The sequence below is a fragment of the Geminocystis herdmanii PCC 6308 genome (assembly GCF_000332235.1).
In the GTDB taxonomy this organism is placed as follows: domain Bacteria; phylum Cyanobacteriota; class Cyanobacteriia; order Cyanobacteriales; family Cyanobacteriaceae; genus Geminocystis; species Geminocystis herdmanii.
In genome coordinates this window covers 3,870,629-3,928,299 of the sequence record NZ_CM001775.1, presented here as the reverse complement: position 1 = coordinate 3,928,299, position 57,671 = coordinate 3,870,629, and the positions used below count along the sequence as shown (strand labels likewise).

The window sequence follows — 57,671 nt, the reverse complement described above, 5'->3', positions numbered from 1 at the left end:
TAGGGAATGGAGAATTGAAAATGGAGAATGGAGAATAGAGAATAGAGAATGGAGAATGGAGAATGGAGAATGGAGAATTGAAAATGGGAAGTTAAAATTATTGATGCACAAAAAATAAAAATTGATTATTATTCATCAATAATTAATAATTGATCTGTAGTAAATTCTTTAGGAAAAAGCAACGTGAAAATACTGGTGCTATCATGGGAGTTTCCGCCAAGAATCGTGGGAGGCATCGCACGTCATGTAGCAGAATTATACCCTGAGATTGTCAAATTAGGTCATGATGTTCATTTAATTACCCTTGAATTTGGTAATGCCCCAAAATTTGAGATAGTGGAAGGTATCAAAATTTATCGTATTTGTGTACCCCCTGACGATAATTTTTTTCAATGGGTTGCTCATATGAATGATATTATGAGAACTACTGCAGAAAATTTAATCAATAATATAGGTACATTTGACCTAATTCATGGTCATGATTGGTTAGTGGCAGATAGCGCCATCGCTTTGAAACATCGTTTTAAAATTCCCCTCATTGGCACTATTCACGCTACAGAATATGGGCGACATAATGGTATTCATAATGAAACCCATGCCTATATTGCCAGTAAAGAAGGAAATCTCGTTTATGAATCATGGCGAGTGGTTGTTTGTAGCCTTTATATGCGGAATGAAATTCATCGAGCTTTGGGTTGTCCTTGGGATAAAATTGATATAGTCTATAACGGTATTAGACCAGAAAAGAAAGTTCGATCGTCCAATGTTGACTATTGGCAATTTAGGCGTAAATTTGCCAGAGATGACGAAAAAATCATTTACTATGTGGGTAGGATGACGTATGAAAAAGGGATTCATGTTTTATTAAACGCCGCACCAAAAATATTATATGCCCTTGAAGATAAAGCCAAATTCGTCATCATTGGCGGAGGAAACACTAATTATATTAAAGACTTAGCCCATAATTTAGGAATATGGGAACGATGTTATTTTACTGGTTTTATGTCCGATGATGATCTCAATCTTTTTCAAACCGTTGCTGATTGTGCCGTTTTTCCTAGTTTATATGAGCCTTTTGGCATTGTTGTCTTAGAAAGTTTTGCTTCACGAGTCCCCGTAGTTGTCTCGGATACAGGTGGGCTTCCAGAAGTGGTCAGACATGGGCAAACAGGAATAGTCACTCAAGCCAATAACATTGACTCTTTAGCATGGGGAATATTAGAAGTATTAAGAAATAAAGACTATGCCAAATTATTAGTAGAAAATGCCTATGATGACTTAGATAAACGTTTTCAGTGGGCAAAATTAGCACAACAAACCGTTGCTATTTATGGCATGGTTTTACGTCAAAGACAAGCTAGTACATGGTAATTTTACTACAAACAAGTTCGATCGAGCTTTTTCTGGGCGAAGGCATAACTTGAGTTTAGTGAAGGTAGGCAAAAGGCAACTGTACATTTTGCAACATCAGATTATAACCTTGATGAGTATAATTTATCATGACGAGAAGTAACAGAGCCTTAATTGTTATTTTATAAGGGAAAATGGGCAAAATAATGACATCAATTTAGATTTGAAGACCACCAATGATAAAATACTGCCATGAATAATAATGATAATTATATTTATCCAGAACTATTAGGAGAAATAAATAAAGATTTATTGAGAAATTTTAGGGAATATTTATTTTTGATTGAAAAACAGTTATTATCCTTAGATTCTTTGGCTTTAACGGAACAAAAATTAGTAGTTAAGGAGATATTTTATACTACCTATCAATTAAGAGATTATGCTAATCTATTACCTTATCAACCACTGCAAAATATTTTATATAGTTTGGAAAATAACTTAATTACTATCCAAAGTAATGAATTAACAATTAATCGAAACTTACTAATTTTAATTAGCAATATATTTGAGGAAATAATTAAATTTATTGAAGGGCTAGAAAATGAGACTTTACCCATTAAACATATTTACAATATTTTGCGAACTACTAAGAATCATATTTTAATTTTAGAAGATTATTTAAACAAAGAAATACAGAAACCTTTATCTATCACTTTACCCGCACCTCCACCGTCATCAATATTAACTTTTTCAGATTATATCAATCAGTGTTATCGACTCGATCGAACTTTTGAATTTATTGATGGAAAACAAAAAGAAGTTAAACAAAATCGATTTCAAAAATATATTATTCGTTTATTAATATGGACTTTTGAAGAAGAAATTAAACGTTTAAAATTACCGTATAAAGTAGCAAAAAATTTAATTATTCGTACCGTTTATAATCAAGATAAACAAAGGGGAAGAGTTTCTCATCTTGCCGTGATAAACGAAGATATATGGCGGAATAATATCTCTGTATATGGTGCTATTATTGAACCACCAGAATTAGTGATTGAGGTAATTTCTGCTAATTGGCGACGGAATTATCTTTACAAAGTAAAAGAGTATCAAAAATTTGGGGTAAAAGAATATTGGCTTATAGATTATTTAGGGAGTTTTGTGAGTAATGCTTTAGGTAAATCTCCTATACCTACTATCATCATATATCAGTCAATTAATGATAAATACAAGGTTAATTTTTTCTCTCAAGATAATAAGTTACGATCGACTATTTTTCCTGAATTAAGTTTAACTATTAATCACCTTATTAAAGTAGAATAATTAATAACTGACGTTACCCAAAGATAGATTGTCTTCCAAGTCATTAATCATCTATTTTTATACGCAATCGGCATTTTCCAACCAGTACCGAATGCTCGATCGGTCATTTTGAGTACAGGAGGAGCTTGTTTTCGTTTAAACTCAGCACGATCGACTAATTTTATTACTTTTTTAATTAGCTTTAAATTATGACCAGATTTTTCAATATTATCAACGGATTGATGTTGATTAATATAACGCTCTAAAATGTCGTCTAAAATATCATAGGGTGGTAAAGAATCTTCGTCTTTTTGATTCGGTTTTAACTCAGCACTAGGGGGCTTTATGAGAATATTATTAGGAATTATTTCCCCATTTTTATTAAGCCATTTACAGATATTAAATACCTTCGTTTTTGGTACATCTCCAATCACCGCTAAACCTCCATTCATATCTCCATAAAGGGTACAATATCCTACTGCCATCTCGGATTTATTCCCCGTTGATAATAATAAATAACCGAATTTATTTGCGATCGCCATTAATAAAGTTCCCCTAATTCTCGACTGCAAATTTTCTTCAGCAATGCCAAATTCTGTATTTTTAAACAGAGGATTTAACATCAAATCAAAGCTATTCATCCCCTCTTGAATGGGGATTATTTCACTTTTTATACCTAAATTTTTAACTAAATTTTCCGCATCAATGATAGAATGATCTGAGCTATAAGGGGAAGGCATTAACACCCCAAAAACATTATCTTTTCCTAACGCAGAAACCGCAATAGTTGCCACTAAAGCCGAATCAATACCACCACTTAAACCTAAAATTGCTTTAGAAAAACCGCATTTTTGAGCATAATCTTTGACTCCTAATACTAAGGCTTGATACATTTCTTCTTCTTCTCGATCGAACAAATTATGAATATAATTAGATGATAAATCCCGATTATTTTGATCTAAATTAAGATAAATTAAATCTTCTTCATAGGGGAAACATCGAGCAATTACGTCACCTTTTTTATTTAATCCACAACTAAAACCATCAAAAATTAAATCATCATTTCCACCTACTTGATTAACGTAAATAATGGGTATTTGATATTTAGTAACAATATGTTTTAATAATTCTTCTCTAAGTTTTTGTTTCCCTACAATATAAGGAGAAGCAGATAAGTTAACGATTAAATCAACCCCTTCATTAACTAAGTCTTGAATGGGATTTACTGCATAGCTTTTTTTTCCCCAAAATTGCTCATCATTCCACAAATCCTCGCAAATTGTTATCCCAATTTTGACACCATCTAAGGTAAAAAAATTAACCTCATTTCCTGCACTAAAATATCTATCTTCTTCAAACACATCATAAGTGGGTAAAAGTCTTTTATGGTAGATTTGGTGAATTTTACCATTATTGATTAAAGCTACACTATTATAAAGGGGTTTTTTACCCTGTTCATGGGCGAGGGTGTTAAAAGTCACTGTACCCACTAAAACATGAATTTCGGGGGGAATTTCTTGGGCTAGTTGCTGTAATTGATACCCCATATCATCAATAAAACTTTGCTGTAAAAGTAAGTCTCTAGGGGGATAACCACAAAGGGATAATTCAGGGGTTATCAATAATTTTGCTCCTTTTTTGACGGCTAATTCGGCTTTTTCTCGAATTTTCTGGGCATTATTAGCAATATCTCCGATTATCGGGTTTAATTGTACGATCGAAATTTTCATGATTTTTGAAAATAAAAAATAATATCAAATTTATTTGAATCAAAGTTTTGAATAATAACTAGATTATTTATGTAAAATTATGCTATTTATACTATTATTTTATTCTTGAGGATTCCAAAAATTTAAGTTTTTAAATCTACTAAAATCTCGATAATTTAGAGTCCAAATAGGGGAATTATATTTTTGAGAAATTAAAATAACCGTAGCATCTTCTAAACTTCCTTCCCAGTCTGTTAATGATTGAATCATTAGATATAATTTTTTTATATCTTCATCTTCTAAAGTAACTGAATATAAACTATTTTCCATAACAGAAAGAGTTTTTTTTGCTAGTAAATTACCGCCCCTATGTAGCAACCATTTATAAACTTCAAAAATAATAGGAATTGGTGTAATTAACTGAGTTTTATTTTGATTTAATTCTATAAATCCTTTTATTGCTGATTGATGGTAACTATCTTTCTGATAAAATAAAGCAATTAAAGGCCCAGCATCTAAAATTAATTGTTTCAATATTGATAATCCTCCGCATTTTCAGAGGCTTCTCTTGGAGCTTCTTTAATGATTCCTGCTAATTCTAAAAGTAGAGAAATATCTTTCTCTGCTAATTTCATTTCTAATGCTTCTTGAATAAGATTAGAGAAACTTTTGTCAGGAGTTTTTTTTAAATATTCTTCTACTTTTTGATCTAAAGATTCTGAAAGATAAATTGTTCTTTTCATTTTTTTACCTAATCATATTTTTATCATCCTATCTAATTTTTTATTTTTTATCAACTAAGTTAAATATTCACATTTTTCCCTTATTAAAATATTTTTGTAGGCAGTCTTGATTAAAGTATTTATTTTCAAAATGGTGGGCATTGCCCACCCTACTTTCTCTCATCAAAATACTATAAGGTAATATCTAATTATAATTGACTGAGGATTTCTCGATCGAGACTAAAATCTAAATCAACTTTGTCTCTCCCTGATGGTAAATAATCATTTTCAAAGGACTCTTTTAAACCAGAAACGAGATCATATTTAGGAGTCCAATGTAAGTCTTTTTGAGCTTTAGAAATATCAGCAAAAAAGTGTTGAACTCTGATGGGAAAAGCCTTTCTTTTTCCTAAATTAAACTTAGTTGGATCATAATATTTTAGCTCTATTTCAGAGAGATTTTTGCCCACGGCTAAAGCACAACTTTGAGCTAATCCTTTAAAGGTGACATATCGATCGCCCGAAATGTTGTATATTTGTCCAATAGCCTGAGCATTACCTAACACTTTACTCATTGCTATAGCTAAATCTTCCACATGACCAAATTGAGTGAAATGTAAACCACCATAGGGGATTAAAATAGGTAAATTGCGCACAATTCGATCGAAAAACCAAGCCTCTAAATCATTATAATTGCCCGAACCATAAATATACACAGGGCGAATAGAAGTAAAAGGAATCCCCTCATCTTGCAAATATTGTTCTGTTTCGTGTTTCCCCTTGTGGCGACTTTGTGGGTCAACGGGATCATCTTCACGGTGAGGCATTTGCTCCGATGGTAAATATACCCCTGCTGAACTAACATAGATAAAGTGAGAAATCTGATCTTTGAATAACTCGACTAACGGTTGAGTATCACTTAATTCTCGTCCATTATTGTCGAAAATAGCATCAAATTTTTCCCCTTTTAACTTCTCCTTCATGGATTCTATATCTTTTCGATCGCACGATATTTGTTTAATACCCTCCACAGGAGCAGATTTATTGCCACGATTAAACAAAACAACTTCATGTCCTTGAGCCACGAGAATTTTAGTCAAAGCGACACCGATAAAACGAGTGCCTCCCATAATCAGAATACGCATATAAATTAACTTGTGTTATCTAAATTTTTTCGTTAAAGCAAAGGAATCAATTATTAATTCTCCATTCTCCATTCTCCATTCTCCATTATTCCTTATGACTGACTCCCAACACAACCTCTTTTTTCGCCCCCGTCACACAGGGTAAATTACCAGCAAAATTATGGACGTGCCAATAGGCTAAAATAGCAAATGCGATCGATTCTTTAAACTCACTACTAATACCCAATTCATCGCTAGTCAACAAATGAGTATCCAGAAGATAAGACTGTAAGCGCTCGATAAGATAACTATTACGACTTCCTCCCCCTGCTAAAATTACCTCATGGGGAAGAGAAGGTAAAAACCGATGGTAACTATCGGCAATGGAAGCCACCGTTAACTCCGTGATGGTAGCTAACCAATCAGCATCACTTAAATTATAATGTTGGGCATCTTGACGACAATGCGCTAAATAATGATGTCCAAATAACTCTCTACCCGTAGATTTAGGCGGTTTATGATGGAAAAAGTCTTGTTTTAACCACTGTTTTACTAAGGGTTGACAAGGCTTTCCTTGACGACTCCAATCACCATTAAAATCGAAAGTTTGTTGATTATCCGTCAATTCTTGTACTGCTAAATCTATTAAAGCATTCCCCGGACCCGTATCCCAACCGATAATTTTTTCCTGCCATTGGGGGGTATGGGTAGAAGGTAAATAAGTAGCGTTACCGATACCGCCAATATTTTGTAAACAACGACTATGACGAGGATGATGATATAAACATAGATCAATTTTAGACACAAGGGGCGCACCTTGTCCTCCTAGGGCAATATCAGCAACTCGAAAGTTGTTAATAGTTTGAATACCAGTTTTTTGGAAGATGACATCTCCTCTCCCTAATTGCAAACTATAGCCTAATTCGTTTTTGTGGGGCGGTTGATGATAGACTGTTTGACCATGTGAACCGATTAAGTCAATTTTCGTGTTTTTGGGGATAATGTTAATCACGGCTTGGGCAAATTCCAGCGCGATCGCATGATCTAGTTGAGCAAACTCAGCCATAGTCAAGGATTTGCCCTCACACACTGCTAAAATTTGACTACGCAAAGCAGAAGAATAAGGGAAAGTTTGCCCTACTAATAAGTTTACTTTTAAATCTAATCCCTGCCCTTGAATATCCACTACGGAGGCATCAATGCCATCTACCGAAGTGCCACTCATTAAACCCACAACTATCATATTTTTGTTATTTTACTCTAAAAATTTTCTCAATTTCCTGTTGCTTCTTGCCTTAACTATCTTATAATTTTTATAAACATTACGAAAACTTACAAGTGCCACTAAATTATTTATTTTAGTTTCGAGCTTTAATATATCTCTTGCAAAATAAAAAAATAAAATCTATTTGAGGGTGGAAAACATAAATTTCTTAACTTATTACTCATTACTCGACTTCTTGCAGAAGTCTAATATTATTTTTTGTTTTTGGGATCGATCGCTTCTAATTCTGATAACCTAAAGGTGATAAGTTTATCCCAGTTTCCCCCTTCAAATAACACTGCGGCTTTGCCATCGGTTACTCTTTGCACTAAACCTTCAAAACGGTAGTAAATATCATCGGCGTTTGTTACTGTCACTATTGTACCGGGTAAAATTATCATAATATTTTCAGTTAATTAATTTTATAGGTTTTCTTTTGTCTATTTATTTTACTCGATCGAAGTTCATTCCTTCAGACAGAGAAAGAGGATTTACTCAGATATTGCTACTACCCAAAAATTGACTGTTTAGGGGAGTAATAAGTAATGAGTAATGAGGAAGTTAATCAATAACCCACCATGTAATGAATTACACGTCTAATAATATCACGTTCAATAAATTGAACTCAACATCTTTGAAGGTGGGTAACATTCTTAATTCTTAATTCTTAATTCTTAATTCTTAATTCTTAATTCTTAATTCTTAATTCTTAATTGTTTATAACACTTTTTCAAAGGGTAAACTAGGACAAAAATTGATTATTTCTTCTCCAGAAAGTGAGGCTGAAAACAACATTCCTTGCATTTCTTCACAACCTAAATTCACTAATATATCCCGTTGGGTTTCTGTATTAATACCTTCTCCAATTATTTTTACATTTAAAGCATTTCCTAAGCTGATTATACTATAAATTAGTGGTCTTTTTGGTGAATTATCTTCTAAATCTTTTGTTAAGGAATCTGATATTTTTAGGGTAGTAAATTTTACTTTATTATTATCTAATTCGTTGAATTTAACTACATCAAAATCAAATAAAGAAAATAAGATTCCTAATTCTTTTAATTTCACTAAATTTTCTTCTACTAATTTTAGATCAAATACTTCTCGATCGCAAATAATATCTAACTCTAAATTCATTAATTTTTTCTCTGTAATTATTTTAACTAAAGAATCAACAAATATCGTATCTAGTAAACAAGAAAGCAGTATTTTAATGCTTATGCTTGGAGCAACAATACCATTTTTCTCCCATGTTTTTATATCTTCAGCAATTTTATTTAACCATTGGTATATCAAATTAGAGGTTAAGCTAATGGCAGAAGCTGTGGTTAATATCGGTACATCTGTTAATTTTTCTTCCTGATCATTTTCTATGGAAATAGTACTATTGAGAGTAAAAAATTCTAGGTTTTGAGTATTAATAATAGGATTATATTTTACTAATAAATTTTGAGTTTGAAGAGTTTCAAAAACTAATTTATCTAATCTTCTTGGTTCATCAATTAATGAAGGACTATAATATTGATAATTATTCACAGATTGATGATAACTTGATTCTAAAGCCTTTGATGCTTTTTTTAACAATTCTTGAATATTATTACCATCTTGAGGATGAATACTTACACCAAAATTCACTGTCATTAAAAAACTTTGGTTTTCTCTTGTCCATGTTTTATTAATATTTGTTAAAATATCTTTAATAATTCGATCGACTTTATCATTATTTTTAGCTTCCTCAATCATAATAATATACTCATCATCAGACCATTTTGCCATAGTATCTCCTGCTGAAAGAGTATTTTTTATCTGCTTAACAACATCTTGTAGTAATCTTCCTTCACTGTCAATATTTAGACTCTCAATAATATCTTTCCAATTATTAAGACGTAGCTTGATTATACCTAAATCATCTTGTTTAATTTTGTTATATCCTAAAGATAATGATAATTGTTCAATAAATAATCTCTTATTTGGTAAATTACTCACTGAATCATGATTAGTTTGAAAACGAATAGCATCTTCAATTTTTTTCAAATTATTAATATTTTGGACTGAAACAAATAAAGATTTTTTATTATTATAAATAACAGGATTACAATGAACTAAAACATAAACTAAATTCCCATCTTTTTTTCTATGGATAGATTCTTTGGTAATAGCAATATTATAATTATTGATAATCTCAAGATCATAATCAATTATATCTTTTTCTAATACCCATAAATCTTCAATTGTTAAACTAATAAGATCAGAAAAAGGATAGTCAACTATCTCACTATAACTTGAATTAGCCGTTAAAATTTTGTGACTTTCTAAATCAATAATCAAAATACCTTCAGCAACTAACTCAAATTTTTCTAAGTCTTGGTTTTTAATTATTGGTAAACTTAAAGTAATATTATTTATATTATCCGTTTCTTGAGTAAAAATAGAAACCTGTTTTTCAGGATTGGTACTAAAAAAAGTTTTGGTTTCTAAATCGATAATATCGTATTTTGCTTTAACTTCTATGCCACCAAAAAATATTACATCTCCCGGTTTTAAGGCATGGCATAAACATTGTTTTCCATTAACATAAATGCCATTTGTACTTCTATTTCCTTTTAAATCTCCATCGACAATCCAAAAAAGATTTTCTCCTTGATTACTATCTTTTTGAGATGAATAAGTAACTTTAATTAAACTACTATGATTTCTTGAAATTACTCGATGATTAATAATTAAAGAATTAGTGGAATTTCGCCCAATAGAATAGCTATTTTTATCGAGAAAAAAATTTTTTTTCCAATTTCCTGATTCTACGGCTAATATATGTCGAATGGAGTTATTCTTATTCATTAAGTCTTGTCACCTTTTGTGTTCTACACTTGATTAATTATTGACTGTTATAATAAAGTTAATCATAAATCAAAACTATGGACTAATTCAATCTACAATAGAAGATAATATAACGATCGTATTTAAGTTATCAGATTTTCAGGGGAAATATTCCCCCTTTGGAATTGAGAATTAATCTATATTAGAATTAACACTTCCAATTTAATTTCATCTTTTTTCTTTTTAAATTACCCCATGTTGTTTAGTCTATATTGTAAATATTAACAAGCAACTCCGTTATATTTTTCATTTTATATTTTATAAGTAATCAAGATTGTCATTTAAACAGTAGAAGATAGAAACATAGGAAGATAAAAAGCAAAACTTACTATCTATCGATGAAAATTGAATCAATTTTAAATTCTAGCAAAATTCTAATAAAGATTATAGATAATTTTTATTAATTCTAAATTATACAATTTATTTTGAGTCGGTACTTCTTTCTTTATCTGTAAGTTAGGCATCAAAAAACATCTAAATTTATCAAATTTGTAGTTTATAAATATATTAGTTACATATTTATAAACATTAGCAATTGTCAGAAAAACTTGAATATTATGGTAGCAACTAAAATGAATGAGGTTTATCGAGTCTTAGAATGTCGTCCTGACAGTTATCAAGGATGGTATAATCAAGCTAGTCAATTAAGAGAACGTAATTTATGTCAAGATGCTTTATATAGTTATGAAAGGGCGATCGAATATCATCCTCAGGACTATTTTGCATGGTATTATCGAGGAAAAGTATTAGAAGAATTAACAAGATATAAAGAAGCTATTGTGAGTTTGCACACTGCCTGTGATATTGAGCCTGATAATTATTGGGGGTGGTATGATCAAGGATATATATGGCAGAAAAGATTAGAAAATCATGGGGAAGCCATAAAATGTTTTCACTGCGCATTAAATCACAAACCTCGTGATTATTGGGCAACTTTTCGCTTAGGAAAATCTTACTATCATCAACAGAAATATTTACCCGCTTTAGATTATATCCAAAAAGCCTTAAATCTTCGTCATCACGATTATTGGAGTTACTACTGGCAAGGGGAATGTCAACAAATGTTGAAACAGTGGGAAAACGCCAAGCAAAGTTATCTACAGGCTTTAGCTATCAAACCTGATGACTATTGGGCATTATTGCAGATGGCGACGATTTATCAAAGACAATGTCTATATGGAGATGCCATTATCTACTATGAAAAACTCCGAGAAGTCTATGAGGTTGAGGAAAAAACTTTACAACAATTAGCTACTTGTTATCAAATTTTAGGGATGAGAAGAATTAAGAATTGAGAATTAAGAATTGAGAATTAAGAATTGAGAATTAAGAATTAAGAATTAAGAATTGAGAATTAAGAATGTTACCCTCCTTCAAAGATGTTGAGTTCAATTTATTGAATCTGAGTTCGACATAAAATCATCGGTTAAGATAAGGTATCAGGTATCAGGTATTAGGTATTAGGTTAAAGAATTGACAAAAAATATATCCTAATTGATTTTTTTATCTTCAATTCTTTGATCGAATTATATAATCTTCTGAAAATTACACCTGAAATCTGCAACCTGCCCTTATCAAACATTCTTGCATCAAACTGAGGTGATATTATTAGACGTGTAATTCATTACACGGTGGGTTATTGATTAATTTCCTAATTCCTAATTCCTCATTCCTCATTTTTTGACTATTTTTATGTTAAATTAAGAAAGTTTTATATTTTCTAGTTCGATCGAGATTGTTAGAGTTTATGTTGTGGTTGAAAGTTTGTCTTTTTATATTATTTTTCCCCGCAAGTTTTGGATTATTATGGCAATCTTTGACTTTAAATAATTTATCTGAACAATTAATATCGTTTTCTTTTTTTTTATTTTCCTTAGAACAAGCTAGAATGGCATTTGTTGATATAACATCTTATTCTCTGGGAAAATCTAACAATTCATATAACTACGATATTTTAACACAAGAGATCAAACAAGAATCTCAAAAAGTAAATCTTACCTCACAAGACACAATTTTTGATGGAGAAAATAATAATTTATCTCAATTTCTATTCGTCATTATCTCTACCATTATAATTGAATTATTCGGATTTTATTTATCTTTATTCTCTTTAGGTTGGGGGGCAATATTTGTTGTAATTAGTCTAATTTGGTTCAATAGTTTAGCACCATTAAAAGTACTTGAAACGGATAAATTTAGTTTAACAAATTATACTTTTTCTGATAAAATATTCATCTTATTTGCCGACTTTATTTGCTTAGTGTTAATGAGTTTATGGGTGATAAATTTTTACCCTTTAACTATTGCTTTTATCATCCTATTCATTACTTTGACTTTTGCCGGTGTTAAATATAGAATTTCTACCTAATGGAAGCTATGATAACACGATCGCGCCCTTGTTCTTTAGCTTGATAAAGTGCCGTATCTGCCTCTAAAAGTATAGCTTGAGGTGTTAAACCGTGAGAGGGAAAACAAGCAATACCAAAAGAAGCTGTAATATTTGGTAAAGACTGATTATTATAGACTAAATTTAATTGTTTGATTGCCTGTCTAATTTCTTCCGCCCTTTCTTTTGTTCGCTCGATCGAAGTGTTTGACAATACAATAGTTAATTCTTCACCACCATAACGACAAACAAAATCGGAGATACGAGTTTTTTCCAGTAAAAGATTACTAACTATAGTTAAAACTAAATCTCCCGCATCATGGCCAAAAGTATCATTAATTTTTTTAAAGTAATCAATATCTATCATGATAACACTTCTTAGTTCATTATTTTTTTGTGCTATATTAATTTCTCGTTGGAGAATTTCATCTAAATAACGTCTATTATAAAGACCTGTTAAGGAATCTGTTATACTCATTTTATATAAGTTTTTCCCTAAAGAAATATTAGCTAAAATTAAGGCAATTTGCTCAGCAAAATTAATAGCAAATATTTTTTGTCCTTCACTTATACCTTGTCGATCGTTACTGGTAAAATAGATAAAACCAAAATCTTTTTCTTTTGCTTTTAAGGGATAATAAAATGATTGTGATTGAGATGAATTAAACTTAGATAATAAATCTTTATTCTCTTTAAAAATAAGTAAACATTTTTCAGCGATATTACGATCTAAATTACCACAATTAATTATTTTAATAGTTTCTCCATTTTCATCCATGAAAAAAAATCCTCCCACTAAATTATCAAAAAGCAACTCAGCAGAAGTTTTGATGATAGAATAGGCTTGTTCAATATCATCACAATTTTGAAGTAATTGACTCATCTTGTAGAGTTGAGTTAATTCTAAATTTCTTTTTTGTAACTCTTTACTTTTTATTGATAAATCTTCTTCTATTTTTTTGCGATAATTCAATTCTTTTAATGCTTTATCTCGCATTTCTTGATGTTGTTTGATTAAATTACTCGCTTCTGTAACATCCTGAATAACAATCATTCCGTCATAACCATCATTTTTAAAATGGGGTATTGGTGTTACGATCGTATGTTGAATGCGTAAGTTACCGTTAGATAAGGGAGAAGGAATGATATGTTTATGAAGTTGAGAAGAAAAAATTGTGGCAGGACTACCTTTGAAAATATTTTGAATACGATTATAATATTTTGGTTTAATTAAATGAGGAAAAAAATCATATATTTTTTGATTTAAAATTTGATGGCGTGAAATATTAGTCCATTTTTCTAAACATTTATTCCAAAAAATAACCGTCATATCTTGTTGAATTATACATACTCCTACAGGAATATGATCTAAGATAGTAAATCTTGATTGTGCTATTTTATGTTCTAAGCGATTAATCTTCATTTTAATCCCCATCTAATTCCTGTAAAGCCTGTAATATTGTATGAAAACTTCCTAGATGAAAAATCAGAATAATATCACCTTGTATCTTTGTTTCTTCAATAAAAAAACGAGTTTGAGCTAAAACTAAAGTAGAATGTTTTTCTAACTGTTGATTGTCAATTAAATTATCTATATTACCCTCCATATAAGAAGGTAGAAAATACTCTAAATCTTGGGATAAAAGATTACTAATTGCACCCATTACCCCACTAATAACAATATTACCAATTTCTGTTAATGCACCAACTTTTAATTCATCTAACTCTGATTCGGAAATTTCCATTTCTTCATCGGTAACAATAGAGACTAATTCGGCAGCACTATCTGTCGGAAAAACTAATTCTGCATTACCACTTATCGAGCCAAAAAACTCTAATTCTACGGCAGAAAATTTACCTTTTCCTAATTTTAATTCTAACTCTTGTTTAACTAAATCTGGACTAAAAGTTTTAATAAAAGGAATCTGGAGAGTAATATGACTACTCAACATTTCATTTAAAACTCCTGCTGCTTGTCCTACACCAATATTGATTATTTCTTGTAGTGCATCAATTTGTTCTGAGGTGAGATTCATGGGTTTAGTAATTTGTTTGATTTATCTATTCAATGATTCTAGTAAAAAAATAGTAATTATATCCACAAAATTTTTAACAATAGTGTTTTTTATCAATACTATAAATTTAGGCTATTATTAATAAGTTCTTTAAGAATTTCGGCTTTAACTGGTTTATTTAATACCGAAATTGCACCTAATTCTAAACCTTTTTGTCTAGTTGTTTCTTGAGTATCTGCTGTAATCATTACCACAGGAATTGAGCAATTTTCTTCTTGTAATTTTTGTAAAACTTCTATACCATTAAGTTTAGGAATTAGCATATCTAAACAGACAAAATCAGGTTTTTCTTGTTCAATTTTGCTTAAGGCTTCTTCTCCGTCTTTAGCTTCTATGGTAGAATGTCCTAAATTCTTAACAATTTTTTTAACCATGCTTCGGGATAATAGCGCATCATCAACAATTAAAATTAATGCCATATTTTTCTTAAAATTAGTTTATTAAGTATTATTTACTTTAGGCTCGATCGATCTTTCAATCATATCTTAAAAAAGCTCATAGAGACTATAGTCATTTTAGATCATTTCTCAAAAAATGTCTTTCCTAGGGATAATTTATAAATTATCCCGATAAAGTCTTTATTCTAGGGCATTAATCAGGGAATAACTTTTAAAATATTTTTCACTAATAATTATTAAAATAATAGCAAATAATAAACTGAATAAAGCACCATAAAAATCAAGATAAAAAATTGCTAAACCCATAATTAGGGTAAGAAAAATATAGGTTAATGCGACTTTTTGATGACTCCAACCGCTTTGTTGTAATCTTTGATAAATGTGGCTTCTATGGGCTTGAAAAATATTTTCTTTTCTAATCAACCGACAAATAATAGTATAAATGGCATCCCCAGCTAAGGGTAAGGTGATAAAAATTGCCGACCATGATAAACTTAAATTATTAGGATTTTGTAGTAAAGCAATGGCGATCGCACCTCCAAGAAAAGTACTTCCCACATCTCCCATAAATATCTTAGCAGGAGACCAATTCCAATACAAAAATCCTAATAAAGCACCGATGAGAATTAACCATTGATATTGTTGTAAATAAATCGCTACAAAAGAAAATTGCACCACACAAACTCCTGCGACAATACCGTCTAAACCATCCATAAAATTATAGAAGTTAATTAGGGCAGTAAAGCCAATTACCGTTAATATGGTGGCAATAATCACCCCCATTAAGCCTAAATTATCAAAGGGAAAAGGAAAGAGGTTGTAATGAATCACGGCAAAAATAGCTACGGCAAATTGTACTCCATAACGTAATAAAGAAGGTAAATTAAATCGATCGTCCAAAAAACCGATAATAGTTAAAGGTAAAAGAATTAAAGGTAAAAATATGTCTGATTCGAGGGAAGAAATGGGGAAAAAAGCGATGACAATAACCCCTAAAATAAAAGTAATAACAAATCCTAATCCTCCTCCCCTCGGAGTTGGTTTAACATGGGAACTACGTTCATTAGGAATATCTAAAAGTTGTTTACTAAAATTCTCTTTAATTAGAAACACTAATAGCAAACTCAACAAAAAACTAGCAATGGAAATAAATATAATCGACATAAACTAAAAAATAGATAAATTTATCAATAAAAATATCACAATTCATCTCAGTCAACCATAAATTTCTCGGTGGAGGAAGGCAAAAGACAAGAGTCAGGAGGCAAAGAATGTTCGATATTGATTTTAATAATGATTGATTTACCATGAATTATTTAAGAATGTTTATATATAAAGAATAAAAATTAGGAGGTATTAAGATGATTAAAAAACTTTATTATGGAGATAATTTAGACATTCTCAGAAACGAAATTGAAGACGAGATTATAGACTTAATTTATCTCGATCCGCCCTTCAATTCTCAAGTAAATTATAACGTAATTTTTAACAGTCCAAAAGGAGAAAAGTCATCGGCACAAATTACGGCTTTTGAAGATACTTGGACTTGGAATATTGAATCAGAAAGATGTATCCAAGATTTGAAACAAATTAGAGGAGATTTAGCAGAATTATTAGATTTATTAGTGCGTACTTTAGGGAAAAATTCCCTTTCTGCTTACTTGGTAATGATGGCAATTAGGTTAGTAGAATTGCATCGAGTCTTAAAGTCAACAGGTAGCTTATATTTACATTGTGATCCCACAGCGTCCCATTATTTAAAGATGATTTTAGACATTATTTTTGAGCCTAAAAACTTTAGAAATGAAATCTCATGGAAACGATCGCAACCTAAAAGTCAAACTAAAATAAATTTTTCTAATTGTCGAGATGTTATTCTTAGATATTCTAAAAGTGATGTGGTAACTTTTAATAAAGTTTATGGAGAATATAATCAAGAATATTTAGATAAATTTTATCGTTTTGTGGATGAAAATGGCAGACGTTATCGTTTAGGTGATCTAACTAATCCTAACCCCGATCGACCTAATTTAACCTATGAATTTTTAGGAGTAAAACGTGTTTGGCGATGGACAAAAGAAAGGATGCAAAAAGCCTATGAAGATGGTTTAATTGTCCAGAGTAAAAAAGGAGGAGTACCGAGATTTAAAAGATATTTAGATGAAATGCACGGGCAACCCATAACGGATAATTGGGATGATATAGAACATTTGCACGGTTCACATAAAGAAAGATTGGGTTATCCTACCCAAAAACCATTAAAATTATTAGAAAGAATCATCGAATCAAGTAGTAATAAAAATGACTTAATTTTAGACCCATTTTGTGGTTGTGGTACGGCAGTTCATGCGGCGGAAAAGCTCGATCGACAATGGATTGGTATTGATATTACCCACTTAGCAATTTCTCTCATTGAGAAACGTTTAAGAGATGCTTTTTCTGAGAAATATTTAGATAATTCTGAAGACTTAGTTAAGAAAAAAACAGACTTTTTTGAAGTAGAAGGAACACCTAATAATTTAGAATCTGCTCTTGATTTATTTAATCGAGACGCTTATCAATTTCAATGGTGGGCAATTTCCCTTGTCAATGCACAACCCTATCAAGGAAAGAAGAAAAAAGGTGCTGATTCTGGTATCGATGGTATGATTTATTTTGATGATTTTGACAGTGAAAAAAGCGAATCTGTCATCAAAAAAATTATCGTTAGTGTTAAAGGGGGTAAAAATGTTAATGTATCTATGATAAGAGATTTACGAGGTACGATCGAAGCTAATAAAGCTAGTATGGGATTTTTTATCACCCTCACTCCGCCGACAAAACCGATGATTCAAGAAGCATCAAAAGCAGGATTTTATCAAGCAGGAAATGGCAAACAATATCCCGTCATTCAAGTCTTTAGTATTGAAGGTTTAATTAGTGGAGAAGAAAAGCCAGAATATTATGATTTAAGTTGGGGAAAAAGTACCTTTAAACAAGCCCAAAAAGAAACTCAATCTAATGGTGAACAAATAGAAATTAATGGTATTTAAACCATAGATAAATTAGTAGGGTGGGTCATGGATAAAATCTCAGATAATGGACATAATATCACGAACAGACCCACCATCATTAGTCGATCTAAAATTAATATAATATTTTTTGAATACAATAAATTATTAAAAAACTATGGTAAAAATACTGAAAAGACGATCGATCTCCTCTCAACAAGTCTATGATATTGGAGTAGAAAAAGACCATAATTTTTTATTAGCAAATGGTTTAGTTGCCTCCAATTGTTTCAATAAATCTCACTCGACGGCTTATGCTTATGTCACCTATCAAACAGCATATTTAAAGGCAAATTATCCCGTAGAATATATGTCAGCTTTATTGAGTGCTAGTAGTGATAGTCAGGAAAAAATTGAAAAATATCGAGAAAATTGTTTAAAAATTGGTATTGATGTTAAACCACCTAATATTAACTATTCCCATAAAGAATTTACTCCTCAAGGAAAAGATATTATTTTCGGTTTTTCAGCTATTAAAAACTTAGGAGAAGGTGCGATCGATAATATCCTAGAAGCGAGGGAAAAAGCAGGAGGAATTTTTAAAGATTTTGCCGATTTTATGAGTAAAATTAACTTAAAAACCGTCAATCGCCGAGCCTTAGAAACATTAATTTATGCTGGAGGATTTGATACAATTCATAGTAATCGCCGTCAATTAATTGAAGGCTTAGATTTACTAATTAATTGGTCACAAAAAAGGCTAAAAGAGAAAGAAACAGGACAATTAAATGTATTTGATTTAATGTTAGGAAATGACTCAGAATCTGCCGTAGAAACTAAGTATGAAAACGCTCCACAATTACCAAAAATAGAAGATTTTTCCCCCCAAGAAAAGTTAAAATCAGAAAAAGAACACTTAGGCTTTTATGTTTCTGAACATCCGTTAAAACCTTTTAAAGAATCAGCTAAATTTTTAAATCCTGTCAATCTAAGTGACTTATCTGAACAAAAATCTCGCACAAAAATATGTGTCGTTGCCATATTAACTACTATTAAAAAACATATAGATAAAAATAATAATAATATGGCTTTTTTGACTTTAGAAGATATTTCTGGACAAGCGGATGGTATTATTTTCGCTAGTAATTATGACCAAGTAAAAGACAATTTAATTGAAGATACTCCCCTACTTATTTGGGGTAAAGCTGATAATAAAGGCGACAAATCACAACTTATTATTAATCAAATTAACAAAATGGAAAATATCCAAACAGTATATATTCAATTAAGTCCAGAACAAGCTATTAACCCTCAAATTCAGGGCAAATTAAAGAGTATTTTACAAGAACAATCGGGGGATAAAAATGAAGCAGTAATCCCCACTATGGCAATAATAGACGGTGTAAATGAAAGAATTTTTGTGCGTTTTGGAGATAATTATTGGGTACAAAATGCAGATAATACAGTAGAATCTTTAAAAAATGCTGGTTTTTTTGCCTATCTTCAAAGAATTAATAATTAGGCGTTGACTCATAGTTTTTTGATGAGGGGAGACTAGAAGACTAGGAGATAATTATTAATTATTAATTATTAATTCTTAATTCTTAATTCTCAATTCTTAATTCTTAATTCTTAATTATTTACGGGATTTACCAGAATCTAATTTAAGGATACTTTTAACCATATTTAAACCTTTAAAACCTAGTTTTTTGCTTAAACGAGTAACTCCTGTTACCACTTCCCTTTCTTGGGGTTTTGATAGCTTTTCTTCTAATAATTCCTTTAATTTTGTACTGGTTAAAGGGCGATTTAAAACACCTTTTTCTCCTAAAGAAATTGACCCTGTTTCTTCTGAAACTACTATGCAGATACAATTTTCTACTCTTTCTGTAATACCCATAGCGGCACGATGGCGAGTGCCTAATTGACGGGAAGCAGTGCGATCGGACAGTGGTAAAATAACACTAGCTGAGACGATTTCCGAACCTCGAATGAAAACGGCGCCATCATGAAGTAAGGTTTTCGTTTGAAAAATAGTTTGTAGTAATTCTTTACTAATTTCAGCGTTAAGTTTGACACCCGGATTGAGAAAAATTCTTTCTTCAATAGTATTAAATGTTTCAATGATAATCAAAGCTCCCGTGCGATTTTGAGATAATTCTTTGATGGCATCAACAATTTCATCGATGACGGTATCTTCTTTGGGTAAATGAGGATTTGATTCAAAAAATTGTCCTAAATCTCCCTTTCCTAATAGTTCTAAAAAACGGCGGAAATCTGATTGAAATATCACCGCCATTGAAAGAGAACAAATTATTACCAGTCTTTCTAAAAAAAAGCTAAATAATGTTAGCTTGAAAACTCGATCGCTCAGAAATAAAATAATGATCAGGATTAGTAAACCCCGAATCATTCGTTGGGCGCGACGCTCTTTGATAAGGATAGATATAAAATAAAATGAGAAAGATAACAGTGCTATGTCGAGCAATTGTCGCAACACAAAAGGTAAATTGTCAGGAAAACCCGACCAAAACATCAAATTTTAACTCACTACTAATAATTTTCCTAAAACAATAATACACTACAAACTTTTAAAGTTAACTGTTATTTAAAATTTTTGTAGTCACTAATAAGTTAAAAAAATCATAACATATTTAGGCAGTACTGAAAAAGTTTTTTGATGAGGATAGGAGTTAGAAGATAGAAGATAACAGATAAATTAAGTTCTTTATTTCACAAAGGTATCATTTAGCAGTAACTTTTCTGCGTCATTACCTACTCTAATGGTAATATCTGAATCGATGTCACCGATGGAGGAAGATTCCAATTCGCCAAAATTGAGGATGCTTTTAATTTTTTGAGCCGATCGAGTGTCTCCTTTTTGAGCGATAATTTGAGTAACGGAAATAGGATAGGAAGAATTTTGAGACAAATAAACGTTGTTATAGCCGTTTTCTTCTAAAAATAAAGCTAATTTTCGAGCTAATTCTCTATTCGAGGTGGTATTTTGAATACTAATACGTTGTTGTTGGCTCGATCGAGTATCATTAAAAGAAGTATCACTATTAAGATATTCTTGAATCACTCTGTTTTTGTCATCATCAGAAATCAACCAATAACTAAGACGATACTCTCTGGGGTTACTAGGGCGCCCGGGTAACATCACCATACGCACATTTTCTTTATCCACACTTAAACCAAAAGCCGCCAGATTATATATTTCTGAGGAAGTCAAATCTGTATCAATTTCGTCTTGTAATAATTGTATCGCTTTAGGAATTTTGAATAATCCTTGAGGGGATTGTAGTCTTTTTCGTAATGCTTTGAGTAACATTTGTTGTCGTTGCACTCTACCAATATCTCCTAAATTATCACTACGAAAACGGGAAAATTGTTCAGCTTCATCACCATTTAAAGTTTGTTTTCCTTCCTTTAAATCAATATACAATCCTTGAGTTTTATCCGTATATTTCATATCCATTGGCACATAAACTTCAATACCACCAATTAAATCAACTAAATCCTTAAAAGCATTCGTGGTAACTCGGATATGTTTATCAATGGTAATACCTTCAAAGTTTTCTTGAATAACCTCTTTCACAAAAGGCACTCCCCCAATGGCATTGGCGCTGTTGATTTTGTCATAACGCTCATTAGGAAATCTCACACGGCTATCTCGTGGAATCGATAAGAGTTTCAAAGAATTATCATCAGGCTGAAAACGTACTAATAACATAGTATCACTACGACCAGAAAAACGATTTTCTGAATTACCATTATCATTAGGTACTGCATCAATACCCATGACTAAAATATTAACAGGTTGTGGTAATTGTTGAGTAAAAAAAGCATTTATGCCAAACTTTTTGATTGCATCTACTTTATTAATAAAAGGGTTAAAGTCAATGGGAGTTTTTAAGCCTATAGTTATCCCTAAAAAACTAGAAATTGTCGCAGTAATAGTAAAACATCCGCCCCAAATAAAACCTTGATATAAAGGAGAAAATGGCTTTTTTGATGACTTATTTTTACTTGGATATTTAGGCTTTTTTTTACTAGGTTTGTTTGTCAATTTCACAGTTAATTCGATTTTAAAAATTGATTTTTGTTTAATAGATTAATTCGTTTATGCACTATCAAAGTTATATTTTTGGCATATTTAGAGGTTGCTTAAAAAGTCTTTAGGGAAAGAAAGGAAGTATTTTTAATTTTCCATTCTCCATTCTCCATTCTCCATTCTCCATTCTCCATTTTCAATTCTCCATTAATTTTAAATATTAATTTCACTAGGTTGATTATAGGTAGCAATAATGCGATGATAACCTGAAGCGGGATTTGCCCATTGATAAATATATTCTTTAGGATTTCCCCAACATAAACCTAAGTATATCTCCTCTGTTCCTCCATCTAATTCAGCCCATTCCCCTTGATGGTATAATTTTTCTAATTGTTCTTGTGATATAGGGGAAGTTCGATCGATACTTAAATAAAATTTCATTCCTTGAGTAGCATCACGCCAAAAATCAAGTACAGACGACTTAGCATTCATCAAAATTTCCTTATCCCCCTCAATAGCAATTAATTGATTATAGACTTCAGGGCAACGAAAAGACTTACCTTGAAAATTAACTGTACGCCAAATTACTCCCGAAACCTTGTGTTTTAGTTGATATTCATGGATTTGTTGACGAAAATCACGAAAGACAAAAACCCGACTCATTTTTTCTAAATCCATTGCCTTAGCTACCACAGGATTATCTAGCTTTTCTTCCGCATTAAAGATAATTCTTTTTCCTCCCCAAGTTGCCCTTAATTCTAACTCCAAAAATTTAATTAACTCGTCTGTGGTATAACTCATGTCATGACTAGGATTAGTAAATATCATCAAACATTAGAATACATCATTGCCAGTAAAATTGGCTAATGATAACAAATTAATCTTAGGTTTTTCTTGAGCTTGAAGTTTTGTTTTCTCTGTATTATACCCCCATAAAGCCAAAAATAGTTTAACTTCTTGTAAGTCTGACTGTTGATTAACTAATGCTAAAGCCTCTAATCTATCTTCGATAAAACATACTTGAGAAGGCTCAATTTTTTCTTGTTGGATAATTAATCGTAAAGTTTCATACTTAGGGCGTTTAACTTCTTTGCCAAAAATAGTATTTTCTGGTAAATAAATCCCTTCTTTTTCTAATAGCTTTCTTGCAAATTTTCCTTCTTTGGTAGTAATTATATAGATTTTTATATCTCGATTCATTAACTGTTGAAGTTTAGATTTTACTCCTGCATAAAATTCTTGTAAAGATAACCATCGATCGAGATCATCTTTTATTTGTTGTTCTCTAATTTCATCTAAAGTTTTAGCAATTATTTCGATTTTTATGCCTTGTAAATTAAGTATTTTAATCGCTTTTTCTTTGATATTATACCAATTTTCTAAAATATTTTCAGGAGTTTCACCCCAAGTTAAAACTCTTAATAATAAAGGCATTTCCCAACCAGTTTCTACCATAGGGCGCAACAAATTAAATTGAGACTGTAAACTATCAAGCTCGATCGATGATCGATCGAACCAAATTTTTTGATAAACTAGCTTACTACTATAAAAATATTCCCTTAAACCATCACAAATAACACCATCAAAATCCGTTACTAAAATTTTCATAATATTTACCTAATTAATATGTAGGTTGGGTTAGCACTCTTCGTAACCCAACAAAACCCCCTATGAGGGTTGAATATTATTCAAACCCTACAATTTATTAAAACTCTTTTCTGGAGATGTTTAATTCCCCATTCTCAATTTTCAATTTTCAAATTACTGGTAATGAAATTTGATAAAATCCACTACCTGATGTAAACCTTCCCCCGTTTTAAGGTTAGTTAAAACAAAAGGTTTTTCCCCCCGCATTTTTTTTGTATCCCTAATCATAACCTCTAAACTAGCACCAACATAGGGCGCTAAATCTATTTTATTTATCACCAATAAATCAGATTTTGTGATACCCGGACCACCTTTGCGAGGTATCTTATCCCCGGCGGCAACATCAATAACATAAATAGTCAAATCTACTAATTCTGGGCTAAATGTAGCGGCTAAATTATCTCCGCCACTTTCCACAAAAACTAAAGTTAAATCTGTGAATAGAGATTCTAATTCTTCTATAGCTTCAATATTGATAGAAGCATCCTCTCGAATAGCCGTATGAGGGCATCCTCCCGTTTCTACCCCCCTAATTCTCTCCGATGGTAAAGCCTGAGATTTGACTAAAAATTGAGCATCTTCTTGGGTATAAATATCATTAGTCACCGCAGCTAAAGAGTAATTTTCCCTCATGGTTTTACATAAAGCGTCTAATAATGCTGTCTTACCTGAACCTACAGGACCTGCTATTCCTACTCGAAAAGTACTCATAATATATATCGTAATTTTATGTTGAACATGAGATAGTCATTTAACTAAGAATTTTAGATTAAACTCAAGTCATATTAATTTATCTTATAAAGCTGAATTAATTGAATGTTTACATTAAGAAAGGCAAGAGGCAACAGGCAAGAGGCAACATGGTATTGAGAAAATTTTATTAATTCCAAAATATACAATCTATTTTGCATCAGTATTTAATATCTCCTTCGACTGCGTAACATCAGTTATAAAATAAAGAAGATAGAATGTAAAGTATAAGATAAAAAACAATAAAAAATTTTCTACAACTTTCAACTCTTATTTTATTTATGTCATTTATCACTTTTCTATTACCACAAAATTAATTCTTAATTACTACGCTTATTTATAAACTTACTTTTATTTCATGAAAAATATCATAAAAAAGTCTGATTTTGTTCTAAATCCTTACATGAAAAGTGATGATTTACGCGCGACTTATCAAATCCTAAATACTGTCATTCCTTATATATTTTTATGGTTTTTAGCCTTTAAAGTTGCGTCTATTTCTTATTGGTTACTTCCCCCAATTATGATTTTGATTGTGTTATTTTCTCTGCGTTGTTTTTCCTTAATGCACGATTGCGGACATTATTCTCTTTTTACATCAAAAAAGGTTAATAGATTTTTCGGTTTTATTTTAGGAATTATTAATGCAATGCCTCAATATTCATGGTCGAGGGATCATGCTTACCATCATAAAACAAATGGAGATTGGGAGCGTTATCGAGGTGTTGCTGACTTTCTTTCTACTGAGGAATTTTCTCAACTGACACCATCAAATCAAAGGCTTTATGAGGTATTAAGACATCCATTAATGGCAATTCCGGGGGGTTTTTTCTACCTTGCCATTAAGCCAAGACTTGCGCTCATTCTCGGTATTTATGACTTAATTATAGATGTGATTAGGTCGATCGAAAAAGATTCTACTTTAACGCTATCAAAAATAATTTCTGCGCACCAGTCTAAACATTGGCAAAGTAGAGAAGAGTTTTGGGATTTGCTTTTAAATAATATTTTTGTAATTAGTATCTGGATTTTTCTTTCCTATACTATGGGGGCAGGATTCTTTTTAACTGTTTACTCGATTACTTTGACTTTTTCGGCGGCAATTTTTATCAATATCTTTTTTGTGCAACATATTTTTGAAGATTCTTATGCCCATAAAACTCAAGGCTGGGATTATATTAAGGGTGCGATCGAAGGAAGTAGTTATTTAGAATTACCTAGTATTTTAAGATGGTTTACCGCCGACATCGGCTATCACAATATCCATCATCTTTCCGAAAAAATCCCTAATTATAATCTGGAAGCCTGTCATCATCAAAATATTCATCTTCTCTCGAAGGTAAAAACAGTACATATTAAGGATATGCTAGGGTGTTCTAAATTTATTTTGTGGGATAGTGATTCTAGTAAACTTGTTTCTGTGGAGTCATTTCGCTTGAATGAGGATTTAATTCTTAACACCCCAACCAGAATTAAGGTAGAGACGTAAAATTTTACTACTTTATAATAGTTTTAACCCTTAAAAATTTTTATCAAATGTCTAAGGAGAAGAAATTTTTAAGGGCGAAATTAGTTGAAAGGCTTGGTTTACTCCTTGCCACAATAATTCTGGATAGTCTTCAATTTGATTAGTGGTAGAAATTTCTTCTAATTTTTGTAAGGTTTCAGCGATGATTTTTCTGCCTTTACTGCCGTAGGCAACTCCAGACACCACTGAGGGTATCAAATTTAAGGCGTTTAATTTCTCTACGGTATATTCGTTTGTGCCTCCGGCTAGTTGAATGAAGCCTGAAAGGTTGGTTTCTTTCATTTTTTGAGCGTATTTGATGGTTAAATGGGTTGTACCGCTACCAATGTCACCGCTCATAGGTCGCCCGTCAGTTTGCCAGATTAAGGGAATATTGACGGGATGAATGTATTGATAAATTTGGGTTAAATATTCGGTAACGGTATCGGTATATGGGCAACTAATGGCGATTAATTTTAGTTGAGAAAGGTGAGGTTTGACTATATCCCAAACTTTGATAAAATCGTCTAAATGTCCTTGTTGGGTATGGATTTCGATCGAGCTAATAGGTAAAATATCTAACCAGTGTAAAACCTCTTTAGTGCTAATAATAGTCGATGTGGTGTCAATAATATTAATGGGGCAAATGGGCAAACATCTTCCGCAACCGTAGCATAATTCTTCGATAACTCCTTGATGTAAATGATTAAATTTGATGGCTTCGGCGGGGCAAATTTTTTCACAAGGGCGAGGACATTCCATCGGACATAGGTTAGGATTAAAATATGCTTTACGAAAATGAGGATCTTCACCATCATTAATACTAACCATCAAAAAAGGCTCAGTATGAGGATTATAACCTTTTTCTATGGCACTCGATCGATAATTTTGAGCGATTTTGATACCTTCTAAGGCACTATGAATCACTGCCTTATCGGCGGCAACATCCAGACAATCCGCACCAGCTAAAGTATAAATTAAAGATAAATTGCGAATGGAAGGTAAATGTTGATAACTTGCACCACAAATCAACTTAAACCATCTACCTTGTTGTAATGATGCTAAAGGGGAGAGAGTTTTCAACGAATTTACCATAAAACATGAAAGTGAAAAAGTCACATGAGATGATTTTCAAAAATAATTATACCTCAGCTCGATCGACTTAAAATCTTTGTTATTTGTTTATATATATTAAGTAATATAAAACCCTAGAGGATTAGATGTTGAAAAAATCTTTAAACCATTAGAATTGAAATAGTTTTATCTCTAATAAAAATTTATGTTGCGTCGTCTTCTAATTATTTTAACTTTATCAATATCTTTTCTTTTCTTTAATACTATCTCCATTCCTTCCGCCCAAGCGCTTGTGCAAATAAAAATTACTGATATATCCTATAAAGAATGCCCTGCTGGAGTAGGAGAAGGAAGTGTCACCAGTGGAGGTAGTGCCTTACCTGCTACTTGTTACCTCATCACGGGTAAAACCAACAATACTTCTGGAAAAACTCTCTATGATGCCGATGTTTTTGGTAGAATTTATGATGCCAATAATGAACCAGCTTTACAAAATCGTACCCGATTAGGGGCTTTAGCGGAAGTGCCTACGGGAGTGAGTGAGTTTGAATTAAGAATTAGTGTACCATCTAATCAACCCACTCCTTTGCAATTAAAGCAATTTAAAGCGACTGGTTTTTCTAGTAAAGTTTATCCTACTTTTTAATCAGAGTTTTTCAAAATCGAGGCAAAATTGTATTTCCCTTAGTCGCTTTAGCAGAATTTAGCTATTAGCATTGTCAATTTATGGCAAAGCGAGTTATGTTAATTTCGTCAGACTGCTAGGCAGTTATTCAGACAAACCCATATCCCGCAAAGAAATAAATTTCATTCATTGCTCATAGCGTAACTCTACTAAAGTAAGTTAATTATCTTAAAAAATATTCGTTTTTTTCTAATCATTGATTTTCTAATCCGAAAAATAGCTAGATTTCTTATCATTGATGGTTTTGAGTTAAATCAAAATTAGAGAAAGAAAAAACCCTACTTTTTAAACTAAACCAACTACCTGATATAAGATTTTAGGGATTAATTGTAGCACAAAAATAGCTAAAATGGCAGAAAAATCAATACCTCCTAAAGGGGGTATCAAAGAGCGAAAAATGTTAAGATAAGGATCGGTTACGGGTGCTAAAAAGGAAATGATATTACCAGCCCATTCCGCCGTTTGAAACCAACTTAACAAAATTCTCACGAAAATTAAGATTAAATATAATTGAATAAAGTTACTCACGGTACTGATAACTAAATAAGTAATACCATCCATACTTTAAAATTTCTCCATAATATAGTCAATTTATTCCTTTTATCTTAACTGAATTTGGAAAAATGTAACTTAATTTAGGGGTTGCTTAAAAAGTATTTTGATGAGCGGAGGTATTAGGGATTAGGTGTTAGGTATTAGGTTAAACACTGAAAAATCAAGGTTTTGACACTTTATATCAATTTTAATAGCTTTCTAACTTCCAAGCACAATCCCTCTTCCCCCTCTCACTTTCATCAGTAAGGGAGATAGTATTATACAATGCACATTAATTTGTGCGCTGTAACCAAAAACTCTGCATTCCTACAGATTTACTCCCTTCATAATCTTCCTTGAAGCTATCCCCAATATACCAAGCCTTCTCAGGTTGACAATGGTGTTTTGCTAAGGCATTTAAAAATATTTTGGGGTTGGGTTTGGCTACTCCTGTGAGGGAAGATATAGTAATTGTTGAAAAATATTTGCTTAATTCTAAGTTGTCTAAAACTGTAAAAATTCTCGTATCAAAATTAGAGATTATAGCTAATTTTATACCTTGGTTTTGCCATTCATTTAATACGGCTATTACTTCTTCATAAATAACCCAACATTCAGCAGTTTTAAAATATTCGTAAAGTTCTTGAAAATATTCGGTAAAATTACTAAATTGCTCGATCGTGAAACGGCGCTGCGCGATCGAACCGTCTTGATTAAAGGTATTATAAGTAACGGTTTCCCACCATTTAAACTCTAATTCTTTAATTTCTGCTTCATTTTTTGTCTCAAAAGCAAGGGGAGAAGACTGTTTAAATATATCATAAAAAGCTCGATCGATCTTTTCTGGTGAAGCATTTACTCCATATTTTTGGGCTAACTTTGTGTAAATATAACCAACACTATTTTTCACCCCAAATATTGTACCCACCGCATCTAAAAAGATAACTTGAGGTAAATTATTTTCCTTCAGATATAACTTGTTAATTGTCAATAAACTATCTAATATCTCAGTCATAAATTAATATCAGTAAAACAGGTATCAGGTAGTAGGTATTAGGTTAAATTCAAACTGTTAATTTATAATAATTGGATTTTTGGCTCTTCTACTTCTCGTCGTGATAAATTATGTCTAAAAAAAGGTGTCAGGTGTCAGGTAGCAGGTGTTAGGTTAAATTAAAACTGTAAATTTATAACATCTGCATTTTTAAAATTCTAAACCTATAATATATCAACACTTTTAACGATTATTTACTACTAAAATATCATAACTACTGTAGAAGAGCCATTCTCAATTCTCAATTCTCAATTCTCAATTCTCAATTCTCAATTCTCAATTATTTATTCTTTCTTCTCAATTCTGACTATAATCAATGTCATAGACAAAGGTTTATTAGAAAAATATGTTAAAAAAACTTTTAATTACATCCGTTACAGGTTTATTGTTGACTATAGGCATCAAACCCAGTATTGCTGGTACTTTGGTTGAAAATGTTGCTCGTAGTGGTTTTTTAACCGTTGGCACTTCCATGAATGCTGTACCTTATTCTTATATTAACGCCGATGAGCAGTTAGACGGTTTTTCCATCGACATCATCAAATTAATTCATAAACAGCTAGAAGAAGAATTAGACAGAGATATTGTACTGGATTTTGTCCCCGTTAGCACCCCTCAAGAGGCACTACGGAAGATGATAACAGGAGAAATTGACATCGCTTGTAATGGTGTCTTTACATGGGAAAGAGATAAGTATGTGGACTATACATTAAGATATACTATCTCAGGTATTAGGCTATTGTTTCCTAAAGGCAAAATTCCTACAGATACTTCTTTTGCTAATACAAAAATTGGTATTCCTCCTCAAACTTTTGTCAGTAATGCCATCAAATTGGCACATCCTAACGCTACTTTTGTGGAGGTAGCTACTTTTGAGGATGGCGCAACGGCGTTGAAAGAGGGCAAAATTGACGCTTTGGCAGGGGATACCATGATGTTAGATGGTTTACGTCAACAGATTAACTCTGAAGGATTTGAGCAATATCCTCCTTTTTCGGAAAATCCCTATGCTAGATTTGGTGTAGGTTGTATTGTGCCTCAAAATAATTCTACTTTCCTCAATATCGCTAATTTTACTATTGCTAAAATGATGGAAGGTTACTTGATTAATGATCCAGAAATGACTACTTTAGTTAATAAATGGGTTGGTGAAAATGGTGTAGTTTCGATCGTATCACCAGAAGCGATTAAAAGTTTCTTTGAGAATACCATTAATAATCATGAACAAATTCCCTTTACTAAATAAAAAGTAAGAAGTAAGAAGTAAAAAGTAAGAAGTAACAATCCGTTAGTTATTGATTTTAAATTTTAAAATCTCTTTGTCAATCTTGAAACTAACATACGTTAATCAAAATAATAAAAACATGAAAATCAATAACTTGACATGGTTAGGCTTTTTAATAACATTATCTAGCCTTTCTGTCACTCCTAAAACTCTTGCGATTAATCCTGATGTCATATCAACAGATGTCATGGAAAATGTGGAAAATCGTTTAAACCGCATTTCCGAAGCATTAAAAGCCAGAGAAGGAAACTTACCCATCGACATTAAAAACTCTCTTAATCAAGAAATCTTGGCAAGAAGTTTTATTAATGGAGGTAGCGGTTGGAGAAACGGCGGAGGTTTTCTTAATAACCGAGGCGGTGGAGGCTTTGTCAATACCGGAGGAGGCAGTGGCTTTTTCAATAATCGAGGTTGGGGAGATGGTGGTGGCTTTTTAAATCGCCGTTAACATAGATAAAGAAAGATAGGAAAAAAAACCCTAAAAATATTTTAATAAGAAGTAACTAAATTATGAAAATTACTAATTTGACATGGTTAGGCTTGTTAATGACTTTATCTAGCTTTTCCATGACTCCAAAGACTCTTGCCGTTAATCCTGAAGTCACATCCAAAGAAATCACAGAAAATCTTGATAGCCGTTTGAATCGTATCCAAGAAGCATTGAAAGCGCGAGAAGAAGAATTACCAGAAAATTCAGACTTGAAAGCCACTACGGAAGAAATCTTAATTAGTGTCGGTTGGGGAAATGGGCGTAACGGCACTTTTGTCAATGTTAATCGCCCTAATAATTTTTGGAATAATCGAGGAGGCGGTGGTTTCCTCAATAATCGAGGAGGCGGTGGTTTTATTAATCAACCTCGCAATTTTTGGAATAATCGTGGCTGGGGAGACGGCGGAGGTTTTTGGAATAGACGATAAGAATTAAGAATTAAGAATTAAGAATGTATAATTAAAAATTAAGAATTAAAAATTAATAATTAATTTCTCCAAAATTTTTTTGTTTGTAGGGGTTGAATAATATTCAACCCGTATTAATCAGTAAACTTAGATACAAACTACTTAATCAATAATGTCGATCGAACCCAACTTATTAGAACTTAACTTAAAAGATACCACAAAATTTGGACCTATTTCCTTAGTAATTATTCAGCCTAATTCTTTTTGCAATTTAGACTGTGATTATTGCTATTTGCCCGATCGACATCTGCAAAATAAACTATCATTAGATTTAATCGAACCTATTTTTAAAAGTATCTTTACAAGTCCTTTTTTTCAAGATAATTTTATGATATGTTGGCACGCAGGAGAGCCTTTAACTATGCCCATATCATTTTATAAATCAGCTTTTCAATTAATAAATGAAGCCAACAAAAAATATAATCAAACTGAACATTGTTTTTATCATTCTTATCAAACTAATGGTACTTTAATCAATCAAGGATGGTGTGATTTTTGGGCAGAAAATCCTGTACATATTGGAGTTAGTATAGATGGCCCTGCTTTTATACACGATGCCCATAGAAAAAACCGTAAAGGCGGTAATTCCCATGATTTAACTATGCGGGGAATCGATTATTTAAAGAAAAATAATATCTCTTATAACACCATTTCTGTTATTACTAAAGAATCCTTAGATTATCCTGATGAAATGTTTAATTTTTTCGCAGAAAATGAGATTTTTGATATAGCTTTTAATATTGAAGAAATGGAAGGAGTTAACACGGTTTCTTCTCTTAATGGTAAAGAAATAGAAGTTAAATATCGTAGATTTATCGAAAGATTTTGGGAGTTGGTTACTAATAGTAAATTACCTTTTATTGTGAGAGAATTTGAGGTTTTAATTAGTTTAATTTATAGTGGCAATAGATTAAAAAATACTGATATGAATAAACCTTTTTCGATTATTAACTTTGATTATCAAGGCAATTTTTCCACTTTTGATCCTGAATTATTATCAGTTAAAACTAAAGAATATGGTGATTTTATCTTCGGTAATGTATTAGAAAATAGCCTCGAATCTATGTGGGAAAACGAGAAATTTCAGCGTATTTATACCGACATTAATCAAGGTTTAAAACAATGTGCCGATAGTTGTAACTATTTTGGTATCTGTGGCGGTGGTGCAGGTAGTAATAAGTATTGGGAAAATGGCACTTTTGCCTCCTCCGAAACTCAATGTTGTCGCTATCGTATTCAAATTTTAACTGATGTTTTACTAAACTCGATCGAACATTCTCTTGGGTTATAAAACTATTTTATGACTTTTTCAATACTTAAAACTTAACGATATAATAGCTCGATCGAACTTCTATAAATAATTTATTTGTTCAACAACAGAACTTATAGGATAAACTTAACCACAGATTAAACTATGATTCCATAGAAATATAAATAAAAGTTAACGTAAGAAAGAATGGCAAATAATAAAATAGCTTTAATTACAGGTGTAACAGGGCAAGATGGTTCTTATTTAAGTGAACTATTATTGAGTAAAGGTTATACCGTTCATGGTATCATCCGACGTACTTCTACTTTTAACACCGATCGAATAGATCATATATACCAAGACCCCCATCAAGAAGGTGCTAGATTTTTCTTACACTATGGAGACTTAACAGACGGTACTACTCTACGCCGTATTTTAGAAGAAACACAGCCCGATGAAGTCTATAACTTAGGCGCACAATCCCATGTGAGAGTTAGTTTTGATGCCCCAGAATTTACCGTTGATAGCGTAGCGATGGGTACATTAAGACTATTAGAAGCCGTAAGGGATTATCAACAAAGAACCAACGCTAATATACGTTATTATCAAGCAGGTTCATCGGAAATGTTTGGGAAAGTGATGGAAATTCCTCAGAAAGAAACTACCCCTTTCTATCCTCGCAGTCCTTATGCTTGTGGTAAAGTATATGCTCACTGGCAAACTATCAATCACCGTGAATCTTATAACTTATTTGCTTGTAACGGTATCTTATTTAACCATGAAAGCCCTCGTCGTGGGGAAACCTTCGTAACCAGAAAAATTACCAGAGCGATCGCTCGTATTGTGGCAGGGCAACAGAATAAATTATATTTAGGCAATATCGACTCTAAAAGAGATTGGGGTTATGCCAAAGACTATGTTGTCGCCATGTGGTTAATGTTGCAACAGGAGCAACCCGACGATTATGTGGTAGCCACAGGAGAAACCCATTCTGTCAAAGAGTTTTTAGACTTAGCCTTCTCCCACGTTAACTTAAACTGGGAAGACTATGTTGCCTTTGATGAGCGTTATTTGCGCCCTGCGGAAGTGGATTTATTAATAGGTGATCCCACAAAAGCCCAAGAAAAGTTAGGATGGAAACCTAGCGTTACTTTCCCTGAGTTAGTCAACTTAATGGTAGATGCAGACTTAGACGCATTAGGTATCAACAACGGCGAAAAAGTCAAAGACATTGCTTATATTCGTCAAAATATGTTGCACAACGTCAATTAAATAAGTGATGCTCAAAAAATCTTTTGGTGAAGGGTAGGCAAAAGCCAATAGGCAAAAGGCAACAGTAAAAAAAGTAATAGGTAATGAGGAATTAGCGTATTAATTCTCAATTCTCAATTCTCAATTCTCAATTATTATGTTAGATTTAAGTACGAAAAGAATCCTTGTTACGGGAGGCGCTGGTTTTTTAGGAAAACAAGTGGTTGCCGAGTTAGTCAACGCTGGTGCAAATCTCGATAAAATTACTATACCTCGATCGAAAGACTATGACTTAACCAAGTGGGAAAACTGTCAAAAAGTCGTAGAAAATCAAGATGTCATCATACATCTAGCCGCCCATGTAGGAGGAATTGGTTTAAACAGAGAAAAACCAGCGGAATTATTTTACGATAACCTGATGATGGGCGCTCAATTAATCCATGCGGCTTATCAAGCAGGAGTAGAAAAATTTACCTGTGTTGGCACAATTTGCGCCTATCCTAAGTTTACTCCCGTGCCTTTCAAAGAAGAAGACATCTGGAATGGCTACCCCGAAGAAACCAACGCGCCTTACGGTATCGCCAAAAAAGCCTTACTGGTACAACTAGAATCCTATCGCAATCAATACGGTTTTAACGGTATTTACCTTTTACCAGTAAATTTGTATGGTCCTGAAGATAATTTCGATCCTCGTAGCTCCCATGTGATACCAGCGTTAATTCGCAAAGTTCATGAAGCACAACAAAAAGGAGATAAAGTTATTCCAGTATGGGGTGATGGAAGCCCAACCCGTGAGTTTTTATACTCCAATGATGCCGCTAGAGGTATTGTTATGGGTACATTGTCCTATGATAGTTCTGATCCCGTCAACTTAGGCACAAATTTTGAAATTACCATCAAAGACTTAACGGAATTAATCTGTGAATTAATGGGATTTGACGGTGAATTACATTGGCAAACCGATCAACCCAATGGGCAACCTCGTCGTTGTTTGGATACCTCAAAAGCAAAAGAAGCCTTTGGTTTTACCGCTAATATGGACTTACGACAAGGCTTAAAGAATACGATCGAGTGGTATCGTAATCACAATTAACAATTAACAATTAACAATTAACAATTAACAATTAACAATTAACAATTAACAATTAACAATTAACAATGTTACCCTCTTACAAAAATTTAGAGTTCAATTTATTGAACGTCATTTCATTAGCCGTGTAATTCATTACACGGTGAGCTATTGATTAACACCTTCATTCCTCATTCCTCATTCCTCATTCCTCATTCCTCATTCCTCATTCCTCATTCCTCATTCCTCATTCTTCATTCCTCATTCTTCATTCTCCATTCTCCATTCTCCATTCTCCATTCTCCATTCTTAATTCCTCATTCTTCATTCTCCATTCTCCATTCTTCATTCTTCATTCCTCATTCCTTATCTCCCTTCTCAATTATTCCGATACAAAGTATAATTATAAAATTGAGCTATCATTGAGGAAAAAGTGTGCTATTATCGAAAGGTTTTGAAGTAGAAGTTTACACTGGCACAAAGAAAGGAGAGGTAATCGGGCTTTCCAGTGAAATTGTGAAGAATTTACACGGTTTTGTCAGAGAACCTGATAGTCGTAATGTCGAATATACTACTGCTCCTTTGTGTAACTACGATCGACTTTTGTGTGCATTATTACGTCCTCGCAGAGACTTAAGACAATATCTTCAATCCTTGGGTGATTATACCATTATTCCGGGGAGTACTTTGTCTTTAGGTGATAGTAGCAAATTTTTCAGATCAGACCCCGATAACCACTATCATGATTATATTGAGCAAACTTATCATACTAAAATCGTTACCGCTAGTATTCATATCAATATCGGCATTGAAGACACGGAAAAATTAATTCAAGCCTATCGTTTAATTCGAGTGGAAGCACCCTTATTATTAGCTTTAAGCGCTTCTTCTCCTTTCCTTGATAATCAAGTCACTGGTAATCACTCTACCCGTTGGCGCTTATTTCCTCAGACTCCTCAAGATGTGCCTTTATTCCACAATCATAATCATTATATTGAGTGGACGAAACAACAACTAATTTTAGGTACAATGCAGAATGTGCGTCATTTGTGGTGTTCTGTTAGACCTAATGGAGATAATCGCCCTTACAGTTTGAATCGTTTAGAGTTACGAATTTGTGATCTAGTTTTAAACCCCATTCATTTATTAGCTATAACTGCTATTTTAGAGGCAAGGATTGCCCAAATTTTAAACGATGATACCCTCGATCCTTTACAACAGAGTACCATCGATCGAGCTGATTTAGAAGGGGAATTACTAAGAATTACGAAATATAATGAACAAGCAGTGAGTGAAAATAGCTTAGATGCTTTGTTGTATCGTTGGCAGGATGGTAGTCAAATCATCGCTAAAGACTGGTTAGAGGAGTTAATCAGCGAATTGTATCCCATGGCTAAAGCGAAAGGATTTGCTTGTTTTCTCACCCCAGCTTACAAAATTTTGGAGCATGGTAATCAAGCTCAACAATGGTTACAACAATATAAACAAGGTTTATCCATTGAAGAAATTATCCAGAGTTCGATCGAATCTGTCAACCAAGAAGAAAAAGACTTAGAAGACAAATTATGTGAGCAAGTACTAATTGCCTAGTATAAATAATTTTACATAGGTTTGCCTCATAGTCTTTAGTGAAGGGGCGGTATCGGAAAGGGTGTTAGGGTGTTAAGGGATTAGGGAAAATTTTTTAATTCTTAATTTTTAATTCTTAATTCTTAATTCTTAATTATCATGAGTCGTTCTAGTAAGCTAACGTACGATCGAGGAACATTAATCTTACATCCACCGCCGAAGGGAAAGGCATGGATAGATTTTGCCACATGGGATGACAGAATAGAGAAATTTCGCATTCCTGCCATTCATTATCATAGTTTGACGAAGGTTTTAACAGAAAATGAGATACCTTTCATTGACAAAGCAAAAGAATTTTTCCCTTTAGAGATAGTTAACTGTGACGAAAAAACTCCCTATCTCCATCAAACAGAAGCATTACAGGCATGGCAAAAAGCAAATCAAAGAGGAGTGGTGGTGTTGCCAACGGCGGCAGGAAAAACTTATCTCGCTCAACTGGCGATCGAACAGACAAAACAAACTACACTAATTATTGTACCCACCTTAGACTTAATGCAACAATGGTATGCACAACTAGAGGAGGCTTTTCCCAAAACTAAAATAGGCTTATTGGGGGGAGGTTCTCATGATAATACACCTATTCTGGTTTCTACCTATCACAGCGCTGCTATCCATGCCAAAGCCTTGGGAAACCTCTACGGTTTTCTCATTTTCGATGAATGTCATCATTTACCCACAGACTTTTTTCAGGTAATAGCAGAAGAATCTATCGCGCCTTACCGACTAGGTTTAACCGCAACCCCCGAAAGAGGAGATGGTAGTCATCGTTATTTAGATAAGTTAATCGGTAAAGTGGTTTATCGCAAAACTTCTAAGGATTTGTCAGGGGATGCCTTAGCAGAATTTAAAGTTATTCCCATTAAAGTACAACTGACTCCCGAAGAAAAGGAAAAGTATGAAAACGCCATCAAAATTCGTAATGATTTTTTGCGTCAAGCCAAAATTTCCCTTTCTAGTATGGATGGATGGCAACAATTTATTAAGGCAAGCGCTCGATCGAGTCAAGGAAGACGTGCTATGTTAGCCCATAGAGAGTCAAAAGATATAGCTGGAGGCACAAGTGCGAAACTGAGAGTTTTAATTCAACTAATAGAAGAGCATTATCCCGACAAAATCCTCATTTTTACCAATGATAATGATACCGTTTACCGTATCTCGAATCAATATCTAATTCCCGCAATAACCCATCAAACCCCCGTAAAAGAGCGTCATCAAATCTTAACCAAATATCGCCAAGGAGAGTATAAAATTTTAGTGGCTTCCCACGTCTTAAATGAAGGAGTGGACGTACCCGATGCTAGAATAGCAATTATCTTATCAGGTACAGGGTCAACGAGGGAATATATCCAAAGACTAGGGCGCATTTTGCGTAAAGCGAATCAAAAAGAGAAACTCGCAATTCTTTACGAAGTCATTGCCGAAAATACCACCGATGAGAAAACCGCAGCGCGAAGAAAAGGAGAAGGCTATCAAGTAGAGAAGAAACCATCCCAAGGAGAAATCTTGTTATATCCTCCAAATCGTCAACAAAATTCCACTTTAAAAGCGGCTGAATCCAAATCTCCTTGGCAGGAGGAAAAAGATAAATAGGCTTTGCTTGAGAAAAAAATCTTTTTTTTACCTTGACTTTTAACAATTACTTCGTTACAATAATATATAATATTATAATGGGAATCTGTGCGTTTATTTACAAAAAAGTCAAGCCTCCCATTATCTTACATAATAACATAAAACAGCAATGTTTGTCAAGTAATCTTTTAATTTTTCGATTTTTTTGAGTAATATCAAGTTTGTAGTGATGGCTTTAGCCATTTCTGAATAAGCCTTAAAAGGCTTACTACAAACCTTTATTTTTCATTCTTTAACCTGATACCTGACACCTATCCCCATCAAAAGACTTTTTCATCACACCCTAATTATGTTGATCATGGTTTGATAATACACGATGGGGAATACCATGGGCAATCAAATCAATAGGACATTGATAGGTTTCTTGAATCATTTGGGCGGTAATTAGTTTATCTTGGTGATAATACAAAGAACGATTTAAACAAGCAATGGTTTTAACGTGGGTGGAAATTGCGCCCAAGTCGTGGGATATAAGTAAAATCGTCATATACTCATTGAGTTCTTTCAGTAGCTCATAAATATTCTTTTGTACTTTAGAGTCCACATTGGCTGTAGGTTCGTCTAATAATAGTATCTGAGGTTGACTTGCTAAAGCACGGGCAATATATACCCTTTGTCTTTCTCCTCCTGATAATTCACCGATCGATCTTGATCGTAATTTTATCATACCCACTTGTTCTAAACAATGGCGCACAATTTTTTCATCATGGGAGTTGTAGCGGTGAAAAAGACGTTTTTTTGACAATCTTCCCATTCTCACTACATCTTCCACTAAAATGGGAAAGGCTCGATCGAACTCTAACACTTGAGGTACATAACCGATATATTTTCTCCCTTGAGAAACAGGAGAATCCATGATGGAAATATCTCCAGATTTAGGGGTAATTAAGCCTAATAAAGTTTTTAATAATGTACTTTTTCCAGCTCCATTTGGTCCTATAATACCGATAAAATCTAATTCATTTACTTGGAAATTAATATTTTCTAAAACGTCAGTTTTTCCGTAACTAACATAAATATTTGCTAATTTAATTACTGGTTTCATCCTTCATCGATTGGGCTAATTTATCGGCTACTTGTAAGAGATTTTCAGACCAATTTTCGGCTAAATCATCTAATAAGATAACCTCACCTCCTATCTCTCTAGCAAAAGTGTCCACGGTTTTTGAGGGAAATTGTGGTTGTGCAAAAACTACCCTAATATTATCTTTTTTGGCTTGGGTAATTAACTTCGCTAATTCTCCTGATGTGGCTTCTTGCCCCTCCAGCTCGATCGACATTTGTTGTAAATTGTAATCTTGAGCAAAATAAGCCCATGCTGGATGATAAATCATGAATTTTCTTTGATTAATACCAGCAAATTTTTCTGTTATTTGTTGATCTAATTCATCAATTTCAGCTAAGAATTTATCTAAATTTTGTCGATAAATGCTCTCATTTTTTGGGTCTAATTTTACTAATTCATTATAGATGTTTTGTGCTTGAATTTTTGCTAATTTAGGAGATAACCAAATATGAGGATCAAGACTTTCTTTTTCATGATCATCCTCGTTATGCTTATGACCGTGATCATGATCATGATGATCATGCCCGATCATGGGTATTTTGTCAATACCTTCACCAGAATTAATCACGGGAATTTGAGGATTTGCAGACTTAATTTTTTCTAACCATGCTTGTTCAAAAGGTACTCCTATACTAATATAAGCTGAAGATTGACTCAAATTAGCTAATTGTTGGGCTAAAGGCTCATAGGTTTCTGCTACCATACCCGATCCTACCATAACATTAACGCTAACTAATTCACCGCCTATTTTCTCAACAAAATATTTTTGTGGTAAAATACTTACGGTTAAATTTAATTTATTTTCGTCAGGATTTGATGCTGAATTTTCTATTTCTGAACTAATAGAAGAAGTATCTTTTTCAACCTTATTTTCATTACATCCGCCTAAATTAAATAGCGTTAAAATCAATAAAAAATTAAGTATTTTATTGTTAAAAATAGTCATAAATAGTCTTTAAAAATCATTATATATGGCAATCCTTAGTTTTTGATAATATTTTCATTGAGTAAAATTTTAGATTAATAAGTTAACAATAATCGTATTTTAAAAATTATTTACTTTTATTTTATTATTCATAAATGATTTAGGATTGATACATTTAATTATAGCGAAATGACTTGATTAATTGTATGTTTAACTGTTCAGATAATCAGTAGTAATTAGTGATTAATAATTGAAAATATTAAATTTTTTAGAAAATTTATGGTTAAATTAATGTCTAATTTTATGGGTATTTCGCCACATCTAATCTCACTAATATGATTTAATCTTATTTTGTCTCATCGTGATTGTAAGGCTCGTATTCATATGGCTCGTCTTTCTTACTTTCTTCTTAACCAGAAAATTACATCATCCATTTTTTATCAACAGGATTCAGATTTACAAGAATTAACGGATATAGCTTGTGAGGATTTTCCAGAAAGTTTTAGTTTCTGGTTAGGGAATTATGGAAATTAATCCCGTCCGAAAAGCATTATCGTAAGTAATAATAGGCATTTTTTCTAATTCCGCTTGTGCCATTAACATTCTATCAAAAGGATCTCGATGCTCGATAGACAAAAGTCCTGCTCGTAAAGCATGAGCAGTAGTAACATTAAGTTCATAGAATCTGGCTTGTTGCAAAATTTGATCATAATTATCAATTAATTCTTTTGCTTCTGGCAGTTTTCCGATTCTATATTTAGTTGCTATTTCCCATGCAGTAGCACTACTGACAAAAATTTGATTATGAGGATTACTGATAATTTCTCGACTCAGACGATCTAATTTTACATCATTAAATACCCACCAGAGGAAAATATGAGTATCGATTAAATATCTGTTTCCCATTGCTGTAACTCTTCTTCTGATAAAGGTTCAAAAAATGCTTCTCCTAATTTTCCTTGAAGCAACCCCGGAGTGCGAGGTTTTAGTTGTTGATTTTCTAAATCTAATCCTAACCGAAAGTAATGGATTAAATCATAAATCTGGGTTAATTTATCTTCAGGTATATCTTGCAACTCTTGAATAATTTTTTCTCTCAACATAAATTGAATTTTCCTAACTAATGATAATAATTTATATGATAATAATAACAAAAAACTTTTATTCTTCAATCGCTTTAGCCGATTTCTGCTATTAGCTTCGTCAATTTATTGCGAAGCGAGTAATTATTGAAAATCATTAACCCACAATGAAATAAATTTCATTGCTAATAGCGTAACTCTACTAAAGTGAGTTTTGTTAAAAAAATTTATAATTTAAAAACTCCGATTTTTTATCTTCCCCCTTGTTAAGAGAAACAGGGCAAATCGTTAATTTTCGCTTTTAGAAATAGCTATATTTAAACTTAATAATTGCTCTAAAATATCCTTATTTTCATCAAAATTATACGCTTTAATTACTAACTTATCTAACTGTTGATGAAGTTGATATAATTTACTACTAGGCTCATAAAAAAAAGCATTATATAACTGAGTAATTCCCCATGATTTTCGCTCCATTTGCTCAGTGCGATATTCGTGCAATTCGATCGTTTTATCTCTGATTTGTTGGACAATTTTATCTGCCCCTAAATCCCCAAGTTTGGGGACTTTTTTTGTTGTTACTCCTCCAGAATTGGGGGCAGGGGGGCAAACTGAAGGAAATGGGAATGTTTCAAAACAAGTGGTATGAGTATATCTAGTATCCCCTTTTAAAGTTGAGCTTTGAGCTTTTACCCAGATTCGATGAATTTTTGAGGTTAAAATGCCCAGAATATAAAAATCATTTGAACTAATAATACAGTTTAAATCAGCAGGTAAAAAATCAGTTTTAAAAGGCAAAAAAATAGACCATTTTGATACTCTAGGTACAGCAAAACATATATCAAAATTATCCATTGCCTCTCTCAACATTGCACGACTTCCTGCAAATAACCACCAATTTTGTTTTAATTTTTTATCTCTATTGTTATCTCTTTCTGGTTTAACATTGATTCTAACATGATTAAAAGGTAAAAGATAATTACTAGCAGATTCGAGACTTAAATTATTAAAATCAATAATCCATCTACTTGGTTTTCCATGAGGATTTCTTGCCAAATCTTTAGCATCAAAAAAAGGTTTTAATACTTCTTTATTTTTACTATCTTTTTTTATCCACTCTTGAGCTTCCTTTTCTGTAATAATAAAGCCTTTTCCTGTTGGTTGAATACCTTTAAAACAAAGATTCAAATTACTTTTAATTTTTTTTGCTTGAGTAACATCAACAGAAGTTGTTAAAGAAGAATTAATATTATTGACTATTTGATTATCTAAATAATATTGTGTTGGTTGGTCATAACACCAATTAATTATACTAACATAAACAGCTGCTTCTCCTGACCATTTTTGACTTGAAAAGGCTTCATAAATATAACCATTATTCTCTAAAATAAAATCTAAAGACGCTTTTCTTGCTAATCCTTGACTTATTGTATTTGTAGCAACTAAACCAACCCTTCCTTTTTCCTTCATATTCTCATGGGCTAATCTAAACCAATATGTACAAAAATCAATTTTTTTATTTATATTACTAAATTTATTAAATAATTTTTCTACATAATTATCTCCAAATTCTAATCTAATTAAATGTCCTCCTAAAAAGGGCGGATTTCCGATAATTACATCGGCTTTTATCCAGTCAGTAAATAAAGCATCTGTACAAATTATGTTATTATCTAAACTGTCTAAAGGTAACGCAGGTTCGGTTAAATTAAACTTGTCGATCGCAACTTTTCTAGCTATCATTAAAGTAACTTTTGCTAACTCCACTGCGAAGGGGTTTATATCCATACCATAAAACTGATTGGGAGTCACAAAACTCATATTAATTTGTTGATTTTTGCCCTTAGTTTTATCCTTAATTTTGTCTAATAATAATTGCTCAATTCGCTTTAATTCTTGATAAGCAACGTAGAGAAAATTTCCACTACCACAAGCAGGGTCTAATACGTTATAATTCTGTAATTGGAGTTGTAAATTAGTCAATTCTTTAACAGTATTTGCACTGTCGATTAAATCCTCCCAATACTTACTAATAGTTGGGCGCACAATTTTCATAATATCCGCTTCGGAGGTATAGTGCATTCCGTAACTATGTCTCTCTTTGGCGTTGACTGTGCCTTCAAAAATATTTCCAAAAATGGCAGGGCGAATTTTACTCCAATCTTGCTTGGCAACGGTTTCGAGGATTTCTAACTCTGGCTTGGTAAGTTCGATCGAATCCACTATACTGAATAAACCACCGTTAAAGTATTCCACTCCTTGATATTTACCTGCGGGAGTTACTCCCTGATGATTCATTTCACGGAATAAACCCCCTAATATATCGTAACTACTCGCACCTTCTAAGCATTCTTCTACGCAACGCAAAAAGAGGCTATCGGGTAATAATCCTCTATCTTCGGCAAACATTGCTAAAACACATTGCAAGATGAAACGTTGAATTTTTAAAATGGAAGTCCCCTTTTCCAAGGGGGATTTAGGGGGATCGATCGAGGTTTGATCCCCCCCAACCCCCCTTAATAAGGGGGGAGTAGCGTTGTGTGTATCTAATAAGGGGGGAGTAGCGTTGTGTGTATCTAATAAGGGGGGAGTAGCGTTGTATGTATCTAATAAGGGGGGAGTAGCGTTGTATGTATCTAATAAGGGGGGAGTAGCGTTGTATGTATTTAATAAAGGGGGAGTAAGTCTTTGTTGGAGGATTTGGAATAATTCCCCTAGTCGTCTTCCTGCTTTTTCGGTAACGTCAACTTGATTGTTATTAAAGATGGGTTTACTTTCTACCCTTGCCATGAAGTTAAAGGCAGAGTAGCGTTTGCCTAAGTCTTCGATCGAAACTGTATCTACAGGTTCATCTAATTGTAAGTCAAAGTCAAAAATCCAAAATTCATCAAAGTTGCATAATATCACATAACGGGGTCGATCGGGTACAAGTCTTGACCAATACTCGAAGGCTTGGGCATAATGTTTCGATAAGTCTTCCCCTCGCTTTTTCATCTCAATCAGTAGCTTAGGTTTCCAGACTAAATCCGCAAAGCCAGTATTTTTCTTTTTGCTACCCTTTTTAATAGCTTCTTCGTATTTTGCCCCAGCTTCCAATGCACCATCATAACCGAAAGCCTGAAAAAATCGATCGAGAAATATTTGGGCTTCCTTCCTTTCTTGCCCTGTAATGTGTTGCTGACAAAAGGCGATAAATTTTTCGAGGTTATCTTGATGGTTGTTTGTCATGGGAAAGAAAATGATGATAAACTAAGCTACATTGTATTATACCTTACCCGTAGGCGCAAAGCTCTCCAAGTTTCATAAAGTTTGATAAAATGCAATGGATCAATTAAAGTTATAGGCTTAATATGGCTTCTTCACTTCATCAATTCTTAATTATCAGTGATTTAACTTTAAATACTTTTTTCGCAGAGATTTCTATTGAAGAAAATTTGCAACAGTTTTTGATTGTTTTATCTGTTTCTTTATCCGTTGCTACTATCTCTCGTTTTTCTAGTTGGTTTCGACAAATTCCCTACACTTTACTTTTAGTAATAGTGGGTTTAGGATTGGCATTTGTTAATATTAGATTAGTCGATTTATCTCCAGAATTAATCTTAGAAATATTTTTACCACCATTATTATTTGAAGCGGCATGGAATATCAAATGGGAGGAGTTAAAAAAGAATTTTATCCCGGTGATTCTTTTAGCTACCATTGGGGTAATTATTTCCATCATAGGGGTTTCTTTTTCCCTGAGTCATTTTACCTCTATGCCCATTGCGATCGCACTTTTAGTAGGGGCAAGTTTATCGGCAAGTGATCCTGTTGCTGTGGTAGCATTATTTAGGGAATTAGGTGCTAGTAAAAAACTAACAACTTTGTTAGAAGGGGAAAGTTTGTTAAACGATGGTGTTGCCGTTGTTGCTTTCATTTTACTGGTAGGAATACCCCTCGGACAAAATACATTTTCATTCACTGATTCTATTATTCAATTTACCACTTTTGTCGGCATTGGAACTGCTGTCGGCTTATTAATCGGCTTTGGAATTTCTTATTTAACCCAAAGATTTGATTTACCCTTAGTAGAACAATCATTAACATTAGTCTCCGCTTATGGGGTATATTTAGTAACAGAAAAATTAGGTGGTTCTGGGGTAATTGGAGTTGTGGTAGTGGGCTTAATTTTGGGCAATTTTGGCTCAAGAATTGGCATGAATCCCCGTACCCGTTTAGTCGTTTCTGAGTTTTGGGAATTTCTCGCTTTTTTAGTTAATTCTATCATCTTTTTATTAATAGGTGATCAGATTAATTTTGCTGATTTAATCACTCATTTAGATGTGATTTTTGTAGCAATTATTGCTTTAGTTGTAACGAGATTTATTGCCATTTTTATTTTATCTTATATTAGCAATTTAATCACAGTCAATGAGATTAATTGGCGAGAACAAACTGTTCTTTGGTGGAGCGGTTTAAGAGGTTCAGTTTCCATTGCATTGGCTTTAAGTGTACCTACAATTTTATCTCAACGTCAAGAAGTAATTGAAACAGTTTTCGGGGTAGTTTTATTCACTTTATTAGTACAAGGTTTAACCACTAAATTATTTTTAGAGAAGTTAAATTTAATTGGCAATCAAGTCCTTAAACAAGAATATTCTGAACTATTAGCCCGAAGATTTGCCTTAAATAAAGTCTTGGATTATTTAAAATCTATTCCCCTTGATCAAACTCCTGAAATTGATCCTGAATTTTATGGTTATGAAGAAAAGTTGATTGAAGGGCAACTAGAGAATATCAAGGAAAAAATAGTAGATTTACAGCAAAAAAATCCCGAATTTAAAACTATTTCTATGAAAAAATTAAAGGAAAATTTGCTTAATATTGAGGCGGATACTTATGCAGAATTAATTTTAAAGGGGGAATTAAATAAGGATCTTTCCCCCATTTTACAGGAAATTATCGCCAAAGAACAATGAAGAATTGCTTTTACACAATCTGAGGGATAAATTTTTAATACTTCTTTAACTCAACCAAAACCAAAAACGCTTTATAATTAGTACGATCGTAATAATAGAAAAGAATAATAATTATGGAACATCAAGATAATTTAACTAATACTCAAACAAGAAAAGATGATCATATTCGTATTTGTTTAGATGAAAAAGTACAGTTTAATCAAGTAAAAAATGGGTTAGAAAAATATAATTTTACTCATTGTTGTTTACCAGAATTAAATTATGCAGATATTGATATTTCTACTAATTTTTTAGGGAAAACATTAGCAACTCCCATCTTAATTTCTTCCATGACAGGAGGCACAGAAAATGCTCAATTAATCAATCAAAGATTAGCAATTATTGCGCAAAAATATGGTCTTGCGATGGGTATTGGTTCAGGTCGTGTTATCATTGAAAAACCAGAGGTAGCCAAAACTTTTCAAGTTCGATCGAGCTGTCCTGATATATTATTATTAGCCAATATTGGAGCAGTACAGTTAAATTATGGCTATACATGGGCAGAATGCTTGAAATTAGTCGAAATTTTAGAAGCGGATGCCTTGATTCTTCATCTTAACCCCTTACAAGAATGTATCCAACCCGAAGGAGATACCAATTTTCAAGGTTTATTGGAGAAAATCGGGGTTTTATGTGAAAAAATCTCGATACCTGTGATTGTCAAGGAAGTTGGTAACGGTATCAATGCAACAATGGCAGAAAAATTAATCAATGTGGGAGTCAAAGCCATTGACGTGGCTGGGGCTGGAGGTACATCCTGGGCAATGGTAGAAAGCGAAAGAAGCGATAATTATTTAAAACGAGAATTGGGCAAAACCTTCGCTAATTGGGGTATTTCTACCGCCGACTGTGTAGCAGACATCGCCCAAAAATACCCTGATATTCCTTTAATCGCTTCTGGGGGTATTCGTAACGGCTTGGAAGTGGCAAAATTGTTGGCTTTAGGTGCTGATATGGTGGGTTTAGCTTATCCTTTTTTAAAGAGTTCGATCGAATCTATTGAAGCCTTAGAGCAATTAGTTGAGTTACTTAACGCCGAAATCAAAACCGTGTTATTTTGCACGGGAAACAAGGATATAAGCAATTTACAACAACAAGGAATAATGAAGAATTGAAAATTGAAAATTGAAAATTAATCTTTTATTTTTTACTTTTTTAATATATAATTTATAACAATTTTATTACGATTTTTTCTTAGATCAAAAAAATGATTGGTTTAGAACTGATTAAACAATATCAAACTAATGGCATTAACTATGATGTAACCACTGAAGATATTATTAAAAAACTTGAAGACTGGCATCACCGATTTGGGATTACTATTAGTGATGTTAGTTATGACCAAGTAACAGTATCCTTTCAAGTATTACCCGATAATCTCCAAGAAATGGCGATCGAAATTTATGAGTTTTGTCCTGATATTATTGATCAAGGATTTGGTTGTATGGATGATATGTTAGCGATGATGTCGGAATCAGGTCAAGAGATTGATGAATATACAAAAGCGTTACTTGTAGGAGTTGATTTAGATAACCCTGATTTCGGGCTAAAAATTTTGATAAATGCCCTTAAAAGAGAAAAAAAAGTAAGTTTATGGTGGGATTAAATTAACTCTATCAAGATTATCAAGAGAAGGTCATATAATTCGAGAAAAGAATATTATTGATTAGACACCTCCATTAATTGCTAAAACGAGGGCTGAAGCCCTTACTACGAGGCAATCAAAAATCTTTTATAGAGAAGTCTATTACTCATTACTCATTACTCATCACTCATCACTCATTACTCATTACTCATTACTCATTATTTTAAAAGTGGTCCTAAACCGATTTGTGGTGCATAGATAGCACGATCACCCAATTCGTGTTCGATGCGTAGTAAGCGATTATATTTTGCTACTCTTTCACTACGACAGAGTGAACCTGTTTTAATTTGCCCCGCCCTAGTAGCTACGGCTAAATCGGCGATCGTAGTATCTTCAGTTTCGCCCGATCGATGACTGATAACGGAGCGATAACCTTTACGGGTAGCCAATTCAATAGTTTGCATGGTTTCCGTTAAAGTACCAATTTGATTGAGTTTGATTAAAATAGCATTAGCAATGCCTAAATCAATACCCTTTTGCAAACGAGTCATATTAGTAACGAATAAATCATCACCGACTAACTGAATTTTTGAGCCTAGTTTATCGGTGAGTAACTTCCAACTATCCCAATCGTCTTCGTGTAAAGCGTCTTCGATCGAAATAATCGGATATTTAGCCACTAATTCATCGAGGTAATTGATAAATTCTACAGGAGAATGAGCCGAACCATCATAGGTGTATTGTCCGTTTTTGCAAAACTCACTAGCGGCTACATCCATAGCTAAAGCAACTTCTGTACCCGGTTTATAACCAGCAGATTCGATCGCCTGAATAAGCAAGTCTAAAGCCTCTTGATTTGAACCTAAATTGGGTGCGTATCCCCCTTCATCCCCTACCCCAGAAAGCAAGTTTTTCTCCTTTAAAACCTTACTCAAACAAGCAAAAATTTCTGCACCCCAACGCAAAGCCTCAGAAAAAGTTTCTGCACCTACGGGCATAATCATAAATTCCTGAAAATCCACGTTATTATCCGCATGAGAACCACCATTAAGAACATTCATCATCGGCACGGGTAACACATTCGCCAAAGGACCACCTAAATAGCGATAAAGGGGTATTCCTAACTCTCCTGCAACGGCTTTGGCATTAGCTAAAGATACCGCTAAAATGGCATTTGCTCCCAAATTTTTCTTATTGGATGAACCATCAAGGTTAATCATAGCGGTATCCACTCCGACTTGATCAAAGGCATCGAGATCAAGTAAGGCAGGTTCAATTTTATCGATGATATTGTCAACGGCTTTTAATACACCTTTACCGCCGTATCGTTTCGGGTCTTCATCTCGTAATTCATGGGCTTCAAAACTACCTGTGGAAGCACCACTAGGCACTTGAGCTAAACCGACTGAACCACTGGAAAGACGAACTTCCGCCTCCACAGTAGGTTTTCCACGGGAATCTAAAATTTCCCTAGCTGTAATTTCTTCAATTAACATGGGTTCTTGTTCTAACATTTCACCAACCTATATATATTTAACGTTATTCATTATTGAATAAAATCTACCCCTATGATACTCTTAGAATCGTTAAAAATAATCAAGATTTGTTCTTCTCCTTGAGCAAATTCTAAGTTCATAAATACCACATCAGTATCATCGCCTCTAGTGCCTCTTCTGACAGTAGTTGATTTAATTTCTTTAAAATCACCTAGAGGAGTTTTAAAACTATTCCATCGACTCTCTAATTGTTCACCAAAAATTTGTTCTTTAAGAAAAGGATGTAAATGAAGTCTTGCATTGGCAAAATCACCATTATTGAGGTCATTAATAAAATTTTTGGCAATATCGTCTATACTGTCAGCAGTGGGAATATCTATACCAATAATTTCTTCAGCATCACTGAAAATAACTATCCAGTCTTCGGTTACTTTCTCAAACTCAAGGGTAAAAATAGCTAAATCACTAGCCGGAGTGATGATTACTTTAGATTCTTTTATGGTTTTAAATGCACCATTTTGTTTATTGGTATTATTCCAAAATCTTTGTAAAAGTTCTAAAGAAATTTCTTCACGGAGTTGAGGTGAAACTGTGTTTAATACGGGTTGGAATTTTTGTGCAAAGAATAAATTAAGAAGTTCTTTTCCTTTGGCTTCGATGGTTACAGATTTATCTTGAGTCGTATTTTGGGAAATCAACAGAGGATTTTCTGATTTTTCAGCATAACTAGAAGACTGATAAGCTAATCCTCCTAAAACTAAAGATAAGCAACTAACAGTAATAAATCGACTAATTTTCATAAAAACGGACTATTTAATGGTTAATGTGGGTTATGTAAATAAATTCCCACAATGAATTTTAACCTTTATTTGATACGATCGAACAAAAATTATGATACCCTGACTTATATTTACTACATAAGTGAATGATTAAGGAAAAAGGTGGAAAGGGAGACAGGGGAAACAGATGGAGAGGAAGATGAGCTAATAATTAGGGGTTGCAAGTTATAATTGTTTTGCTCTGGCAACTAAAGCCTCAGCCGTTAAACCATTAAATGCCATTAATTGCCCTGCACTGGCGGTGGTTTCTCCCCGTTTCCAGGCAAAAGTATCTCGTTTCGCATTACTACGCAACATAATAGGCTCTAACATGGCACTTGTACCACCAGTCACACCGATCACCACATCTCCACCGAATAACCGCTCAAATCCTGCATCATCAAGGAAATTATCATCTTTGACAGTGCAACTATCCCAAGCCACATCCGTGGGGCGATATAAACGGCGAGGATTGATAACGGAAACGATACGCACTCCATAGCCTTCTGCTTCTAAGGTTTTCGTGGCTTCATAGACAGGAATTAAAGTCATGTCACCGATGACAGGGAAAACAATTTTTTTGCTTCCTTCGGAGTCGTGGAGGATAACTCCGCCTTTGTCTAAGGCTTCTCTGGTTTGCTCAAAAGTGGTTAAAATTGGTAATGGAGATTTACTTGCAGTAATGGTAATTCCCTTATTGCTAGTGGATAATGCCCATTCATAACAAACTTGAATACTGTTAGCATCGCAAGGAAAGAGGGGGAAAACGTTACCATTACGCATCATAGCGGCAAAATAGTTCTCGATTTCGGGGCGTTGATGAGTCCAACCGTTGCGTCCTTGCTCTAATGCCCCTGCGGTGAATAAAGTAATAGTAGAAGGGGTTTCCCGTCTCAATTCCGCCATGGCTTGGGTGACGGTTTGCCAAATTGGTAGCCCATTTATTGCAAATGATTCGTAAGAACACCACAAGGTTCTTGCTCCAAAAAGCGATAAGGCAACGGCTAAACCTGCACAAGCATCCTCACTTAAAGGCTCATAAACTTGCCCTTGGGGTTGCTGAAAATAGGTAGCATCTACGGTGGGATGTACGATATTTAAGCCAATGTTGATGTTATTAATTCCAGATGCGGCGTTACCATCAGCGTTAGTGACGATGAAATTGGGATCATTTTTGCCGACATGAACTACAATTTCACCCATAGCGGTAGTAGCGACTTTTTTATCTCCTCCCACAGCATACTCGGTTAAGGGTAATTTGCCTAAGTCGGGAAGGGGTAACACTGATTCGGTAACGGCTTTGTCTGCATTTGAACCGCCATTAGCCCGAACAAAATTACTACGCACTAATTCCCATGCTTCTTTAGTTAAGGCTCTTTCTTGGAGGGCTGAGATGATATAATCTTTTTCTAAAGTGTCACCGGGGTATAAGTTATGGGATTGTGAACCTCGTTTGTGGACACCTGCCCCTTTTAGTTGTTTAATGATTAAAACCGTTAAAGTACCACCCAAGGCGGATTTACTAGCTTTGTCGGTAGCTTCTAAAACCGCTTGAGTAAATTCTAAGCGTTTTTCAAAGGAAAATTTGGTGCTATCCACATATTCGCCTTCTTGATTAGCGTCATCGAAGTCTTTGGCGTTGACGAGGATTACTTCCTTAAAGCCGTTACCCTCCCAGTAAGCTATCATTTCTTCATTCGTCTTGGTGGATACCATACTATGATGCTCTTGGGAGTAACCATTCCACACTAGGATAGGTAAAAAGTTGGTAACTTGGGGATAAGCAGTATTGAAGTGTCCAAAGCTACTCATAATATAAGGTTCACCTAATCCTCCGTCTCCAATAGTAACGGGAAACAGCGTATTTGGGTGTAATTTCGCCCCTGCCATAGCAAAATGTTGTCCTTGCCCAAGAGGACCGGCTGGATTGAGTAATCCGGGGATTTGTCCCGATAAATGCCCTAAAAGCCCGTGCATTTCCCGAAAACGATCGCTCATATCTTGTACTGTATGGATACCCATTTTTTCGAGGGATCGATCGAGGAATACGGTACTATAGAATCCGGGGGCATGATGTCCCACTTCGGTTATTAAATTTTTATGCCCTAACATGACGAGGGAGGCGATTACTTCGACACAACTAGCGAAACCCCCGGGATGTCCTGATTCTTTACTAGCGGTAATATGAAGGGTAAGGTAACGCAAAGCATCGGAAGCGAGAAGGGTTTGATAAACGGCTTTTTTGTCTGTAGGAGAGGAAATTGCTGTTTCATTGTCTAAAATAGCGTTTTCTTGACCATAATCACTAAAATAGGGTAATTCTTCTTTAAAATACTGGATTCCTTGATAAAATGGGGCTGTTGTCATATTAAGTTCGATCGAATCTCTAATTTACTGCAATATTCAATCCATTTTTACACTTTTTGGTCATTCAGTAAAGTAAATAATTAATTAATTTTAAATAGGTAATTATAAATAGTTAATTAGTCAGTAGTTAGGGGTTGCTGAAAAAGTTTTTTGATGAGGATAGGAGAAAGGAGTCAGGAGACAGGAGATAGGAGAAACCTGAGTTCGAGATTAAAAACCTTTTAAAATAAGGGTTATTGAGTAATAATAGCAGTAATGGTAAAATAAAATAAACAATATGACGATCGAACTAATCAAATTAGAGTAAGAATCAATTAAATACTATGATGACAGAATCTGAAGTTTATCAAGGACAATTCGGATATTTTACCATAACCCAAGACGATCGAAAAGAAGTCATAATCTATCGTATTGGTTTAGGAGTCGCTGCCGTCAGTTTTGCTGTGGGAATATTAGTCTTTTTTTGGGTAGGTTTAAATCCCATTACTGAAAAAATAATTACTCTCTTATTTGCCTTTTTTATCATCGGATTAGGGGTAAGTTTACAAAAAATTCATATTTATTTAAAACCCTTACATGATACCCTCAAACTTTTCTGGATAATCGGTACAATTAGTACTATCATCTTTTCGATCGAAAGTCAAGGAAATTTAGTAACTTTTATCAATAACAATCCCTTAAGTTTATTAGGAATTGGCTTTATTTTTGCTAGTTTAACAGGAATATTTATTAAAGAAGCCTTCTGTTTTAACCGTGTAGAATCAAAAGTTTTAACCTTGATGATTCCCAGTTTATTACTAGGTTATATGCTTGATATTTTCACCTTAAAATTAGAACAATTTTTACTAGCTACATGGGGAATATTATTTTTAGTATTTATCATGAATAAAACCATTCAAGACATTACCCCAGACATAGGAGATAAATCAGTATTTGAATACTTAAAAAATCAAAAAAATAAACAAATTAATTAATTATTAACTATTTAAAAGGTTGCCCCCAATATTGCCAAGACTCTTTATTAAAAGGCGATCGCCACTTAATAATTAATTGTTTTTCTATGGATTGACGTAACTTTCTCTCCGTAGAAATTCCCCATAAAAAAGCACTACGAATAGTCAAATTTAGCTTATATTTGCGATGCAATTCAACATAATTTTGAATATAACTTTTACAATCATGATTAACCCATCTTTGATGAGGAGATAACTTAGTTTCTCCTACATATAAAAGTAAATTAGCATCAGTATCTAAGATAAAATAAAGACAACTGCTACTAAGATTATAGTTCGGTAAATCATAAAATTGATCAGGATGAGTTTCAAGAGAAAAAGGATCAAATAAATCCACATCAAATAAACTAATATTATCCTCAAAAAAAGTAGTTTGTTGAGATAAATTATTTCGTTGATTTTGTTGATAAGTATAAAGATTATTTTTCCATGTTTTTAAGAAGTCATAACTCATAACAAAATCAGACACTAAATTCGGCTTTTTCACCTCATAAATTGCCTGTGATTCAAATAAACTCAATTGCTGATTATTACCTTTTCCTAATGGATAATGAGAATAAGACATCATTAATTAATGGAGAATGGAGAATGGAGAATGGAGAATGGAGAATGGAGAATGGAGAATGGAGAATGGAGAATGGAGAATGGAGAATGGAGAATGGAGAATGGAAAACGCATCAATTTTTTTCTAGTCTTCTAGTCTTCCTGCCTATCTTCGGAGTCTTCTACCTCGTCAATATCTCACAAATCAAATCAGATTGCTATATAATTATTTGGGTAATTATATCAAAGAGAGATAAAAAATGCCCCATACTATTGTAACAGATGTTTGTGAAGGAATCGCCGATTGTGTTTCAGCTTGTCCTGTAGCGTGTATTCACGAAGGAGTAAGTAAAAATATAAAAGGCACGGATTGGTATTGGATTGATTTTGATACTTGTATAGACTGTGGAATTTGTCTTCAAGTTTGCCCCGTAGAAGATGCAATTTTAGCAGAAGAACGACCAGAATTGCAAAAAACCCCTGTTTAACTTACCCATTATCCATTTTCCATTCTCAATTCTCAATTCTCAATTCTCAATTCTCAATTCTCAATTCTCAATTCTCAATTCTCAATTCTCAATTCTCAATTATCCATTCTCAATTATCCATTCTCAATTATTATGAGTCCTATGCTAGAAGTAAAAAATGTTTATGCTGGATATATAAAAGACTTAAACATTTTACAAGGTATAAATTTTAAAATTGAAGCACATGAGTTAGTAACGGTAATAGGTCCTAATGGTGCAGGAAAGTCCACTCTAGCAAAGACGATTTTTGGATTATTATCACCAAATCAGGGCAAAATCATTTTTAAAGGAGAAAATATTGCCGGATTAAAGCCTAATGAGATTGTTAGGCGGGGAATGTGTTATGTGCCTCAAATTGTCAATGTTTTTCCTAGTCTCACCATTGAGGAAAATTTGGAAATGGGTGCTTATACTTTATCAGGCTCAAGCAAGAAACAAAAAGAGCTAATATATACTATGTTTCCTAAATTGAAAGAAAGGGCAAAACAAAAAGCTGGTACATTATCAGGAGGTGAAAGACAAATGTTAGCCATGGGGAGGGCTTTAATGCTAGACCCTGATTTGTTATTATTGGATGAACCATCAGCGGCACTTTCGCCTATTTTGGTTAATAATATTTTTGAACAAATAAAAGCAATAAATGCTACGGGAAAGGCTATTGTTTTAGTAGAACAAAATGCTAAAAAAGCCTTAATGATGGCGCATCGTGGTTATGTTTTGGAAAGCGGTAGAGATGCCATTGAGGGGGGAGGTGAAGACTTACTTAATAATCCTCAAGTTGCCCAATTATATCTCGGTGTCAGTCATTAATTTTTTTATAGGTTAGAATGGGATATTTAGGCTTGAAAAATATTCCTTCTTCATAAAATTATAATATTTTAATCAATCAAATTGATAGCCTATTCTCCTATATATTCTTATGTTTAATTTAATTAATAATTAGATAAAATAGAGGTGACTATCTATGAATCATATACTAACAGGCAATCGTAAAGAAATTTTTTTAATTATAGCTGAATATCCTCATATATCGATCGGAGATTTATGTAAATTTAGTATTCTTAGGGATGGTGGTTTATATAGGATAAATCATCATTTAATGGGTTTAGAGTCGGAAAAATTTATAGAAATTTCTGGCATTGCTAAACGAGGGGGATATAAATTTAAAATCTCTAGTGGTAAGGGGGAAAGAATGCTAAAAAAATTGAAAAAAACTCGTAAAAATGAACGAAAATAACAATTAATAATTAACAATTAACAAATTTTCTCTAACACCCCAACACCCCAACTCCCCAACTCCCCAACTCCAAAATACTATAAGACACTCCTGAATTAAATGTTAAGATATATTAAGTGTCCGATCGAATTTACCTCGATCGAAATTATATTATTTGCAGTGACTTATGAATGAAGAAAAATCCTCTATCACGAATGTATCAGTTATCGAAAAATATGATTTAGTCATTGTTGGCGGTGGTATTGTCGGTACAACTTTAGCCATAGCCTTGAAAAATACGGGGTTGAAAATTGCCATAATCGAAAGTCAAACCCTAGTAATGACAAAAAATCGCAAACAAGCCTACGCCTTATCGATTTTAAGCGGTAAAATTTTCCATAGTCTTGGGGTTTGGCATGATATTTTTCCTCACATCGGCAAATTTAAGCATATTCGTCTCAGTGATGCTTTTTTCCCTTGGATAGTGAAATTTAAAACCGAAGATTTGCAAACCGATTATTTAGGTTATGTGGGGGAACATTCTTACATCTTGTCAGCGTTACAAAATGCCAGTTTACAATCTTCGGATATTACCTACTATGAAGAAACTCAAGTCATTGGTATCGAAAAACAAGACTCCCAGAATATTGTCAAAATTCGTCATCAAAATCAAGACATTAACCTTCACACTAAATTAATTATCGGTGCTGACGGTGCAAAATCCTACGTTAGACAACAGGCAAATATTAAAACTCGTGGCTGGAAATATTGGCAATCCTGCGTTGCTTTTACCATCAAACACTCCGCCAAGTCTAATGATACGGCTTTTGAACGTTTTTGGGAAACAGGTCCTATGGGGATTCTTCCTCTCCCCGACAATCGTTGTCAAATCGTTTGGAGTGCGCCTCATGCCATCGCTAAAGAGTTACAATCTTTACCTGTCTCTGAATTTATCTCCCGTCTCCAACATCATACTGAAGGGCATTTTGGTACATTTGAATTAGTGAGCGATCGAAACCTATTTCCAGTACAATTAATGCAGAGTGAAACTTATGTTAAACCCAGATTAGCATTAATTGGTGATGCCGCCCATTGTTGTCATCCTGTCGGTGGGCAAGGTTTAAACTTAGGTATCAGAGATGCTGTCGCCTTAGCGGAAGTTTTAACTCAGGCAGTCAAAGACAACAAAGATATAGGTGATTTAGAAGTATTAAACCAATATAATCATTGGCGTAAACAAGAAAATTTAGCTATTTTAGGCTTTACCGACTTTTTAGATAGATTTTTCTCTAGTAATCTTTTTCCTATCATCGCTATTCGCCGTTGCGGATTACTAATGATGAGACATATTCCTCCTTTAAAACTTTTTGCCTTAAAGTTAATGACTGGCTTGAAGGGAAGAAAACCCCTCATTATTACTTGAGTTGGACATAAAAATATCAGTATTTCTCCTGTCTCCTGA

At 33.2% G+C, this 57,671-nt stretch carries 54 protein-coding genes; 26 read left to right on the top strand and 28 right to left on the bottom strand.

What is annotated here, in order from left to right; genetic code table 11:
• The first annotated feature begins 183 nt into the window (after positions 1–183).
• Both SYN6308_RS19615 and SYN6308_RS19610 read left to right on the top strand, forming a co-directional pair.
• Positions 184–1,371 carry a glycosyltransferase family 4 protein gene (locus SYN6308_RS19615; RefSeq protein ID WP_026102185.1) on the top strand — a complete coding sequence of 396 codons (1,188 nt, stop codon included), beginning with the start codon at positions 184–186 and terminating at the stop codon, positions 1,369–1,371.
• 231 nt (positions 1,372–1,602) lie between these two features.
• The gene (locus SYN6308_RS19610) at positions 1,603–2,673 is read left to right on the top strand and encodes a Uma2 family endonuclease (protein WP_017296162.1); all 1,071 of its coding nucleotides are present in this window, start codon (positions 1,603–1,605) and stop codon (positions 2,671–2,673) included.
• Between the two features lie 47 nt (positions 2,674–2,720).
• On the opposite strand, the gene SYN6308_RS19605 is transcribed toward SYN6308_RS19610, so the two are convergent.
• The 7 genes from SYN6308_RS19605 to SYN6308_RS19575 form a co-directional block, all read right to left on the bottom strand.
• The gene (locus SYN6308_RS19605) at positions 2,721–4,382 is read right to left on the bottom strand and encodes an NAD+ synthase (RefSeq protein WP_017296161.1); all 1,662 of its coding nucleotides are present in this window, start codon (positions 4,380–4,382) and stop codon (positions 2,721–2,723) included.
• A gap of 99 nt (positions 4,383–4,481) precedes the next feature.
• Positions 4,482–4,895 carry a type II toxin-antitoxin system VapC family toxin gene (locus SYN6308_RS19600; RefSeq protein WP_017296160.1) on the bottom strand — a complete coding sequence of 138 codons (414 nt, stop codon included), beginning with the start codon at positions 4,893–4,895 and terminating at the stop codon, positions 4,482–4,484.
• Positions 4,892–5,104, bottom strand: a complete 213-nt coding sequence (locus SYN6308_RS19595) for a hypothetical protein (RefSeq protein WP_017296159.1) — start codon at positions 5,102–5,104, stop codon at positions 4,892–4,894. The genes SYN6308_RS19600 and SYN6308_RS19595 overlap by 4 nt, the downstream gene beginning before the upstream one ends.
• Before the next feature lie 188 nt (positions 5,105–5,292).
• On the bottom strand, positions 5,293–6,228 hold the full coding sequence (locus tag SYN6308_RS19590) for an NAD-dependent epimerase/dehydratase family protein (RefSeq protein ID WP_017296158.1): 936 nt from the start codon (positions 6,226–6,228) through the stop codon (positions 5,293–5,295).
• Positions 6,229–6,313: 85 nt separating this feature from the next.
• Entirely contained in the window at positions 6,314–7,450 is a 1,137-nt protein-coding gene (locus SYN6308_RS19585) for an anhydro-N-acetylmuramic acid kinase (RefSeq protein ID WP_017296157.1), read from the bottom strand.
• A gap of 233 nt (positions 7,451–7,683) precedes the next feature.
• Positions 7,684–7,872, bottom strand: a complete 189-nt coding sequence (locus SYN6308_RS19580) for an NAD(P)H dehydrogenase subunit NdhS (RefSeq protein ID WP_017296156.1) — start codon at positions 7,870–7,872, stop codon at positions 7,684–7,686.
• Positions 7,873–8,188: 316 nt separating this feature from the next.
• Complete coding sequence (locus SYN6308_RS19575; RefSeq protein WP_017296155.1) at positions 8,189–10,309, bottom strand: EAL domain-containing protein; 2,121 nt, start codon at positions 10,307–10,309, stop codon at positions 8,189–8,191.
• Positions 10,310–10,905: 596 nt separating this feature from the next.
• Between SYN6308_RS19575 and SYN6308_RS19570 the strand changes: the two genes are divergently transcribed.
• Positions 10,906–11,643, top strand: a complete 738-nt coding sequence (locus SYN6308_RS19570) for a tetratricopeptide repeat protein (RefSeq protein ID WP_017296154.1) — start codon at positions 10,906–10,908, stop codon at positions 11,641–11,643.
• A gap of 452 nt (positions 11,644–12,095) precedes the next feature.
• Positions 12,096–12,716, top strand: a complete 621-nt coding sequence (locus tag SYN6308_RS19565) for a hypothetical protein (protein ID WP_017296153.1) — start codon at positions 12,096–12,098, stop codon at positions 12,714–12,716.
• Here the strand turns inward: SYN6308_RS19565 and SYN6308_RS19560 are convergent.
• From SYN6308_RS19560 to SYN6308_RS19545, 4 genes are all read right to left on the bottom strand, one after another.
• The gene (locus SYN6308_RS19560) at positions 12,709–14,157 is read right to left on the bottom strand and encodes a sensor domain-containing diguanylate cyclase (protein WP_040466893.1); all 1,449 of its coding nucleotides are present in this window, start codon (positions 14,155–14,157) and stop codon (positions 12,709–12,711) included. The genes SYN6308_RS19565 and SYN6308_RS19560 overlap by 8 nt on opposite strands.
• A 1-nt stretch (position 14,158) precedes the next feature.
• The gene (locus SYN6308_RS19555) at positions 14,159–14,770 is read right to left on the bottom strand and encodes a hypothetical protein (RefSeq protein WP_017296151.1); all 612 of its coding nucleotides are present in this window, start codon (positions 14,768–14,770) and stop codon (positions 14,159–14,161) included.
• Positions 14,771–14,868: 98 nt separating this feature from the next.
• Positions 14,869–15,228, bottom strand: a complete 360-nt coding sequence (locus SYN6308_RS19550) for a response regulator transcription factor (RefSeq protein ID WP_017296150.1) — start codon at positions 15,226–15,228, stop codon at positions 14,869–14,871.
• Between the two features lie 159 nt (positions 15,229–15,387).
• Complete coding sequence (locus SYN6308_RS19545) at positions 15,388–16,371, bottom strand: MraY family glycosyltransferase (protein ID WP_017296149.1); 984 nt, start codon at positions 16,369–16,371, stop codon at positions 15,388–15,390.
• A 197-nt stretch (positions 16,372–16,568) separates the two neighbouring features.
• Between SYN6308_RS19545 and SYN6308_RS19540 the strand changes: the two genes are divergently transcribed.
• Together SYN6308_RS19540 and SYN6308_RS19535 are read left to right on the top strand one after the other, a co-directional pair.
• On the top strand, positions 16,569–18,239 hold the full coding sequence (locus SYN6308_RS19540) for a DNA methyltransferase (protein ID WP_017296148.1): 1,671 nt from the start codon (positions 16,569–16,571) through the stop codon (positions 18,237–18,239).
• 136 nt (positions 18,240–18,375) lie between these two features.
• A complete protein-coding gene (locus tag SYN6308_RS19535) occupies positions 18,376–19,719 on the top strand; it encodes a helix-hairpin-helix domain-containing protein (protein ID WP_017296147.1) in 1,344 nt (447 codons plus the stop codon).
• 114 nt (positions 19,720–19,833) lie between these two features.
• Here the strand turns inward: SYN6308_RS19535 and cdaA are convergent, their stop codons facing one another.
• The 5 genes from cdaA to ureG all read right to left on the bottom strand — a co-directional run bounded on the left by cdaA (position 19,834) and on the right by ureG (position 24,612).
• Positions 19,834–20,733: a diadenylate cyclase CdaA gene (gene cdaA / locus SYN6308_RS19530; protein ID WP_026102183.1), complete on the bottom strand. Its 900-nt coding sequence runs from the start codon at positions 20,731–20,733 to the stop codon at positions 19,834–19,836.
• 192 nt (positions 20,734–20,925) lie between these two features.
• Positions 20,926–22,275, bottom strand: a complete 1,350-nt coding sequence (locus SYN6308_RS19525) for an LCP family protein (RefSeq protein ID WP_017296145.1) — start codon at positions 22,273–22,275, stop codon at positions 20,926–20,928.
• A 192-nt stretch (positions 22,276–22,467) separates the two neighbouring features.
• The gene (locus SYN6308_RS19515) at positions 22,468–23,055 is read right to left on the bottom strand and encodes a hypothetical protein (protein WP_026102182.1); all 588 of its coding nucleotides are present in this window, start codon (positions 23,053–23,055) and stop codon (positions 22,468–22,470) included.
• Between the two features lie 33 nt (positions 23,056–23,088).
• On the bottom strand, positions 23,089–23,862 hold the full coding sequence (locus SYN6308_RS19510; RefSeq protein ID WP_017296142.1) for an HAD family hydrolase: 774 nt from the start codon (positions 23,860–23,862) through the stop codon (positions 23,089–23,091).
• 153 nt (positions 23,863–24,015) lie between these two features.
• Positions 24,016–24,612, bottom strand: a complete 597-nt coding sequence (gene ureG / locus SYN6308_RS19505) for an urease accessory protein UreG (protein ID WP_017296141.1) — start codon at positions 24,610–24,612, stop codon at positions 24,016–24,018.
• A gap of 442 nt (positions 24,613–25,054) precedes the next feature.
• Here ureG and SYN6308_RS19500 point away from each other — a divergent pair, with 442 nt between their 5' ends.
• Positions 25,055–26,140, top strand: a complete 1,086-nt coding sequence (locus SYN6308_RS19500; protein WP_017296140.1) for a fatty acid desaturase — start codon at positions 25,055–25,057, stop codon at positions 26,138–26,140.
• 51 nt (positions 26,141–26,191) lie between these two features.
• On the opposite strand, the gene ldpA is transcribed toward SYN6308_RS19500, so the two are convergent.
• The gene (gene ldpA / locus SYN6308_RS19495; RefSeq protein ID WP_017296139.1) at positions 26,192–27,241 is read right to left on the bottom strand and encodes a circadian clock protein LdpA; all 1,050 of its coding nucleotides are present in this window, start codon (positions 27,239–27,241) and stop codon (positions 26,192–26,194) included.
• A gap of 196 nt (positions 27,242–27,437) precedes the next feature.
• Between ldpA and SYN6308_RS19490 the strand changes: the two genes are divergently transcribed.
• Complete coding sequence (locus SYN6308_RS19490) at positions 27,438–27,878, top strand: hypothetical protein (protein WP_017296138.1); 441 nt, start codon at positions 27,438–27,440, stop codon at positions 27,876–27,878.
• A gap of 324 nt (positions 27,879–28,202) precedes the next feature.
• Here SYN6308_RS19490 and SYN6308_RS19485 read toward each other — a convergent pair whose 3' ends face one another.
• Together SYN6308_RS19485 and SYN6308_RS19480 are read right to left on the bottom strand one after the other, a co-directional pair.
• Entirely contained in the window at positions 28,203–28,478 is a 276-nt protein-coding gene (locus SYN6308_RS19485) for a YggT family protein (RefSeq protein WP_017296137.1), read from the bottom strand.
• A gap of 265 nt (positions 28,479–28,743) precedes the next feature.
• Positions 28,744–29,466 (bottom strand): HAD-IA family hydrolase, encoded by a 723-nt coding sequence (locus SYN6308_RS19480; protein ID WP_017296136.1) that lies wholly within the window; start codon positions 29,464–29,466, stop codon positions 28,744–28,746.
• A 385-nt stretch (positions 29,467–29,851) separates the two neighbouring features.
• On the opposite strand from SYN6308_RS19480, the gene grrP reads away from it, so the two are divergent.
• From grrP to SYN6308_RS19435, 8 genes are all read left to right on the top strand, one after another.
• Positions 29,852–30,751, top strand: a complete 900-nt coding sequence (gene grrP / locus SYN6308_RS19475) for an extracellular substrate binding-like orphan protein GrrP (protein WP_017296135.1) — start codon at positions 29,852–29,854, stop codon at positions 30,749–30,751.
• A gap of 118 nt (positions 30,752–30,869) precedes the next feature.
• Positions 30,870–31,238 (top strand): GrrA/OscA1 family cyclophane-containing rSAM-modified RiPP, encoded by a 369-nt coding sequence (gene grrA, locus SYN6308_RS19470; protein WP_017296134.1) that lies wholly within the window; start codon positions 30,870–30,872, stop codon positions 31,236–31,238.
• 62 nt (positions 31,239–31,300) lie between these two features.
• Positions 31,301–31,708: a GrrA/OscA1 family cyclophane-containing rSAM-modified RiPP gene (gene grrA / locus SYN6308_RS23585; protein ID WP_017296133.1), complete on the top strand. Its 408-nt coding sequence runs from the start codon at positions 31,301–31,303 to the stop codon at positions 31,706–31,708.
• Positions 31,709–31,859: 151 nt separating this feature from the next.
• Positions 31,860–33,038 (top strand): cyclophane-forming radical SAM/SPASM peptide maturase GrrM/OscB, encoded by a 1,179-nt coding sequence (gene grrM, locus SYN6308_RS19460; protein ID WP_017296132.1) that lies wholly within the window; start codon positions 31,860–31,862, stop codon positions 33,036–33,038.
• Between the two features lie 165 nt (positions 33,039–33,203).
• Positions 33,204–34,268 carry a GDP-mannose 4,6-dehydratase gene (gene gmd / locus SYN6308_RS19455; protein WP_017296131.1) on the top strand — a complete coding sequence of 355 codons (1,065 nt, stop codon included), beginning with the start codon at positions 33,204–33,206 and terminating at the stop codon, positions 34,266–34,268.
• 136 nt (positions 34,269–34,404) lie between these two features.
• Positions 34,405–35,340 carry a GDP-L-fucose synthase family protein gene (locus SYN6308_RS19450; RefSeq protein ID WP_017296130.1) on the top strand — a complete coding sequence of 312 codons (936 nt, stop codon included), beginning with the start codon at positions 34,405–34,407 and terminating at the stop codon, positions 35,338–35,340.
• Between the two features lie 411 nt (positions 35,341–35,751).
• The gene (gene gshA, locus SYN6308_RS19440) at positions 35,752–36,906 is read left to right on the top strand and encodes a glutamate--cysteine ligase (RefSeq protein ID WP_017296129.1); all 1,155 of its coding nucleotides are present in this window, start codon (positions 35,752–35,754) and stop codon (positions 36,904–36,906) included.
• A 138-nt stretch (positions 36,907–37,044) separates the two neighbouring features.
• Positions 37,045–38,535, top strand: coding sequence for a DEAD/DEAH box helicase (locus SYN6308_RS19435; protein WP_017296128.1), 1,491 nt, complete (start codon positions 37,045–37,047; stop codon positions 38,533–38,535).
• A 322-nt stretch (positions 38,536–38,857) separates the two neighbouring features.
• On the opposite strand, the gene SYN6308_RS19430 is transcribed toward SYN6308_RS19435, so the two are convergent.
• Positions 38,858–39,619, bottom strand: a complete 762-nt coding sequence (locus SYN6308_RS19430; RefSeq protein ID WP_017296127.1) for a metal ABC transporter ATP-binding protein — start codon at positions 39,617–39,619, stop codon at positions 38,858–38,860.
• The gene (locus SYN6308_RS19425) at positions 39,603–40,586 is read right to left on the bottom strand and encodes a metal ABC transporter solute-binding protein, Zn/Mn family (protein WP_017296126.1); all 984 of its coding nucleotides are present in this window, start codon (positions 40,584–40,586) and stop codon (positions 39,603–39,605) included. The genes SYN6308_RS19430 and SYN6308_RS19425 overlap by 17 nt, the downstream gene beginning before the upstream one ends.
• A 330-nt stretch (positions 40,587–40,916) precedes the next feature.
• Here SYN6308_RS19425 and SYN6308_RS24735 point away from each other — a divergent pair, with 330 nt between their 5' ends.
• Positions 40,917–41,099 (top strand): hypothetical protein, encoded by a 183-nt coding sequence (locus tag SYN6308_RS24735; RefSeq protein WP_144051476.1) that lies wholly within the window; start codon positions 40,917–40,919, stop codon positions 41,097–41,099.
• Here SYN6308_RS24735 and SYN6308_RS19420 read toward each other — a convergent pair.
• The 3 genes from SYN6308_RS19420 to SYN6308_RS19410 all read right to left on the bottom strand — a co-directional run bounded on the left by SYN6308_RS19420 (position 41,079) and on the right by SYN6308_RS19410 (position 44,875).
• Complete coding sequence (locus tag SYN6308_RS19420; RefSeq protein ID WP_017296125.1) at positions 41,079–41,471, bottom strand: type II toxin-antitoxin system VapC family toxin; 393 nt, start codon at positions 41,469–41,471, stop codon at positions 41,079–41,081. The genes SYN6308_RS24735 and SYN6308_RS19420 overlap by 21 nt on opposite strands.
• Positions 41,453–41,668, bottom strand: coding sequence for a hypothetical protein (locus tag SYN6308_RS19415; RefSeq protein WP_017296124.1), 216 nt, complete (start codon positions 41,666–41,668; stop codon positions 41,453–41,455). Before SYN6308_RS19415 ends, SYN6308_RS19420 begins: the two co-directional genes overlap by 19 nt.
• 267 nt (positions 41,669–41,935) lie before the next feature.
• The gene (locus SYN6308_RS19410; RefSeq protein WP_017296123.1) at positions 41,936–44,875 is read right to left on the bottom strand and encodes a DNA methyltransferase; all 2,940 of its coding nucleotides are present in this window, start codon (positions 44,873–44,875) and stop codon (positions 41,936–41,938) included.
• Between the two features lie 122 nt (positions 44,876–44,997).
• On the opposite strand from SYN6308_RS19410, the gene SYN6308_RS19405 reads away from it, so the two are divergent.
• The 3 genes from SYN6308_RS19405 (at position 44,998) to SYN6308_RS19395 (ending at position 48,250) form a co-directional block, all read left to right on the top strand.
• On the top strand, positions 44,998–46,605 hold the full coding sequence (locus SYN6308_RS19405; RefSeq protein WP_017296122.1) for a Na+/H+ antiporter: 1,608 nt from the start codon (positions 44,998–45,000) through the stop codon (positions 46,603–46,605).
• 113 nt (positions 46,606–46,718) lie between these two features.
• Positions 46,719–47,759 carry a type 2 isopentenyl-diphosphate Delta-isomerase gene (gene fni, locus SYN6308_RS19400; RefSeq protein WP_017296121.1) on the top strand — a complete coding sequence of 347 codons (1,041 nt, stop codon included), beginning with the start codon at positions 46,719–46,721 and terminating at the stop codon, positions 47,757–47,759.
• Positions 47,760–47,851: 92 nt separating this feature from the next.
• Positions 47,852–48,250 (top strand): DUF4253 domain-containing protein, encoded by a 399-nt coding sequence (locus SYN6308_RS19395; protein ID WP_017296120.1) that lies wholly within the window; start codon positions 47,852–47,854, stop codon positions 48,248–48,250.
• A 197-nt stretch (positions 48,251–48,447) separates the two neighbouring features.
• Here SYN6308_RS19395 and eno read toward each other — a convergent pair whose 3' ends face one another.
• From eno to SYN6308_RS19380, 3 genes are all read right to left on the bottom strand, one after another.
• Positions 48,448–49,743, bottom strand: coding sequence for a phosphopyruvate hydratase (gene eno / locus SYN6308_RS19390; RefSeq protein WP_017296119.1), 1,296 nt, complete (start codon positions 49,741–49,743; stop codon positions 48,448–48,450).
• A gap of 32 nt (positions 49,744–49,775) precedes the next feature.
• Positions 49,776–50,525 carry a DUF3887 domain-containing protein gene (locus SYN6308_RS19385; RefSeq protein ID WP_017296118.1) on the bottom strand — a complete coding sequence of 250 codons (750 nt, stop codon included), beginning with the start codon at positions 50,523–50,525 and terminating at the stop codon, positions 49,776–49,778.
• A 204-nt stretch (positions 50,526–50,729) separates the two neighbouring features.
• A complete protein-coding gene (locus SYN6308_RS19380) occupies positions 50,730–52,910 on the bottom strand; it encodes a phosphoketolase family protein (protein ID WP_017296117.1) in 2,181 nt (726 codons plus the stop codon).
• Between the two features lie 326 nt (positions 52,911–53,236).
• On the opposite strand from SYN6308_RS19380, the gene SYN6308_RS19375 reads away from it, so the two are divergent.
• On the top strand, positions 53,237–53,884 hold the full coding sequence (locus SYN6308_RS19375) for a DUF2301 domain-containing membrane protein (protein ID WP_017296116.1): 648 nt from the start codon (positions 53,237–53,239) through the stop codon (positions 53,882–53,884).
• 7 nt (positions 53,885–53,891) lie between these two features.
• Here the strand turns inward: SYN6308_RS19375 and SYN6308_RS19370 are convergent, their stop codons facing one another.
• Complete coding sequence (locus SYN6308_RS19370; RefSeq protein ID WP_017296115.1) at positions 53,892–54,488, bottom strand: hypothetical protein; 597 nt, start codon at positions 54,486–54,488, stop codon at positions 53,892–53,894.
• Between the two features lie 9 nt (positions 54,489–54,497).
• Between SYN6308_RS19370 and SYN6308_RS25865 the strand changes: the two genes are divergently transcribed.
• The 5 genes from SYN6308_RS25865 to SYN6308_RS19345 all read left to right on the top strand — a co-directional run bounded on the left by SYN6308_RS25865 (position 54,498) and on the right by SYN6308_RS19345 (position 57,632).
• Positions 54,498–54,623 carry a hypothetical protein gene (locus SYN6308_RS25865; protein WP_272943044.1) on the top strand — a complete coding sequence of 42 codons (126 nt, stop codon included), beginning with the start codon at positions 54,498–54,500 and terminating at the stop codon, positions 54,621–54,623.
• A gap of 103 nt (positions 54,624–54,726) precedes the next feature.
• Entirely contained in the window at positions 54,727–54,954 is a 228-nt protein-coding gene (locus SYN6308_RS19360) for an indolepyruvate ferredoxin oxidoreductase subunit alpha (protein WP_017296113.1), read from the top strand.
• Between the two features lie 132 nt (positions 54,955–55,086).
• Positions 55,087–55,803 carry an ABC transporter ATP-binding protein gene (locus SYN6308_RS19355; protein WP_017296112.1) on the top strand — a complete coding sequence of 239 codons (717 nt, stop codon included), beginning with the start codon at positions 55,087–55,089 and terminating at the stop codon, positions 55,801–55,803.
• Positions 55,804–55,957: 154 nt separating this feature from the next.
• Positions 55,958–56,230: a hypothetical protein gene (locus SYN6308_RS19350; RefSeq protein ID WP_017296111.1), complete on the top strand. Its 273-nt coding sequence runs from the start codon at positions 55,958–55,960 to the stop codon at positions 56,228–56,230.
• A 166-nt stretch (positions 56,231–56,396) separates the two neighbouring features.
• Positions 56,397–57,632: an FAD-dependent hydroxylase gene (locus tag SYN6308_RS19345; protein ID WP_017296110.1), complete on the top strand. Its 1,236-nt coding sequence runs from the start codon at positions 56,397–56,399 to the stop codon at positions 57,630–57,632.
• Positions 57,633–57,671 lie beyond the last annotated feature (39 nt).

Excerpts from the sequence above, each read along its gene's own strand:
- SYN6308_RS19610 (WP_017296162.1), top strand. The coding sequence starts at position 1,603 with ATGAATAATAATGATAATTATATTTATCCAGAACTATTAGGAGAAATA.
- SYN6308_RS19605 (WP_017296161.1), bottom strand. The coding sequence starts at position 4,382 with ATGAAAATTTCGATCGTACAATTAAACCCGATAATCGGAGATATTGCT.
- SYN6308_RS19595 (WP_017296159.1), bottom strand. The coding sequence starts at position 5,104 with ATGAAAAGAACAATTTATCTTTCAGAATCTTTAGATCAAAAAGTAGAA.
- SYN6308_RS19590 (WP_017296158.1), bottom strand. The coding sequence starts at position 6,228 with ATGCGTATTCTGATTATGGGAGGCACTCGTTTTATCGGTGTCGCTTTG.
- SYN6308_RS19585 (WP_017296157.1), bottom strand. The coding sequence starts at position 7,450 with ATGATAGTTGTGGGTTTAATGAGTGGCACTTCGGTAGATGGCATTGAT.
- SYN6308_RS19580 (WP_017296156.1), bottom strand. The coding sequence starts at position 7,872 with ATGATAATTTTACCCGGTACAATAGTGACAGTAACAAACGCCGATGAT.
- SYN6308_RS19575 (WP_017296155.1), bottom strand. The coding sequence starts at position 10,309 with ATGAATAAGAATAACTCCATTCGACATATATTAGCCGTAGAATCAGGA.
- SYN6308_RS19570 (WP_017296154.1), top strand. The coding sequence starts at position 10,906 with ATGGTAGCAACTAAAATGAATGAGGTTTATCGAGTCTTAGAATGTCGT.
- SYN6308_RS19565 (WP_017296153.1), top strand. The coding sequence starts at position 12,096 with ATGTTGTGGTTGAAAGTTTGTCTTTTTATATTATTTTTCCCCGCAAGT.
- SYN6308_RS19560 (WP_040466893.1), bottom strand. The coding sequence starts at position 14,157 with ATGAAGATTAATCGCTTAGAACATAAAATAGCACAATCAAGATTTACT.
- SYN6308_RS19555 (WP_017296151.1), bottom strand. The coding sequence starts at position 14,770 with ATGAATCTCACCTCAGAACAAATTGATGCACTACAAGAAATAATCAAT.
- SYN6308_RS19550 (WP_017296150.1), bottom strand. The coding sequence starts at position 15,228 with ATGGCATTAATTTTAATTGTTGATGATGCGCTATTATCCCGAAGCATG.
- SYN6308_RS19545 (WP_017296149.1), bottom strand. The coding sequence starts at position 16,371 with ATGTCGATTATATTTATTTCCATTGCTAGTTTTTTGTTGAGTTTGCTA.
- SYN6308_RS19540 (WP_017296148.1), top strand. The coding sequence starts at position 16,569 with ATGATTAAAAAACTTTATTATGGAGATAATTTAGACATTCTCAGAAAC.
- SYN6308_RS19535 (WP_017296147.1), top strand. The coding sequence starts at position 18,376 with ATGGTAAAAATACTGAAAAGACGATCGATCTCCTCTCAACAAGTCTAT.
- cdaA (WP_026102183.1), bottom strand. The coding sequence starts at position 20,733 with ATGTTTTGGTCGGGTTTTCCTGACAATTTACCTTTTGTGTTGCGACAA.
- SYN6308_RS19515 (WP_026102182.1), bottom strand. The coding sequence starts at position 23,055 with ATGAGTTATACCACAGACGAGTTAATTAAATTTTTGGAGTTAGAATTA.
- SYN6308_RS19510 (WP_017296142.1), bottom strand. The coding sequence starts at position 23,862 with ATGAAAATTTTAGTAACGGATTTTGATGGTGTTATTTGTGATGGTTTA.
- ureG (WP_017296141.1), bottom strand. The coding sequence starts at position 24,612 with ATGAGTACTTTTCGAGTAGGAATAGCAGGTCCTGTAGGTTCAGGTAAG.
- SYN6308_RS19500 (WP_017296140.1), top strand. The coding sequence starts at position 25,055 with ATGAAAAGTGATGATTTACGCGCGACTTATCAAATCCTAAATACTGTC.
- SYN6308_RS19490 (WP_017296138.1), top strand. The coding sequence starts at position 27,438 with ATGTTGCGTCGTCTTCTAATTATTTTAACTTTATCAATATCTTTTCTT.
- SYN6308_RS19485 (WP_017296137.1), bottom strand. The coding sequence starts at position 28,478 with ATGGATGGTATTACTTATTTAGTTATCAGTACCGTGAGTAACTTTATT.
- SYN6308_RS19480 (WP_017296136.1), bottom strand. The coding sequence starts at position 29,466 with ATGACTGAGATATTAGATAGTTTATTGACAATTAACAAGTTATATCTG.
- grrP (WP_017296135.1), top strand. The coding sequence starts at position 29,852 with ATGTTAAAAAAACTTTTAATTACATCCGTTACAGGTTTATTGTTGACT.
- grrA (WP_017296134.1), top strand. The coding sequence starts at position 30,870 with ATGAAAATCAATAACTTGACATGGTTAGGCTTTTTAATAACATTATCT.
- grrA (WP_017296133.1), top strand. The coding sequence starts at position 31,301 with ATGAAAATTACTAATTTGACATGGTTAGGCTTGTTAATGACTTTATCT.
- grrM (WP_017296132.1), top strand. The coding sequence starts at position 31,860 with ATGTCGATCGAACCCAACTTATTAGAACTTAACTTAAAAGATACCACA.
- gmd (WP_017296131.1), top strand. The coding sequence starts at position 33,204 with ATGGCAAATAATAAAATAGCTTTAATTACAGGTGTAACAGGGCAAGAT.
- SYN6308_RS19450 (WP_017296130.1), top strand. The coding sequence starts at position 34,405 with ATGTTAGATTTAAGTACGAAAAGAATCCTTGTTACGGGAGGCGCTGGT.
- SYN6308_RS19435 (WP_017296128.1), top strand. The coding sequence starts at position 37,045 with ATGAGTCGTTCTAGTAAGCTAACGTACGATCGAGGAACATTAATCTTA.
- SYN6308_RS19430 (WP_017296127.1), bottom strand. The coding sequence starts at position 39,619 with ATGAAACCAGTAATTAAATTAGCAAATATTTATGTTAGTTACGGAAAA.
- SYN6308_RS19425 (WP_017296126.1), bottom strand. The coding sequence starts at position 40,586 with ATGACTATTTTTAACAATAAAATACTTAATTTTTTATTGATTTTAACG.
- SYN6308_RS19420 (WP_017296125.1), bottom strand. The coding sequence starts at position 41,471 with ATGGGAAACAGATATTTAATCGATACTCATATTTTCCTCTGGTGGGTA.
- SYN6308_RS19415 (WP_017296124.1), bottom strand. The coding sequence starts at position 41,668 with ATGTTGAGAGAAAAAATTATTCAAGAGTTGCAAGATATACCTGAAGAT.
- SYN6308_RS19410 (WP_017296123.1), bottom strand. The coding sequence starts at position 44,875 with ATGACAAACAACCATCAAGATAACCTCGAAAAATTTATCGCCTTTTGT.
- SYN6308_RS19405 (WP_017296122.1), top strand. The coding sequence starts at position 44,998 with ATGGCTTCTTCACTTCATCAATTCTTAATTATCAGTGATTTAACTTTA.
- fni (WP_017296121.1), top strand. The coding sequence starts at position 46,719 with ATGGAACATCAAGATAATTTAACTAATACTCAAACAAGAAAAGATGAT.
- SYN6308_RS19395 (WP_017296120.1), top strand. The coding sequence starts at position 47,852 with ATGATTGGTTTAGAACTGATTAAACAATATCAAACTAATGGCATTAAC.
- eno (WP_017296119.1), bottom strand. The coding sequence starts at position 49,743 with ATGTTAGAACAAGAACCCATGTTAATTGAAGAAATTACAGCTAGGGAA.
- SYN6308_RS19385 (WP_017296118.1), bottom strand. The coding sequence starts at position 50,525 with ATGAAAATTAGTCGATTTATTACTGTTAGTTGCTTATCTTTAGTTTTA.
- SYN6308_RS19380 (WP_017296117.1), bottom strand. The coding sequence starts at position 52,910 with ATGACAACAGCCCCATTTTATCAAGGAATCCAGTATTTTAAAGAAGAA.
- SYN6308_RS19375 (WP_017296116.1), top strand. The coding sequence starts at position 53,237 with ATGACAGAATCTGAAGTTTATCAAGGACAATTCGGATATTTTACCATA.
- SYN6308_RS19370 (WP_017296115.1), bottom strand. The coding sequence starts at position 54,488 with ATGTCTTATTCTCATTATCCATTAGGAAAAGGTAATAATCAGCAATTG.
- SYN6308_RS25865 (WP_272943044.1), top strand. The coding sequence starts at position 54,498 with ATGGAGAATGGAGAATGGAGAATGGAGAATGGAGAATGGAGAATGGAG.
- SYN6308_RS19360 (WP_017296113.1), top strand. The coding sequence starts at position 54,727 with ATGCCCCATACTATTGTAACAGATGTTTGTGAAGGAATCGCCGATTGT.
- SYN6308_RS19355 (WP_017296112.1), top strand. The coding sequence starts at position 55,087 with ATGAGTCCTATGCTAGAAGTAAAAAATGTTTATGCTGGATATATAAAA.
- SYN6308_RS19350 (WP_017296111.1), top strand. The coding sequence starts at position 55,958 with ATGAATCATATACTAACAGGCAATCGTAAAGAAATTTTTTTAATTATA.
- SYN6308_RS19345 (WP_017296110.1), top strand. The coding sequence starts at position 56,397 with ATGAATGAAGAAAAATCCTCTATCACGAATGTATCAGTTATCGAAAAA.